A 57,671-nucleotide genomic window follows, 5' to 3' on the forward strand; every position below is an offset into this window, starting at 1 on the left:
GCAGGAATAATGTTGATGGATTGGATGAGTTTTGGGCGAAAGAAGTGACGATTCCGGTCGAGGGCGCGGTGTTGAGCGGAAAGATGACGGATCAGCAGGGACTGTTTAATCTTAATAATCTGGTCACAGATGACGGTAGGCCGAGTGAACCCGACATCAAGCGTTTTGAGCATTTGCTCAATGTGCTGGGGATGGATGGCAAACTGTCGCGGGCGGTGGTGGACTGGATCGACCCCGATATTGAGCCACAATTTTCCGGTGGCGCCGAAGATGATGTATATATGCAACTCAACCCACCCTATCGCGCCGCCAATGGGCGGATGGCCAGCCCCAGTGAGCTGGTGCTGGTGCATGGTTTTAGCTATGCCGATTATCAGAAATTGGCCCCCTTTGTCACTGCCCTGCCCGTCCGTACCAAGCTCAATATCAATACCGCGCCGCCGGAACTGTTGGCGACGGTGGTTGAAGGGCTGACCTTGCAGGATGGTGAGGCGCTGGCCGAGGCGCGCGGCGATAAACATTACGATAAAATCGAAGACTTTATTGGGCAACCCTTATTGCAGAATCGCGGCGTGATTGCCGTTGATCTGACGGTGGGCAGCGATTATTTTCTGCTCCAGTCCAGCGCCGAGTTTGATCGTGGCCACATGCAGCTTTATAGCTTGTTGGTGCGGGACGATAATGCAAAGATAAAGGTCATTATGCGCGGCCAAGGAATCTACTGAAGTGATCAGTCGATTGTATTTGCAAATTGACGAGCGTGCCGAGCGCGCGGCCTGGTATTGCCCGGATGCCGCGCCCGGCGCCGAAAGCGGTAGTGGCAGTCTGGCCGATGCCGTGCTCCATGCCGCTGGGCGGCAGGTCACGGTATTTGTGCCAGCGGCCAGCGTTACGTTATTCCAAACTAAAATGCCCGAAGGATCGAGGCGACAGCAATTGCAGGCACTGCCCTTTCTGATCGAAGAACAATTTGCGGCGGATGTAGAGACCTTGCACTTTGCCTTTGGTGAAGTGCAGCAAGGCATGATCAATGTTGCCGTAGTTGCCAGGGAACAGATTGAGTTTTGGCTTGGACAGCTAAGTGCAGTAGGCATCGAGCCGCAGGCGCTGGTGCCGGAATCGCTCGCCTTGCCTTTGGAAGACGGTGCCTGGTCACTGGCGCGCCTGGGTTCAAGCTTGATTGTGCGCCAAGGTTTGCAGAGTGGCATAGTGCTGGATTGGGATAATGCACAACAGCTATTACCGTTAGCACTGAATGAGGCCGGTGAATCACGTCCGGCACGCCTATGTTTCTATGGGCAGGTGCAGGCCGCGTTCAAATTGCCGGACATCGGTTTGGCCATTGAGTCAAAAACATGGAACTGTGAGATGCAGGAATTGCTGGCGCGAAGCTATGTCGCCGGGCAGGCGATCAACTTGCTGCAAGGCGTCTATAGCCGCAAGGAGCGCTGGCAACAACTGTGGCGGCCATGGAGGGTGGCGCTGATATTGTTAACGGCTTACCTGTTGAGTGTTGGCGTGACGCAGACGGTGGACGCAGTGCGGTTGAGTAGCGAGCGTGATCGCCTTCAAGCCGAGATCGAATCAATTTATCGACAGGCATTTCCGGGCGAGAAAAATGTCCCCAGCCCACGGTTACAGATGGAACGTCATCTCAAGGAATTACACGGCGATGGCAAGACCGGCAGTGGTGATTTTCTGGGGATGCTGGCGACAACCGGCCGGGAACTGAAAGACATCAGCAGCGTGCAGATTCAGCGCATCAATTACAAGGATGGCGCGCTCGAAGTTGCATTTCTGATCGCCGACTTGCAAATGCTGGATCAAGTTAAACAGAAGCTGATGGCGCAAGGGCGGCTTAACGTGGAAATCCAAGGCGCAGCGGCACATGACAATCATGTTGAGGCTCGATTGCGAATTACGGAGCGGGTGTCATGAAGGCATGGTGGCAAGGATTACAGCCGCAAGAACAGCGCACGCTGAGTATCGGTGCCGTAGCGTTGGGGCTGATGGTTTTTTATTTTGGTATCCTGGAACCATTGACGAGTCATTTCTCCAGCCTCGAACAAAGTGTTGCCGAGCAACAAAAGCTACGTGACTGGATGGCCAAATCCGCTGCCGAAGTGCACCGCTTGCAGAGTCAAGGCGGTGGTGTCGCCGTTAACGATGGTCGTTCACTGCTGACCCTGGTCGATCAAACCGCGCGCGCCGAAAACCTTGGCCCTGCCTTGCGCCGCGTCGAGCCCGAGGGCTCCGACAAGGTGGTGCGGGTCTTGCTGGAACAGGCACCGTTCGATGACGTGATACGCTGGCTGCAAACCATCAAGCAGCGGCATGGGGTAAATGTTGTCAGTATCACCTTCGACAAACAGCCCATCAGCGGCATGGTCAATGCCCGCATGACACTGACGGGCGGCGGATGATGAAACGTATCGTCGGCTATACGGCACTGGGCGTGGTCACCTATCTTGGATTTCTCGTCGCCACCTTCCCCGCCGAACGTGCCCTCAACGCAATGCGCAGCCAAATGCAGAACGTTTATTTTCAGGGAGTCTCCGGCAGTGTCTGGCGCGGTCACGCCAACACCCTGCAATTGAGGGATCAATCTTTCGAACAATTTGCCTGGCATCTGCGCCTGTTGCCGCTGTTGATCGGGAGGGTGGATCTTGGATTTGAGTTTGACGGCAACGGCCGCACGGGCGAGGGTGTGGCCGCCTTGAGTGCCAATGGCAGTGTCAGTTTCCACGATGTTGATGTGCGTCTGCCGATGGCCGATGTCGATCAATACCTCGGCCTCGGGCCGTTGGCGTTGAACGGTATGGTGGAGTTGAAATTCGAGTCCGCCAAGTTCGAGCAATCACGGTTGACGGCCGCCACGGGCACCATGCGTTGGCAAAACGCATCCCTGCCCGGATCGCCGCCGCTGGCACTGGGTGGTTTTGAGCTGACGCTCAGTAACGATGAAGGCGCCGTCAAAGGCGTGCTCAAGGATTTGGGTGGGCCGGTGCAGCTGGAAGGTACTGTCCACTTACGGCCAGATGGCACTTACCAGTTCAGAGGAAAAATTTCGACGCGAAGCACGGCTGTTCCCGCCGTCACTCAGGCGCTGGCTCTGCTGGGTAGTCCTGGCTCGGATGGCAAGATACAGCTCCAGTATCAGGGACATTTATAGTTAATAATCAATATATTATAATTAATTATACAGGAAACACTAATTTTTGTGTTTCCTGTAAATACGGTTTTAACGGCTGATATTTATCTTCAAACCCCCAACTTGAAACGGTACAATGCCCCACCTTTTAATAATCCGCCCGCACCAAAAATCTGCTTATTTATGCATCGCCTATTAAATCGCCTCGCGATCTGGATTGAGACGTTGAATGAATGGTTCGGCCGCTGCACTGCCCTGCTGGTACTGCTGCTGGTCGCGCTGGTCTGTTATGACGTGGCGATGCGCTATCTGTTCCAGGCCGGTTCTGTGGCGCTGCAGGAGCTGGAGTGGCACCTCTTTGCGCTGATCTTCCTGCTCGGTGCCGGTTACACCCTGAAATACGATGATCATGTGCGGGTCGATATTTTCTACCAGGCGGCGTGGATGTCGCCGCAACGCAGGGCCTGGGTCAATCTGCTTGGGTGCATCTTCATGCTCTTCCCCTTCTGTATTCTGGTGATGGTCAGCAGCTGGCCGTTTGTTGCCGACGCTTATGCCTGGAATGAGGGTTCGCCCGACCCCGGTGGTTTGCCCTATCGCTGGCTGCTCAAGGCGGCGATCCCGTTGAGTTTTGTGCTGGTGATGTTGCAAGGGCTGGTGTTAGCGCTGCGCAGCGCGCAAACGATTTTCTGTCGCCGCGACCAGGAGGCACGTTAAGTGGCCATCGAAGCCTGGGCGCTGGTGATGTTTGCGGCACTGTTCGTGCTGCTGTTGATTGGTTTTCCCGTCGCCTTCACCCTCGGTGCGGTGGCGCTGTTGTTCGGCGGCATCTTTCTCGATTTCTCCGAGTTTCAATTGCTGCCGATGCGCGTCTGGGGCGTGATGACCAATTTCACCTTGCTCGCAGTACCGCTGTTTGTGTTCATGGGTGTGATGCTGGAAAAATCCGGTCTGGCCGAGGCCTTGCTCGAAACCATGGGCCGTCTTTTCGGTCGGGTGCGTGGCGGCTTGGCGGTTTCGATTGTGGTGGTTGGCGCTTTGCTGGCCGCGACGACCGGCGTGGTGGGCGCCACGGTGGTGACGATGGGGCTGATCGCCCTCCCCGCCATGCTCAAACATCGGTATGACGCGGGGTTGGCGTCGGGCGTGATCGCCGCTTCCGGCACCTTAGGCCAGATTATTCCTCCCAGTGTCATCCTGATCCTGCTCGGCGATATTGTCGGCATCCCGGTCAGCGATTTGTTCGCGGCGGCTGTGATCCCTGGGATGTTGCTGGTGGTGGCGTTTATCGTTTATGTGTTGGTGATTGCCTGGCTGAGGCCGACCGTGGCGCCCGCCATAGAAGTGAGGACGTATGCCAGCGGCAAACTCTTGCATGCCGTGATTAAAAGTTTGTTGCCACCCTTGATCCTGGTGTTGGCCGTGCTGGGTTCAATTTTCTTCGGCATCGCATCACCCACGGAATCCGCCGCGCTCGGTGCATTAGGTGCGATCATATTGGCAGCCACTCACGGTCAGCTGCAATGGAAAAATATGTTCGAGGCCGCAAAACAGACGGCGCGACTCACCAGCATGGTGTTCATTATTTTGATTGGCGCCACAGCATTTGGCCTGGTGTTCCGCAGCATGGGTGGTGATGTGTTGACACAGGACATCATGCTGGCCTTGCCCGGCGAGGAGTATGGCTTTATCGCCGTCAGCATGCTGCTGATTTTTGTGCTGGGATGTTTCCTCGATTTTCTTGAGATCTGTTTTATCGTGGTGCCGATCCTGGTGCCGATCGCGCAACAGCTCAATATCGAATTATTGTGGTTCTCGATCCTGATCGCTATGAATCTCCAAGCGTCGTTTTTGACGCCGCCGTTTGGATTTTCATTGTTTTATCTGAAGGCAGTGGCGCCACCCGAGGTGCGGATTCAGCATATCTATCGCGGCGTGGTGCCGTTTATCATTCTACAAGTGTTGGTGCTGGGCTTGCTGGTAGTGTTTCCGGGCATCGTGTCGTGGCTGCCGGAGCAGTTAAACGCCATCCGTTAACGCCAGCTGCGGTTGATATCCTCTAGATCCGGGCACGGTTTGCCGAATAAATAACCTTGGCCATAATCGACATCGAGCGCCAGGAGGGTTTCGTATTCCTCGGGTGTTTCGATGCCCTCGGCGATAATTTGTGAACCCAGCCCCTTGGCCATATTCACCATCGCCTTGATGATTTGTTGCTTGATGTGGCTCTTGTTAATGCCGCGGACCAGTGAAATATCGAGTTTCATGAAGCCAGGATTGAGTTCCATGATCCGCTCCAGATCGGAATAGGCCGCGCCCACGTCGTCATTGGCATGCACAATGCCGATGTCGGAATAGTCTTTCAATGCAGTGCGAAATAAATCGTAATTGTCGATGGCCATTTTTTCGTTGATCTCGAAAATGACGTTTTCCGGTTTGAGTTTGATGTCCTCCAGCAATTTTTCGAGATAACGGCCGCGGAATTGCGGATCATGGATGGTAATCGCCAGGGTGTTGATGAAGATTTTTTTGTTCGTGCCAAGATTGCGAATATTGCTAATTGCCTTGCGACGGCAGAGAGAATCCAGTTCAAAAGACAAGCCAAATTCGGCAGCGACCAAAAATAATAACATCGGGTTTCTGAATTCACTATCCACCGGGCCACGGGATAACGCCTCATAGCCAAGAATGTCGAGATTTTTCATTTCGACGATCGGTTGATAAACCGTGTGTATGTCTTCCTCGATCACGATCTTTTGCAATTGAAACTTGGCACCTTGTTCCTGCTTCAGTGCCATGAAATGCCCCATTTGCCGGGAGCCAGCCACCAATTGCATGATCAGGCGCATGTGGCTGACCATCGGGTTGTTGATCACCATGCCGTAACCAACGCCCGGCTTGGCGTATTCCTTAATGTGGGGATAGAAGAGATTAAAGATCTCAACCTCAATACATTTGCGGGCGCGTTCGGCCATACCTTCCAGATGTTCCAGCACGCGGGTGTTTTTATCGCGCGGCGGCGAAAGAAAAATAATGAAGGTGTCCTGATCGAAGAGGTCCACGACCAGAATATCTTCCTGGCGGAAGATTTCGTTTTTCATGCGCTTGACCTGATCGGTCACGGCGGCAAGCAGATGGTTATAGACCATGCTGCCGTACAGATATTCGATTTTTTTCAGTTGCTCGATTTGCAGCGTCAGGCAGGCAATATACTGCGCATTGACCAGGATTTGTTCGATCCGGGCGTACTCCTTGATCATGGTCGCAGCGTCGAGGTGATCGTTGAAATAAAAGTTCTTGTGGATCAACGCCGAGAGGTAATTGTCACCTTCTGTTTTCATAACCTGCTGATTTTCCTGGATTGGACGCTAATTATTAGTGTTTCATTAAGTTATTAGATCGGACGTTCGGAGAAAGCCTTTAACGGTGAGGCTGCCCAACAAAGAAAAGGGCTTGGCATCTTCAGATACCAAGCCCCTAAATAGTGATGATTTGTCTTTAGAACGTATTATATTAGTGCTGTGCCTTGCGCTTGAGACGGGTACCCATGCCCAGCAGACCGATGCCCAGCAGGGCCAGGGTTTCTGGTTCAGGGATCGGGTTGCCGCCGCCTGTCGGTGGGGTAGGCGTGCCAGTGTTATTGATCGTCACGTTGTCGGACACCTGACCGAGGAAACTATACTCTTCAGTGTTCGTGCAAGTTCTACTCTGCCCCTGGCCGGTACAGACTTTAACGGTCTTATAGCCGTAATAATCCACTTTCAAGTGCGAACCATTGTCGAGAACGCTTAGCGCCTGATCAATGGTGGTGCCAGAGGCGAAGCTCAACGCGAACAGCCATTCCAGCGACGCGCCGTTATCGCTCATTAACACCCCAGGGGCGGTGATTGGATTGTTGCCAGCAGTAAAGTATGCACAGTCGAAGCCCGAAGCGCCGCCGTTGTTAGTACAGCCCCCTTGATCTTGTCCGCCGATCACGTTTGTCCAGCTTCCTCCCAGACCGCTCACGGCGCCACTGGTGACTTGGGTCTCGGCCTGAACAGTGACAGCATTGATATAGGCATTGGTATTGGTAAAGCTGCTTGTGCTAAAGGCTGTTGTGTCCGCGAGCACGATCACGTTGTAGACTGGCGCCGCGATGTTCCCATAGTTGACGCCATCGCTGGAAAGGGTCCATTTCACACCGTAGCTGTCGGTGTGGGTGATCACAGAGGCGCTTGCTACCCCTGTTAGCCCCGCTAATCCCGCCATCAAAGCAACGGTGTGTATTTTGGTGAATTTCATAAACTTATCTCCTGGGTTAATTTCATCTATTACCCATAACAGATGCAAGGTCTATGCCTGAGGTTCAGGTCTATATAAATCAAGGCGTTATACACATGTAAAACAATGACCATACAAAAGTGTAAAGATTTCCGACACAAAAAGGCCGGGTTAACCCGGCCTTGCGAGGTTTATGGAGTGGTATCCGCTTACTTGGTGACGCTGATGCTGGTGGTCGTGGTATTGCCAGCGGCGTCTTTGGCGGTGGCGGTCAGGAGATGGCTGCCTGCGGCGACCCGGCGGGTGTTCCAGCTGTAGCTCAGGCTGCCGGAGGTGGTGGCGGCCATCGCGTTGCCATCAATGGCCAGGGTGAGCTGGGTGACGCCCAGGTTGTCACTGGCGCCTGCTTTAATCGTGACCGTGCCGCTGACCTTGGCGCCATTGGCGGGCGAGAGGAAGCCGACGGTCGGTGCCAGCGTATCCGGCGCAGCCGCCTGATTGGAGACGGTGATACTGATGCTCTGTGACTGGCCGCGGTTGCCGGCGGCGTCCCAGGCGTAGGCTTGTAGAGTGGTGCTGCCATTGGCCGTCAGGCTGCTGTCCCAGGCGATGTCATAGGGGGCGCTGGCATCGGTGGCCCACAACGAGCCATTGATGAACAAATCGACCTTGCTGACGCCGACGTTGTCACTGGCGCTGATGCTCACCGTAGTGAGTCCGGCCACTGTGCTGCCAGCACCGGGGGTAGTGATGGCTGCAATTGGGGCCTGGCCGTCGGCGGCCGTTGTATTAAGCGCGGTTTGCACGGCCTTGGCGGCGTTGACGCGACCGGCGCCGTAATACATGTCATATCCGACGGCGCCCAGATCGTCAGCGGTGGTGATCAGGATGTTATCAACCTGTGCCGGCGACAAGGCCGGATTGGCGGCCAGCACCAAAGCAGCGACCCCCGCCACGACCGGGCTGGAGAACGACGTGCCGGACCAGTAGCTGTAACTGCCAGCGTTGTTGGTCGAAGGAATGTTGACGCCAGGGGCGGATAAATCGACGAAGCTGCCAGAGGTAGAGAAGCTGGCGATGATATCGTTGCTGTCAGTGGCGCCCACGGACAGGAGGGCGTCACTGGGTGTAGTCGCATCATAAACGCCGCCATTGCCAGCGGAGACGGCAATCACGCCGCCCTTGCCGTGCATGTACTGGCCGGCGCTTTGTACCGTCGCGCTGCCCGAGACACCGTAACTGACATTCGCCACACGGGCGCCGTGGTCGGCAGCCCACACCACGCCGTTGGCGATGTCACTGGTGTAGGCCGAACCATCGGCCAAATTAGACACGCGCACCGGCAGCAGCATCGCGTTCCAGGCGACGGAAGTGACGCCCTTGGCATTGTTGCTGGCAGCCCCCACCGTGCCCGCAACCCCCGTACCATGACCTACGGGATCGGAACTATCGGTGCTGTTACTGACAACGTTCCAGCCGGACAATACCTTGCCCGCCAGATCCGGATGAGCCGCCTGGACGCCGGTATCGACAATGGCGACTGTAACGTTGGCGCCCAGAGAGCTATCCCAGGCCAGTGGCGCTTGAATCTTGGGCAGGTGCCAGGCGATTGAATAATAAGTGTCATTGGCCGTAAGTTGCGGCGGCTGCAAAGCGTCCAGCTCGGCGAATTTAACCTTGGGGTTATGTGCCAGCAGTGCCGCAACGGCACGCTCATCCGCCTGGGCCGGAAGCTCAACGACGTGGACATTGATTTGCGGAATGACCTTGGTCGACTTGGCACCGTGCAGGGTCAATACCTGGCTCAACTGGTTGGCATCGACGCCGGTGGCGGGTTGCACCAGCAGACGGTGGGCGGCGAAGGTTGGAGCGCCAGCGGCGTGTACCAGGGAGGAGGCGCTCAGAAACAGGGCGAATTGAATTCCGGCGGCCAGTCGTGTCATACGCATCGTAAAAATCCTCAAGTTAAGAAAACAACCGCTAAACATATCGGCGTGGTTTGGCCACCCCTGAGCGTAGCCAGTGTCGGGGGTCGCGTTCCGTTCGCGCAGTGAGTCACAAGTCTGGAAATTAACTTTCTGTGCGGGGGATGCTTGCAGATAGCAGGTGGGTGATCAAGCTGAAAAAGGCGACACTTCGGTAGAAGGGCCAAGGGCGAGACGCCGTTGGCCAATAATATTTGACCCCCTAAAAGCGATAGCCCACACTCACGCCGATACTATTACCGTTAGCGGTCTGATTACGCGCTTTATAATCGATCAATGTGACCCGGCCGCCAATCATCAGGCCGGTATCCGTCAGATAATCGATTTCACCGATCACACCCAGCGCATCATCAAAACTCACGGTGCCAAGGCTGGCGGCAACACCATCGCTCGTGAGCTTGGGATTCATGTGATAGGTAAGGCCGCCGCCAAAACGCCAAGTGCCGGTGCGGTAAAATTCAAGCACTTCAAGCGGGTAACGATTCCAATTGATATTGCCGTTCTTGCCACTGATGGTATCGAATTTCCAGCCGATGGCCACTTCGGTTTCCAGTCCTGGTTGTGTAAACGGCGTGGTGCTATAAATTCCGCCAGCAGCAACGCTCAGCATTTCTCCGGCATTAATTTTGTCATCGTTGCCGTTGGTGAAATAGGCGTGGGCCAGCTCGTCCCCGCCAAGATCGATGCCGCCACGAATGAGCCATTTCAAATCGGCATTCGCAGTCTGAATTGAGGTCAAGCAAAAAAGCCCGCTAATGCAGGCGAGTGTGTAGGATGGTTTCATCTTCTTCCCCTCGATTGGATATTTTTTGCCTAATGTTTTTTTAGTGGTACTACAGTTTCAAGGCACGGGTGTAGGCGCCCTCTGAAATATCATTCCAGGCATCATGGCTGGCGCTGAAGGCGCGATAGGCTTGCAGTACCTGTTTGAATGACGGGTCTTTTTTCGCCTCTTCTTCCAGCGTTTCAGCAGTGAGCTGCTTAAGTTTTTTCAAAATATCGGCTGGGAATTCCAGAACTTCGATCTTGTGCTTCTGTTTCAATTCTTGCAGCGCCTGCAAATTTTTGGCTTCAAATTCGGCCAGCATCCAGGTGGTGGCGGCCGCTGCCGCAGTTTCGACCATGATCTGCAATTCTTTTGGCAACTCATTCCAGGCCTTCAAATTACAGATCAACTCCAGCACCGGGCCGGGTTCCTGCCAGCCGGGATAGTAATAATATCTGGCAGCACGATGCAGGCCGAGACGTTCATCATGAAACGGGCCGACCCATTCGGTAGCGTCGATGGTGCCGCGCTCAAGCGCGGTGTAGATTTCGCCGCCCGGCAGCAGCACAGGATTGACGCCCGCTTTGGCCATCACTTTGCCGCCGAGGCCCGGGATGCGCATCTTGAGGCCCTTGAGGTCGGCAACGGAATTGATTTTCTTGCGAAACCACCCGCCCATCTGGACGCCGGTGTTGCCCATGGGGAACGGAATCAGGTTGAAGGGTTTATACAGTTCGCGCCACAAACCGAGTCCGCCGCCATGATACAACCAAGCGTGCATGCCTTGAGCGTTCATACCAAAGGGGACGGCGGTGAATAATTGCGCGGCAGGGATTTTACCCGCCCAGTAATAGGCGGCACCGTGACCCATTTGTACCGTGCCCTGTGAGACGGCATCGAACGTTTGCATCGGGGGTACCAGTTCTCCGCCGGCAAAGACGCTGATCCGGAGCGTGCGACCGCTCATTTGCTCGATATCCTTGGCGAAACGTTCAACGCCTTCCTGAAAGATTGGGAAATTTGGCGGCCAGGTGGTGACCAGTTTCCAGTTGAATTTTTTCCCGGCAGCAATGGCGGGGGCGCTGGCGGCGGTGCCAGCGGCCAACAATCCAGCTCCAGCGGCACTCTTAAGAAAATCGCGGCGTTTCATGGGAAATCCCTCTTGATTGATTGTTTACCACAGAGGCACAGAGTTCACAGAGATGATAGAAAGTGTCCTATGTGGTTTGTTAAGTTATTTCGGTCAACCCCTTGCCACGATAATCTCTGTGCCTCTGTGCCTCTGTGGTGAATGGTTTTTCGTACGTCGATACTAGCCCAGTCGTCCCCGGCTGGCAATTTCAAGGTGTCACAGGAATCTGCGTCTCAGGCGTGGCTTCAGGTGATGCCGGTGCCGGCGCGGTGACCGGCGGTGCGATGGCCTCGGGCGCGGTTATGGGTGCGCTTTTCTGTGGCGCAGGCGTTATTGCCGGCGCGCCGCTGGGTTTGCCCGTATTTAGATGCCCGCTAATGATCGAGCATTTTTTTCTGAAAAATTTGGTGCGGGTCTTGGGATTGTTCTTGACGGGCGACGGCAGCGTGGCCGCAAGTTCTATCGCCTGTTGCTGCGATAATGCACTTGCCGGTATCCCGTAGTAATAGTGGGCGGCGGCTTCAACGCCGTAAATCCCTTGCCCGAATTCGGCGACGTTAAGATAAAGTTCGAGAATCCGCCGCTTGCTCAAGTGTTCTTCCATGGCATAGGTCAGAATCACTTCATTGAGTTTACGCAATGGATTGCGACTGCCGCTCAGGAACATGTTTCTCGCCGTTTGTTGCGACAAGGTGCTGGCGCCAAAGCGCAGTTTCTTGTGTTCCCAGTTGTACTCAATCGCTTCACGTACCGCTTCGGTGTCAATGCCTTCGTGTGTATAAAAGCGCGAATCCTCGGCTACGATCACGGTACGGCGCACGGCTTTGGAGATCTGAGAAATCGGCACCGGTTTCCAGCGCAGTTGTGGCAGCTCGCTATCGTCTGCTTGTCTGGCTTCATAGCGCTCGATAAAGTTCGATTTTGGGATGGCGCCGCCGGCGAATTTGGTCCAGTCAGGCCAGATTACGGCGAGATAAATGGCATCCAGCGCAATGCCGAACACGATGAGTATGATAGTCCAACGCAATAATCGGCCCAGCGGGCCAGATTTTTTTCGTTTACGGGAAAATAGCGACATGCGATGTACCAGCAAAAGGGGGCATAGAATAGCAAAAATCGGGAGCGCGGCCATCTCGGCCACTTTGCGGGTTGGAAGCCCGCGATCCCAGCGTGATTAACATGCCACCAGGTTGGCATAGGCCGCCACCAACCACTTGGTGCCTACGCTATTGAAGTTAACCTGAACCCGGGCGTTGGAACCGCGGCCCTCGCAATCCAGTACCACTCCCTCGCCGAATTTGGAGTGCAATACCCGTTGCCCCAGGCGCAAACCATCGGCGTTCAATTCATCGTCATCGTCGTTCCAGTCGCGCACCGGGCGGGTAATACGCGCTTTGGGTCGGACATCCAGCAATAACGTGGCCGGAATTTCCCGGATAAAACGCGATGGCAGAGAATGATGCTCCTGGCCATGCAGTCGTCGTTGTTCGGCGTGTGTTAAATATAACAGTTGTCGGGCGCGAGTAATGCCGACGTAACACAAGCGTCGCTCTTCTTCGAGGCGGCCCGGTTCATCCATCGACATTTGATGCGGGAACAAGCCCTCTTCCACGCCGCAAATAAATACCAGCGGAAACTCCAGGCCCTTGGCCGAATGCAGGGTCATCAGTTGCACGCAATCTTCCCATGGATCGCCTTGGGTATCGCCCGCTTCCAGCGCGGCATGAGAAAGAAACGCGGACAACGGATCAAGCTCGTTCTCCTCGGCCGCTACGTCATATTCAAACTCACGCGCGGCGTTGATCAATTCTTCCAGATTCTCGATGCGCGCCTGACCCTTTTCGCCTTTTTCCTTGCGATAGTGATCGAGCAGGCCACTACTGGCCGTGACGTGATCGACTTGCTCCGCAAGAGTAAGCCCCAGCGTGTCGAGCGCCATTTTTTCGATCAGTGCGACGAAATTTTGCAACGCGCTGAGTGCGCGCGCAGGCAGGGCATTGTCATTGATAATCGTCAGTAATGCCTGCCACATGCCGATGCCGTGCTGACGCGCGTATTCACGCATCAGGACGACGCTGCGTTCACCGATGCCGCGCGTCGGCGTGTTGATTACGCGCTCGAACGAGGCGTCATCGCTGCGATTGCTGATCAGCCGCAAATACGCTAATGCATCCTTGATTTCCTGACGCTCGAAGAAGCGCTGGCCGCCATAAATGCGATACGGAATCCCGGCACGAATTAGCGCCTCTTCCAAAACGCGCGATTGAGCATTGGAGCGATACAAAATCGCCGCCTCGCGTCGCGCATGACCGTCAGCGACCCACTGCCGGATGCGTTCGGCGACGAAACGCGCCTCATCGAGATCATTAAATGCCGTATAAACATGGAGCGGCTCACCCTCTTCGCCATCTGTCCACAACTCTTTACCGAGACGGTCGCTATTGTTCGCGATGAGCGCATTCGCGGCCTTGAGGATGGTCGCTGTCGAGCGGTAATTCTGCTCCATGCGTATCGTCTGAGTTTTGGGATAATCCTTGCTGAAGCGATGAATGTTTTCGATGCGTGCGCCGCGCCAGCCATAAATCGATTGATCGTCATCGCCGACGGCGAACAGATTGCCGCTATCACCCGCCAACAGCCGCAGCCAGGCATATTGAATGGTGTTGGTGTCCTGAAACTCATCGACCAGCACATAACGCAGCCGCTGCCGGTAGTGATGCAGGATGTCCGGCCGGTCCCGCAGCAACTCATATGCGCGCAGCAGCAGCTCGGCGAAATCGACCAGCCCCGACTGGCGGCAGGCATCCTCATAGGCCTGATACAGGCGGATCATCTGTTTGGTGTAAGGATCGGGCGCGGGCGTGATTTGTGCCGGACGCTGACCATCGTCCTTGCGGCCATTGATGAACCACATCACCTGTTTCGGCGCCCATTTGGACTCGTCGATCTCCAGCTGGCGCATAATGCGTTTGATCAGGCGCAGCTGGTCCTCGGCATCCAGGATCTGGAACTGTTGCGGCAGGCCCGCGTCCTTCCAATGGGCGCGCAACAAGCGATGGGCCAGATTATGGAAAGTGCCGACCCACATGCCTCCGATCGGCGTTCCCAGCAATTGCTCGATCCGCCCCCGCATCTCAGCCGCCGCCTTGTTGGTGAAGGTCACCGCCAGGATGTTGTAGGGCGAGGCATTTTCCACCCTCAACAGCCAGGCGATGCGATGCACCAGCACCCGGGTCTTGCCGCTGCCCGCCCCGGCCAGCACCAATTGCTGCCCCGGCGGCGCCGAGACGGCTTCACGTTGAGCGGGATTCAGGCCGTTAAGTATATGAGAGACATCCATGCGCGAAATTCTAACAGATACACGGATTTGTGCCCGGGTTCGCTGGACAAAAGGACAGTTAAGCGGTAAATAACTGATTATGTTTAAGCAAGTGCCATTATTGAAACAAACCTTACGCAGCGCCCAGCTGTGCCTGCTGGCAGCGGTGGTTGGCTGCGGGCCGGATGGCAATAACGCCAAAGACAATACCCTGAGCGGGCCGGTAAAAGGGGTGATTTCAGAGAGCGGGTCCTTGGTGGCCGCACCGGTCACCTCGATCGGCGCTACTGCCGAATTGGGCGGCAGTAGCGCTGGTGACGTGGGGGCCTATCAGGCGGTGGTGGCAAGCGCGGCAGATGGCCGTGCGGTGACCGTGGTCTGGCTGCAGTCTGATGGTACCCGCAACAATCTCTTCGCCAGGCGTTATAGCAGTGGTGCTTGGGGACCGCTGGAATCGTTGGAATCCGGATCAGGTACTGTAGGTCAGCAGTTCAAGGTTTTGATTGATAGCAACAATGTCGTTACTGTTGTCTGGAGCCAGGCCAGCGCCTCGGGTGGCAGTACCGATGACGTGTTGATGACGCGTTATAACGGAACCCTGTGGTCGGCGCCCGCAGTCATAGACAATGCCGCAGGCCTCATCGGTGCCCTGAATGCCATCGTCGATACCGGAAATAATATTACGGTGACGTGGGGGCAGCAGACCGCGAACTATCATTTATATGGCCGGCGTTGTGATGCCAATGGTAACTGTGGTGCCGTTGGGACAATTGCTCAGCTTGATGATAATACGCAGCATGATGTGGACAGTCCGCAGCTGGCGCTAGACACTACAAATAACGTAGTCACCGTGCTTTGGCGGCAGAAGGACAGTACCGATGCGCGGTTTGATGTTTATGCCAATCGTTATGCGGGTGCTTGGTCTGGCTTCACTAAGTTGAGCAGTGGTGCGGGTGGTGATGCGCAAGGTGAAACCATGGCCGTTGATGGCGCAGGCAACGTAACCGTGGCTTGGCGACAGTATGATGGCGCGGCCTATTTCAACTTGTGGTACGCGCGTTTCACCTTCGGCGGCGCTTGGGCCGCCGCCGCAACGCTTGAAGTCAGCAATGGAGACGTGAGCAACCCTACGATAAAGCTAGGTGCAGCCAACAAAGCCTTTGTCTTCTGGACTCAATATAACGGAACGGCCAATGATCTCTGGGCGCGCGAAGTGGCGCCGGTGTTGCAGGCGGCAGTGGCCTTGGATAGTCAAACGACCAGCGCCGGTCTGGCGGAAGTGGCGGCTGACAGCACGGGTACGCTCACCGCCGTCTGGCCGCAGAGCAGCGGCAGTGGTACCAAGGACGATTTGTGGGTGAGCCGCAAGACCAATGCTGGGAGTTGGGATGTGCCTACGAAATTGAGCCAGAGTTCCCCAGCAGGGGAGGCCACCAATCCTTACGCGCTCGTCGATAGCGCAGGTAATGTTACTGTTTATTGGCTCCAGCAGGTGAATGCCACGGGGCAAATTGATCTGTGGGCCAATCGTTATCTTGTGGCATCCAGCGCTTGGCAGGGCAGAACCGCAGTTGAGGATCTGAGTGATAGCGGCGTCACTTCCCCCATCAGTGTGATGGCCGCGGCAACGCGCAAGATCACGCTACTGTGGCAGCAAAGCGACAGCACAGGCGTGCAACACCTGCTGGTGAATCATCACGATACGTTTAGTTGGCTTGGCGTGAGGCGTGTCGATGGCAGATACAATCGTCCCAATGGTTCAGGCTCAGTCGATCCCAACAGCGGTGGATCGGCGAGTATGGTGATCGATAGCAGTGGCGTGATTACCGTGTTCTGGTTGCAGCAGATCAATGAAACCGATGGCAGTGGTCAGAGCGTGAATATGAAATACCTGTTGGCGAATCGTATCTCGTTTTAATCGATAAAATTTCAGGCATCCCTGCCTGCGTTGCAGCACTTACTTTTTAGCTCGCGTAACGTTGCTGTTCCGGCAGCCAAGCCACATGCGGGTGTAATGCATCCGTCGAAATGACCACGTCCATTGCCAGGCGCCGGGTCAATTCAGCGAAGGAATCGCTGTCGCCGACCTCGTTTTGCCAATGCTGGAAATGTTCGGTGTTGAGATAAAGCCGATTAGGCCAATAGCCGTGGTTGCGCTGGAAGTCGGAGGCAAGGCGGTAGACATAGCTCAGCATGGATGGACTCCTTCGGTTGAGGGGGCGATGACCCCTATATCTAGTGATATTCACAAGAGTTCCACCCAATATATCGGTAGTCTATTGCTCAACTTTAGGCGTGTGGCAACGCGGGCTCAAAAAAACCGCCGGGGTCGATGTCCCGGCGGTGGTTGATTGGGATGACCTGGGATTGCGGGCGTTACAGCCCCGCGTATGATGTAGCGAAATTGGCAATAATAACCGCGACCGTCATGACTACCGGGATTCCCATCAATACCTGGATGGTATCTTTTCGCGGGTACAACTCTTTCTTTTGATGCGGTGGCGTCATGCTATCCCCCTGTATACCAGAGCCGATACAAGTTGAAGAGATCACTGCAGTGATGAATTGCGGCCTGTTCATTCAGGCTGCAACATTATGTATAGACCAGGATGGCGAACATTCAAGAATATTGATAATGAGGATATGAAACACAAACCCCCAATCCAGCGATGCCGGATTGGGGGGTAAGGTCGTGCAGACGCCGGGATTAGCAGCTTTGGCGGATTTGCCAGCCGAAATCCTGGTCTTTGGTGAATGAGAGTTGGTCGAGCGTACCCCACGAGATTTCGATACAATCAATTTCATCGGCATCACTCACGCCGGCTTGCTCGATTCGTTCCCGAATCTCACGCCAAGTCAATTTGGCAGGTTGGTCTTCGATATGGAGCTTTGATACAGCCATGGTTAGGTCCCCCCCGGGATAATTGAACCAGAATCATTATAGCACTACTTTTTGTAGTTGTATTCTTCACTGATTGAGTCGACAATTGTCAACGCTGGGTGTGTGTCCAGGGTGAGACATAGTATGATCATTATCGTTATGCGCCAGATATCCCAGATACTGATGGTTTGCCTTGTTTGCTCCGCGACGACCGTTGTTTCCGCGGAAGAGGCGCGTATTTATCGCTGGGTGGCGGAAGATGGCTCGGTCACCTTTTCCTCGCAACCGCCGCCTGCCGGGATCAAGGGCGAAGCGATGGACGTCCCTACACCACAGCAGGTAATCGTGCAGGATCCGGCCGTGTTGCAGCGGCAACTACAGCGCTCCGAGGCGTTGGGGCAGGCGCTGGACGCTCAACGTCAGCAACGAGAGCAGTCGCAACTGGAGTTGAATGAGGCGGAGGAAGCGCTGCGGGCGGCGGAGCAAGCGTTGGCAGCAGGGCATGAGCCACAGGCGGGTGAGGTACAGCGCATTTCGACGGGCACGCGGTTGTTGCCCAGCTATTTCGAACGCATCAAACAATTGGAGGCGGCGGTGGCGGCGGCCAAGCAGCGGGTTGAGGATTTGAAAAAATAGGGGCGATTCGTGAATCGCCCAAACAATCGCCCCTACCAATTATCATGTTTGGCGATATACTAAATTATCGTTAGCAGATAGTTTTATAAGGGGCCATGAAGCTACAGCAATTACTTTATATCCGCGAGGTTGCGCGGCGGGGAATGAATGTCTCGGCGGCGGCTGAGGCGCTGCATACCGCGCAACCGGGTGTGAGTAGTCAGATCCGGCTGCTGGAAGATGAGCTCAACGTCCAAATTTTCGAGCGCAATGGCAAGCGGCTGGTGGGAGTCACCGAACCCGGCCGGGCGATCCTGGAGATGGCGGAGCAGGTGTTGCGTGAAGTCGAAAACATCAAAAAAATCAGCGGCGAATATTCCAGTCAGAGCAGTGGTCGTTTGTCAGTGGCCACCACCCATACCCAGGCGCGGTATGCGCTGCCGCTGGCGGTGACGGCGTTTAAACAACGTTTTCCCGAAGTGCGACTGGAGTTGCATCAAGGCAGTCCTGGCCATGTGGCTGAACTCGCCGCCAGCGGTGCCGTGGATCTGGCGATCGCGACCGAGGCGCTGGAAGAAGTTTCTCAGCTGGTGACCCTGCCCTGTTATGAATGGAATCGTTGCGTGGTATGTCCGCCTGAACATCCGTTGTTGAGTGTGACGCCGTTGACGCTGGAGGCGATCGCCAAGTATCCGATCGTGACTTACGATCCTACCGTTGCCGGGCGCTCTAAAATCAACCGCGCCTTCGAGCAGGCAGGGTTGCAGCCCAATGTCGTGCTTACCGCTATCGACTCGGATGTCATCAAAACTTACGTTGAACTGGGTTTGGGGATAGGCATTTTAGCGAAGATGGCCTTTGATCCGGCGCGCGATCAAAATTTGCGTGCCATCGATGCCGCGCATTTGTTCGAGCCAAGCACCACCCGGATCGGTATCCGGCGTGGCGCCTATCTGCGCGGCTATTTGTATGACTTCATCGAATTGTTCGCGCCGCACCTCACACGCGCTGTCGTGGAGGCGGCCATGATCAAGCATGCCGTTGAGAATTTAGCCGAAGACGCTGCTGAGTAGCCTCAAGTCTTTTTGGGTTCTGGCGGCTCAATCTCAATGCTATGACCGCATTCCTTCTGCGGGCAGACCTTCTCCGTGCCACGGCGTTTGGTGATTTTGATGGTCATGATCGGCCACTTGCACGACGGGCAAGCTTCATTCACGGGCTCATTCCAGACGGCGTATTTGCAATCCGGATAGCGCGAGCAGGAATAGAAGATTTTGCCATAGCGCGATTTGCGCGACACCATTGACCCCTCTTTGCATTCGGGGCAGATCACGCCGGTGTCTTTGGGTTTTTCCAGTGGTTCAATGTACTTGCAATTCGGATAACCGGAGCAGCCGATGAATTTGCCATAACGGCCGCTGCGGATGATGAGCGGCGCGTCGCATTTCGGGCACGTACGGCCTTCGATGACTTCGATTTGCGGCGTTTCGCCCGGCTGATCGTCCATGCTGCGCGTGTAGTCGCACTCGGGGAAACCGGTGCAACCGACAAAACGGCCGCGACGACCGAGGCGTATCGACAGCGGTTTGCCGCATTTCGGACAGGCCTCATCGAGCGCTTCGTGCGTCACATCCTGGCGACTGACATTGGTTTCGGTGTCATCGACCAGCTTTTTAAAGGGCCCCCAGAACGTGGCCAATAATGGTTTCCACTCGGCTTCGCCGCGCGATACCGCATCCAGCTCATCTTCAAGCCGCGCCGTGAAATCATAATCGACATATTGTGTGAAATAGTCGGTCAGAAATTTATTGACGATGCGGCCAACATCGGTCGGTGTAAAACGCCGCTTGTCGAGATCGACATATTCGCGTTGCTGCAACGTAGAGATGATCGAGGCATAAGTCGAAGGGCGGCCGATGCCGTGTTCTTCCAGCGCCTTGACCAGACTGGCTTCGGTGTAGCGCGGTGGTGGCTCGGTGAAGTGCTGATTGGCAAGCAATTCGACCAATTTAATTTCATCGCCGACTTCCAAGGGTGGCAGAATGCGTTCATCTTCATCGTCGGCGGGTTTGGAGTCGTCGGCGTCTTCCTGGTAAACCGTCATGAAACCGGGTTTGACCACGGTGGAGCCGTTGGCGCGGAATAGATTGTCTTCGCTGCCCGCGGTAAGATCGACCGCTACCGTGTCGAGCGTGGCATGAATCATCTGGCAGGCGACGGTGCGTTTCCAGATCAGCTCATAAAGCTTGAGCTGATCCTTGTTCAAATATGACGCCAGCGAAGCAGGGTCGCGTGTGACTGCCGTCGGCCGAATCGCCTCGTGCGCTTCCTGCGCGTTCTTGGATTTTGTTTTATAAACGTTGGGCTCATCCGGCAGATTTTCCGCGCCATAACGTTCCTTGATGTAATCGCGGATTTCGGCAATGGCTTCCTGCGCCAGATTCACCGAGTCGGTACGCATGTAGCTGATCAAGCCGACGGCGCCGCTGCCGGTGTCGATACCTTCATACAGTTGTTGCGCCAGACGCATGGTACGTTGAGCGGTGTAACCCAGCTTGCGCGAGGCTTCCTGTTGCAGGGTCGAGGTAATAAACGGCGGTGTTGGATTGCGCTTGCGTTGTTTCTTGTCGATCTTGACGACTTTGAGCGTGCCTTTGGAGTCACGTTCGATGATAGTCTTGATCTCAGTGGCGCGGGTCTCGGCTTCAACGCTGAATTGCGTGAGTTTCTCGCCCTGGAACTGAATCAATTTGCCGTTAAACTTTGCCGCACGACCTTTGCGCAGCTCGGCCTCCAGGGTCCAATATTCACGGGCAACAAACTTTTCGATTTCTTCCTCGCGCTCGACGATCATGCGCAGGGCCGGGCTTTGCACGCGGCCGGCGGACAAGCCGCGCCGGATCTTTTTCCAGAGCAGCGGCGAAAGATTGAAGCCAACCAGATAATCCAGTGCCCGGCGCGCCTGTTGCGCATCGACTAAATCTTGCGATATGTCACGTGGATTCTCGATCGCCGCCTGAATCGCGCGTTTGGTGATTTCATGAAACACGACGCGCTTGACGAGTTTGTTTTTCAGCAGCTTTTTTTCGCGCAGATGTTCACAGATATGCCAGGAAATGGCCTCGCCTTCGCGATCAGGGTCAGTTGCGAGAAAGAGCGTGTCAGCGTCCTTGACGGACTCGGCAATGGCGTCGATATGTTTTTTGTTTTTTTCGATCAGCTGATACTTCATGGCGAAGTCGTTGTCAGTGTCGACGGCGCCTTCTTTCGGCTTTAAATCGCGGACATGACCATAAGACGCCATGACGTCAAAGTCCTTGCCGAGATATTTTTTGATGGTCTTAGCCTTGGCAGGCGATTCGACGATGACGAGGTTTTTGCTCATGATTTAATTATCAGATCCGAATTAGGCTGCTTGCGAACAGATAGCGGTCAGAACATCGCAGAGTTTAGACCGCCTGTCCTGTTCGTCCAGTGGTGCCGCTTAATCTATGCAAGGAAAATCAGTGGATTTGACCGGGCGCCTCGTCGAAGACCAGGTCTTCGAGCCAGGCAAAGGCTGATTCCTGACCGGGTTGATTGAGCAATACCATCAGGATAACCCACTTGAGTTGAGTAAGATCGATCTCTGGTGTTTCCAATGCCATGGCGCGATCAATGACCAATTCCCGGCTGATCGGATCCAGCACGCCTGACTGTTCCATAAACATCAGAAAACCACGGCACTCGGCGTCCAGCCGTGCAGTTTCCTGAGTGGAAAAAACACGAAATGGCGGAATGGCGGTAGAGTCGGCGTTAAAAAACGAGTTGTCGCGTGCCGCGGCCAAACCTTCCAGCCAGGCAAAGGCCTTGTCGATGTCACGATGCTGGAAGCCAGCGTCGTCGAGATGATCGCGTAACGCATCTTCGTCCGGCAATATCCCTGTCTCGCTGTCCATGCAGTGTTCGAACATGTACATCAATATATCGAGCACGTTTTCTTTCATTGAATGCCTTATCTATCTACTCGCAAATACATTCCGCCCGGAGCGCTGGTGACCCATCCTTGCAGTTCCATTATTAACAGAATGGAGGAAACCTGTTCTGTCGTCAATTGGCTGCGTGAGACCAGGGTGTCGACCGAGGTCGGAGCGCTGCCGAGATTTGACCACAAAATCAGCGAGTTGTCATCGAGATCGGGGGTGGTTTGGCTATTATCCTGGGTAACGCTGGCTTTTGGCGCATAGGTTACATGGATTTCCTCGAGGATGTCAGCCACGGATTCGACCAGTTTCGCGCCTTGGCGGATCAATTGATGGCAGCCCCGCGCCAGCGGATTGTGGATCGAGCCGGGGATGGCGAAGACCTCGCGCCCTTGTTCGGCGGCGAGGCGGGCAGTGATCAGGGAGCCGCTTTGCGGGGCCGCCTCGACCACCAGGGTGCCCAGGCTCAGGCCGCTGATAATGCGGTTGCGACGCGGAAAATTTTCGGCCAACGCCGGGGTGCCAATCGGGAATTCCGAGACTAGGGCGCCACGGGCAGCAATCTCTTTGGCCAGGGCACGGTGGCGGGCCGGGTAAACCCGGTCCAGTCCGGTGCCGGTGACGGCGATGGTGAGGCCATCCCCGGCCAGCGCCCCCTGATGGGCCGCGGCATCGATGCCCAGGGCCAGGCCACTGGTGATCACCAGCCCTTGATTGACCAGCTCGCGAGCAAAGGCTTGGGCGTTTTCGCGGCCATCGACGCTGGGGTTGCGGCTGCCGACCATGGCCAGCTGCGATTGCTGTAAGAGATCGGGGTTGCCGATCACGAACAACAGCGGCGGCGGGTCGCTGATTTCTAAGCAGTGCCGGGTAGCGTGGATCATGCAGGGTGAGGATGTGGCGTGTCGCATCTTTGCGCAGCCAGGCCAGATCGGTGTCTACCCCCGTCCAGTCCGGGTTGCGCAAGGCGGCGAGGGTATCCTGCGGCAGGCCGAGCGGTGTGCGGCAGGCGACAGCGTCGAACACGGCCAGGGGCTGCTCGAATTGATCGAGCAGATTGAGAAAACGTACCGTGCCAATGCCGGGGGTACGGCGCAGCGTCAGCCAGGCGGCGAGTGCGCGTTCTGATTCGGGGAAGCGGGTGAACATGCGCCAAGGGTAAAGGGAAAACAGCAAATATAAAAGGGCAGACACCCTCGGCGCCTGCCCTGAGGAGAGTTACTTTATTAATTATGGATTGGTCACGCTGTCATTCGCCCGAATATCACGGACGGCATTCATGATCAGGGCGTAACTGACATTGTCAAAACTGCGGTAAACCATCACTAGCCCAGCGCGATTGTCGGGCAGGGTGAGGTCGCTGCTGCCTCGGCGGCTGGCATCTTTGTCACGCACGGTGAGGCCGGATTGATAGACGGCGAGCACATGGCCGGCTTCGAGGCCATCTTTGCTGCCTTTATTGATGACGACCGATTGATATTGTCCGGCGCGCCAGAGGCCGTCGAGAATGGAGACGATTTCCCCTCTAACGGCCTTGCTGATTCTGAGGGTGCTGGGGTCGCCAGGCTCAAGCAGGGTGAGGTCGGCGACATGCAGGGCCTCATAACCGAGGACGCGGCGTTTGTTGTTGGGGTCAAAGTAGGGTTGGCCGATGTGATAGACGGCGAAATTGTTGTTGTCGGTTGCGGCCAGGTTGCGGGCGAAGACTTTGGTGCCGCTGCCGCTGATCAGGCGGCCTTCTTCGGCGGCGGCGAGATAGCCAGCATTATCGATGGCTTCTTTGCTCAGTACGCGGGGTCGGCCGAGAAACTGGCGGATGACATCAGAGGCGACGGTCGGAATGGCCTGGGTCAGTGGTGTGGCGTGGGCCGTGGGTGAGAGTTTGACGGTTTGGGTCGCGCTGGCTGGAGCCGGTTCGGGCGATAGCTTGACGACTTGCTGGCCTCGCTCAATTTCCAGTGTCGGTTTTCCCTCTCTGAATACCAGCGAGATGGCATCGCCAGGGTAAATCAGATGCGGGTTATTGATGGCTGGGTTGAGGTTCCAGAGTTCTGGCCAGCGCCATGGGTCGCGCAGGAACTTGGCGGAGATTTCCCATAAGGTATCCCCTTTGACGACCACGTAGCGGGTTGGGTGGTCGGGGTTGAGTTCAAGTTCTTCGGCCAGTAGCTGTCCGTTCAGGCCCAAGCTGATGATCATTGCCAAGAGGGTGCGTTTGATGCACATGGGCGAATCCTTTTTGCCAGTGGTTGTGCAGGGCGGGTGGCGGGCGGGAACACGTTTCCCGGCGCGGGTGTCACCACTGCAATTCAGCAGTATAATCGGCCGTTGGGCCAAATAGTTAATGGGATGCTATGGCAATTCTTCCAATTCTCCATTTTCCAGATCCACGGTTGCGAACCCGGTCACAGCCAGTGGCTACGGTGGATACTGAAATCCACGTCCTCATTAAGGATATGTTTGAGACCATGTATCAGGCGCCGGGCATCGGCCTGGCGGCGCCCCAGGTCAATGTTTTTAAGCGGGTAATCGTGGTCGATATCTCGGAGGAGGCGAACGCACCGCTGGCGCTGATCAATCCCGAGATCATCCAGAGCAGTGGCACAGAAGAGATGGACGAAGGTTGTCTGTCGGTGCCGGGCATCTATGAAGCCGTTCAACGTGCGCAGTGGATCAAGGTCAAGGCGCTGGACCGCGAAGGGAATCCATTTGAGATGGAGGCCAACGGGCTGGAGGCGGTGTGCATTCAGCATGAAATCGATCATCTCGATGGCAAGTTATTCGTCGATTATCTCTCCGAAATCAAGCGGCAACGCATTCGCAAAAAGCTGGAAAAGCAGCGTCGTCACAATCTGTAACGCACAGGCAAAGGAATCATGGCTGATAACCCATTGAAGGTGGTGTTCGCAGGAACACCTGAATTTGCCGCCGAGGCGTTGCGCGCCTTAATCGCTACCCCACATTTCATTCTTGCCGTTTATACGCAACCCGATCGTCCTGCAGGGCGTGGCCGCAAATTGACGCCAAGTCCGGTGAAGGAACTGGCGTTAGCACGTCACCTGGAAGTACGGCAACCGTTGACACTTAAAGATGCGGGCGAGCAGGCGGCGTTACGGGCATTGCAGCCCGATTTAATGATTGTGGTGGCCTACGGTTTGTTGTTGCCGAAGGCGGTGCTCGAGATTCCGCGTTTGGGATGTATCAATATCCATGCCTCGCTGCTGCCGCGTTGGCGTGGTGCGGCACCGATCCAGCGCGCAATCCTGGCGGGTGATCAGGAAACTGGCGTTACGATTATGCAAATGGATGTCGGTCTGGATACCGGGGCGATGTTGTTGAAACAGCAGTGCGCGATTGAAGCGAATGATACTGCGCAGACGTTGCATGATCGTCTGGCGAAAATTGGCGCTGCGGCGATGACAGAAGCGCTAGTGCAATTGCAGTGTGGCACATTGCAGCCCGAGGTCCAGGATGACGGTCTTGCCTGTTACGCCCACAAGTTGAGCAAAGAGGAAGCGGCGCTGGATTGGTCGCAGGCGGCTTTGTCGTTGGAGCGTCAGGTGCGGGCATTTAATCCCTGGCCGGTGGCGCAAAGTGTGTTTGGCGGAGAAACAGTGCGCGTGTGGCAAGCGCAGGCATTGCCGGAACGTACACAGGCTGAGCCAGGTTCTATCGTTGCAGCCAGCAAACAAGGTATCGATGTTGCCACTGGTGATGGTGTGTTACGGCTGCTGAGTTTGCAGTTTCCGGGCGCTAAGCCGTTGGCGGTGGGCGATCTGATCAATGCACGTCCCGAGTTGCGCAGTATTGGTCAGCGGTTTGAGTCTTTGAGGCCAGACGCTTGAGCGCAGTTATGGATGTGCGTGTTGCTGCTGCGCGCGCAATCGTTGAGGTGATCGTCGAAGGGCAGTCATTGAGCATGGTCATGCCGCGTTGGCAGGCACGGGTTGAGGCTAAAGATGCGGCCTTGTTGCAGGAAATGGTGTATGGGGTATTGCGTTGGCGCTGGCGGCTTGAATTTTTTGTTAAACAATTGCTGCAGAATCCATTAAAGGAGCGGGATGCCGATGTGCAGGCCTTGCTGTTGCTCGGTGTTTATCAGTTGGAGTATATGCGTGTGCCCGCGCATGCCTCAGTGTCGGCAACGGTATCGGCGACCGCTTTGCTGAAAAAAGAGTGGGCGCGTGGTTTGATGAACGCCGTGTTGCGCAATTATCAGCGGCAACGCGAGGCATTACAGGCGAAGGTTGAAGGCAATTCTGGCGCCCGGTATGCGCATCCCGCCTGGCTGCTGAAGATGTTGCAGACAGCGTATCCAGAGCATTGGCAAGCTATCGCAGACGCGAACAATCAACGGCCGCCGATGGTTTTGCGCGTGAATCGGCGTAAAAATTCGCGCGCGGAATACCTGGCGAGTCTGCAACAGGCGGGAGTCGACGCTACCCCGTGTGTTCACAGTGAAGATGGTGTTGTGCTGGCGAAGCCCGTCGATGTGCAGCGATTGCCCGGATTTAATGAGGGTGGTGTTTCGGTGCAAGACGAGGCGGCGCAATTGGCGGCGCTATTGCTGAATGCGCAACCGGGTGAGCGGATATTGGATGCGTGCGCAGCGCCAGGTGGCAAGACGGCGCATATTCTGGAGTGTCAGCCGGCGGTGGGTGAAGTGGTTGCACTGGATAATGATGGCGGACGTTTGCAACGTGTCGGTCAGAGCTTGGAACGGTTGGGTTTGGCGGCAACTCTGGTGACGGGAGACACAGCAGCGCCAGACACATGGTGGGACGGACTAAGATTTGATCGCATTCTGATCGATGCGCCGTGTTCGGCAACGGGGGTGATCCGCCGTCATCCTGATATCAAATCGCTACGCAAGGCGGATGATATTGCGGCCTTGGCACAAATTCAGTCACGCATCCTTGATGCCTTGTGGCCCTTGCTCAAATCAGGGGGTATGCTGTTGTACGCGACCTGTTCGGTTGCGCCGGCGGAAGGTTGGCAACAGGTGCAAGACTTTCTGGCGCGGCATGATGATGCCTCCGAGCAGTTGCTGGATGTGACTTGGGGCGCCCGCGTGGCGGTGGGGCGTCAAATTCTGCCAGGGGAGGGTGGAATGGATGGGTTCTACTATGCCTGTTTACGGAAGCGTTAGCGCGTGAACACTAGAGCCGAAATTCATTGGCTGGTTTCTTGTTGCCGGGTATTGGCGTGTTGTTGTGTCTTGCTGGCTTCTCAAGCATCGGCGTCCGCCGAAGGGGAAAGTGGCATCCCATCTTTTGAAGTGCTGTATGCCAAAACCAAAGTCGTCAATCAAGTGTTACGTCTGGATGCCGGGTTTAATCTGCGGCTCAGCGGCAAATTAAAAGAAGCGTTGCACAAGGGTGTGCCGCTGATTTTTGAAATCGAGGTTGAGGCCTTCCAGAAACGCAGTTACATCTGGGATGAAGATGTGGCGCATGTTTCACAGCTCTACAGGCTTGAGTATAACGAGCTAACGCAACGCTATGTCGTGCGCAATCTCAATGCGGGCACCGAATACAGCCTTCCCAATCTCAATAGTGCATTGGCGGTGATTTCGACCCTGGATGATTTTCCATTTCTGAGTAACGAACGGCTGGCCGAGGAATCTGCCTATAGCGGGCGCATCCGCGTCAAAATCAATATTGACGAGTTCCCGGTGCCATTGCGTTTGTGGGCCTATGTTTCCGGTGATTTAAGTTTGAGCAGTGAGTGGTTCGAATGGCCTTTGCCGTGATTAAGCGCATAATTAACGGACCGGCGGCGGTGGTTCTGCTGTTTGGGTTGCTGTTGGGGTCGCTTTATCTGATGAGCAGCGCCACCCAAAACTCGGAACAGTTCGGAAAGTCGTATATTGCATTGCTGTTGATCAACGTGCTGGAGCTGGTGATTCTGGCGGGCTTGATCGGCGTTAATCTCGGGCGTTTGGTGCGGCAGTATCGCAATCACGCCACTGGTTCCAGGCTTGCCACGCGGTTGGTGATCATCTTTGTGGTGCTGGCGGTCGTACCGGCATCGATTTTGTATTACTTCTCGATGAATTTCATTCATCGCGGCATTGATAGCTGGTTTGATGTCAAGATCGAGAAGGCGCTGGATGACGCGCTTAATTTGAGCCGCGCGGCGTTGGATTGGCGGATGCGAGACATGTTGCGGCAGACCGAGGTCATTGCCGATGCGGTAAGCGAGATGCCGCAGGCGTTATTGCCCGTCAGGTTGGAAGAGTTGCGGCAGCATAGTGGAGCGACCGAGGTATCGGTCATGACCGAATATGGTCGGGTGTTGGCATATGACAACCAGGATACAACTATTCTGGTGCCGACGGAACTCAATGCGGTGATTTTGTCGCAGTTGCGGCAAGGCGTGACATACGTGGCGTTAGACCCCGATATCAATCCCCAGCGGGGATTGTTTACACGGGTGGCTGTTAATGTGCCTCAGCGCTCGGGCAAGTCGGCATCACGCATTGTGCACGCGCTCTTCATGGTGCCGGATCGTGTCGACGTATTGGCCAATTCGGTGAAGCAAGCCTATTCGCAATATGAGCGATTGATCTACTTGCGCGGCCCGCTCAAATTCAGTTTTATGCTGACGCTGTCATTGATCTTGATATTGTCATTGTTTACTGCGATATGGGCCGCATTTTACGCCGCCAGGCGATTGGTGGCGCCGATCAGGATTCTGGCGATCGGCACGCGGGCAGTAACCTCCGGCGATTACAATCGCCGCTTACCGATCAAGTCATTGGCCAATGATGAGCTTGGTTTTTTGGTGAAATCCTTTAATACCATGATGGCGAAGATTGCAAGTGCTCAAGAACAGGCGCAACGCAGTCAGCGTGATGTCGAGAGTCAGCGCGCATATCTGGAAACCGTACTCAAACACTTATCGTCCGGAGTTTTAACGTTTGGCAGTGATGGGGTCTTGCGCACCGCAAATTCGGCGGCTGAGCATATCCTGGGTGTTAAGTTTGATGAGCAACTGGGTTGCGAGTTCGAAGAAATTGGGCGCGCGCATGAGCATTTGCAGAAACTCGTCGAGTTACTGAAAGATCGTAATGGAAAGAATAACGAAGTATGGCAAGAGCAAGTGGTGTTGTTTGGACTGGAAGGGCGTCAGGTATTGATGTGCCGGGGTGTAGTGTTGCCAGAGGCGACGCAAGAAGGGGGTGGCGTGGTGGTTGTGTTTGATGACATCACTAATCTGATTCAGGCGCAACGTGATGCGGCATGGGGTGAAGTGGCGCGGCGCTTGGCGCATGAAATCAAGAATCCATTGACGCCCATCCAATTGTCTGCGGAACGGCTGCGCCATAAATATTTGCCAATGATGAGCGGCGATGACGCCGAAGTCTTGAATCGAGCCACTAACACCATTGTGCAGCAAGTTGAGTCAATGAAGATGATGGTGAAAGAGTTTTCCGAGTATGCGCGTACTCCCAAACTGGTGTTGGTGCCGGTTGCGATTAATGATTTGGTGAACGATGTGCTCGAACTTTATCGCGTCGAAGGCGCCAAATTGCAGATAAGGACTTTGATGGATCCCGCGTTAACGACGATAGAGGCGGATGCCGGCCGCTTGCGTCAGCTGTTGCATAATCTGATCAAGAATGCGATTGAGTCCATGTCACAGCAATCTGAGCAACAGCTTGAGGTGCGCACTCTTTTACAGCGCACGCTCGAGTTGCAGGCAGCGGAATTGATCATCGAGGATGATGGCCCTGGCGTACCGCCGGAAATGATTGACAAGCTATTTGAGCCTTATGTCAGCACCAAGCCCAAAGGCAGTGGTCTGGGGTTGGCAATCGTCAAGAAAATTGTTGAAGAACATAATGGAGTGATCTGGGTGGAGCCGGGTGCTAATGGTGGCGCGCGATTTATTATCCGTTTGCCATTACAGCAGGTGTCGCGCATGGATGATTGCGATGCAAAACAGAGGGTGGTTTGATGACGGCGCCGCATATTCTTGTTGTCGATGATGAGCCGGATATTCGCGATCTGGTGCGCGAAATTCTGCAGGATGAAGGATTTTCGGTCAGCATCGCGGCCAATGGCAATAGCGCACGCCAGGCGCGTCGCGAACGTCGCCCCGATCTTGTGTTGCTTGATATCTGGATGCCGGATATCGATGGCATTACTTTGCTGAAAGAGTGGAGTGTGGAAACCGATCAGTCGCAGATCCCTGTGATTATGATGTCGGGGCATGCAACGGTTGAAACGGCGGTCGAGGCAACACGGCTCGGCGCCTATGATTTTCTGGAGAAACCGCTGTCGTTGGCGAAGTTGTTGCTTACCGTGCGGCATGCGCTGGATCAGTATTTGTTGCGGCGTGAAAATATCGGCTTACGGCGACATCTGCGTTCGCTGGAGCGCCCCCTGGGTCGTAGCGCGGTTATGGAGGAAGTGCGGGCCAAGGTTGAGCGAGTGGCGGCGGCAGAGGCTTGGGTGTTGCTCAATGGTGAAGCGGGAACCGGGCGCCGGTTGTTGGCACGCTATCTTCATGAAAGCAGTCCGCGTCGTGAGGCACCTTATCTGGAAGTAGGTGTGGCGACATTAACGCCCGAGCATGCGGCGCGTGAATTGTTTGGTGAAGAGAGTGAAGGCAAGATTCATTATGGTTGTCTTGAACAGGCAGACAAAGGCACCTTGTTTCTGAATGAAGTATCGGAGATGGATCTTGAGACGCAGGCGAGATTGGTGAGTGCTTTGCAAAGCCAAATGATCGTGCGTTGTGGCGGTACGACGGCGGTTAATATTAATGTCCGGATTGTTGCCTCCACTCAGAAAAATATTTTGAGCCTGGTGCGCGCCGGGCGCTTCAGGGAAGATCTTTATTACCAGTTAAACGTGGTGCCGATTGCGGTGCCACCGTTGCGCGATCGGCCGGACGATATTCCGGAATTGATTGCCTATTACACCGATTTTTTTGTTGAGCGCGAAGGGTTGCCTTATCGCAATTTTAGCGTCGCCGCACAGAATCGTTTGCGGCATCATGAGTGGCCGGGTAATGTGCGGGAGCTGAAGAATCTGGTGCAACGACTGCTAATTTTAGGGCAAGGTGAGGAAATCGATGCCGAAGAAGTGGCTTCCGCCCTGGGTGCTCAGCCAGTGACGGTGGCGGTTGTGCCAGGCTTGGCGCTGGATTTGAACCAGCCTTTGCGCGAGGCGCGCGATATGTTCGAGCGTTTTTATTTTGAACATCATTTAAAACTTGCCGAAGGAAATATCAGTCAGGTTGCCAAGACGGCAGGTATTGAGCGGACACATATCTATCGCAAGTTGCGGGCGCTGGAGATCAATTCCAAAGATGAAGGGTGATGGTATGAACGAATCAGACGCAGCGCGGCAGAAGTGGGATGGCCATTATCGTGATGCGGCGGATGTGCCGGCGATGCGAGTGGTGGCGGAAAATTTACATCTTGCACCTACGCAGGGACGAGGCCTGGAGTTGGCCTGTGGTCTGGCGGGTAACGCCTTTTTGTTGGCTGAACATGGATTGCAGATGGACGCCTGGGATATTTCACCGGTGGCAATCGAGCGCGTCAATCGCGAAGCGCAGCGTCGAGGTCTGGTCGTCCATGGCGCGGCGCGTGATGTGATGCAGCAGCCATTAGTACCGCAGAGTTATGATGTCATCGTGGCGACGCATTTTCTGGAAAGAGTACTGGCGCCGCAAATCTGCGCCGCGTTGCGTCCGGGTGGTTTGTTGTTTTATCAAACCTTCACCCGAACCCGTATTTCAGAAGGTGGGCCGAAAAAGGATGAATGGCGTCTGGCCGACGGCGAGTTGCTGCAACTATTTTCCGAGTTACGGGTGTTGGTGTATCGCGAGGAAGGTCTGGTGGGGAATGTACAGCGTGGCTTGCGTAATGAGGCGTTGCTTGTGGCGCAGAAGCTATAGCCTGCTACACACTCAGAGGTTCCTTAATAAATTTCTTTTTCCCCCTCAGGCCTGCTCCGAAAACGCTGATAACCCCATTGGTATTGTTTAGGGATATGGCGCACGGCAGCCTCCATGGCTTGGTTAACCGCGCTGACCGAAATCGTTAAATCTTTTGCGTGTACGGATTCATCCACCGCACGGACATGAATTCGAAAGCCGCGCCCCCATGACAAGCGTTCGGCATAGGTGCAAATGACCACCGCGCCGGATTTTTGCGCCAGTCGCGAAACCAGGGTCATGGTGTTGGCCTGGATGCCGAAAAATGGCGCGAAGACGCCACCGCTTTCACGCGGATCTTGATCGGGAAGGATGCCTACCAAATGATTTTGCGCCATCGCTTGATATAGCGCGCGTACCCCTTGGGCATTGGTCGGGACGAGGTGCGCGCCAAAGCGCTGCCGTGAGCTGCGAATGATTTCATCGATCGCCGCTTGGCGTGGCGGCCGATAGAGGCTGGTCATCGGATAGCGGCCGGAGAAATACAGGCCGGTCATTTCCCAGTTGCCAAGGTGTGGTGAGATCAGCAGTACGCCTTTGCCCTGACGCAGGCCATCCGTAATCAACGCTTCACCCACCGTTTCGCGCACCAGACGTTGCAGGCGCTGCTGACCACAGAACCAGACGATGCCACTTTCCATGAAGGTTTTGCTGATTTCGATCAACACCCGCCGCAATTGGTGACGTTGTGTTGCGGCATCCCATTCCGGGAAACACAGCTCGAGGTTAATTTTTGCCGTACGGCGCTGGCTATTGTCGACGAGAAAGAGCGCCCATCCCAGCGCCACACCCATGGCATGGGCCAGCGGCAGCGGTAGCCAGGACATGATACGCAATAGCATGCGGATGAGGACGATTCGCATCAGGTTACGCTTGGGTTTATTGAGCAGCGGAAATTCATAGGGTGCTGTGCCTGGCAGGTCCCGGTATAATTCAGTCTGGCGGCTATTTTATCAGGGCTGCGCCCCTTTGTTTGGAATCATCGAATGGATCTGTTAACTCAATTGGAAACACACTGGTACTGGTTTGGCCTGTCGTTTGTGTTGCTGGCGTTAGAGGCCATATTTGGCAGCTTTCGTTACCTGGCCGTCAGTGTTGCGGCCAGCGCCATGGGTGGGTTGACCTATCTCTATACCCACGTCGGGCTACCGGCGCAGCTGTTGTTTTTTGCTTTGGGCTCCGGTGTGTTTATCTGGATCGCCCGTTCCATTGTCAACGAGCGGACGACCAAGATTGCGCGGTTGCAACAAATCTATGCCAGCAAGGCCTATGTTGGCCGCGAATTTACCCTGACTTCACCCATCATTGAGCAGCGCGGTAGTCTCGACATCGATGATTATTGCTGGCGGTTAACGGGTGATGATAGCCCAGAAGGCGCCAAGGTCAGGGTGGTGGAAATGGGAGAAGGCTGGTTGAAAGTGGAACCGGTCGCGTAGGGGCGATTCACGCATCGCCCGCCCCTATTTGATCTTGCCTTCACTGCCTTCCAGCAGTCGCTTGATATTGCCGCGATGACGCCAGATCAACAGTGTTGAAAGCACCAGCGCCAGGGTCATAAACACCGCCGAATCTTCCAGGCGCCACATGAATACCGGGGCCATGACGGCAGCGGTAATCGCCGACAGCGATGAAATTTTGAACAGCTTGGCCATCAACAGCCAGGTACCGATGACCGCCAGCGCCACCGGCCAGGAGATGCCGAGCAGGACGCCGAGCGCGGTCGCCACACCCTTGCCGCCGTGAAAGCCAAAAAACACCGGGTAGAGGTGACCGAGAAACGCGGCCAGACCGATGGCCGCCAGGATGTGATCCTCGGCGCCAAGGGCGCGCGCGATCAGTACCGGAATCAGCCCCTTGAGCATGTCGCCCGCCAGTGTAATCGCCGCTGCCTTCTTGCCGCCCAGACGCAGCACATTGGTGGCGCCGGGATTGCCGGAACCCTCGTGGCGTGGATCGGGCAGGTTCATCAGCTTCGAGACGATGACGCCGGTGGAGATCGAACCCAGTAGATAAGCGAATACAGTCAGGCCAATATCAAGCATAATAAACCGTAAAGACAACAGAGACTGGGGCGTAATGATAAGGCAAAATTGCCGTTTATGCGCGCCCTTTAATGCAGGATCCTTGGTAACGACATGGACATTATCTATTTAAGCGGGCTAAAGATTGAAACCGTGATCGGGGTCTACGACTGGGAGCGGCGCGTCAAACAACGGGTGATCATCGATCTGGAAATGGCGACGGATATTCGCAAGGCGGCGGCCACGGATGCGCTCGACGATACCCTCAATTACAAGGCCGTTGCCAAACGGCTGATTGAATTTGTCGGCGGCAGTCAGTTTCAGCTGGTCGAAACACTGGCCGAACGTATTGCCGATTTGGTGCTGCAAGAATTTAATGTGCCATGGTTGCGCCTGCGGCTGAACAAACAGGGTGCGGTGCGCGGCGCCACTGACGTGGGTGTGATCATCGAGCGCGGCACGAAACCTTAATATGGCACATATTTACATCAGCATCGGTAGCAATATCGATCCGGCGCGGCATGTGCGCGCGGCAGTGGCGGCATTACGCGAGCAATTTACTGATGTCACGCTGTCATCGGTCTATGAAAGCAAGGCCGTGGGATTCGATGGCGATAATTTCTATAATCTAGTGACCGCTGCCAAGACAGGGCAGGCGGTGCATGAGGTTGCCCGCATCCTGCGCCAGATAGAAGACCGTTTTGGCCACGACCGCCGTGGTCCCCGCTTCAGTTCGCGTACTGTTGATCTTGATTTGTTGTTGTACGACGATCGGGTGTTGAATGAAGTCGGCCTGGTATTGCCGCGCGAAGAGATTGTCAAAAATGCCTTTGTCTTGCAGCCATTGGCCGAGATTGCGCCACAAGTGGTACATCCATTGTTGAAGAAGAATTACGCCGAGTTGTGGTGCGAATTCGACAAGTCGAAACAGAGTTTGTGGCCGGTTGAGCTTGAATTCTCGTGAGGATGTTATTGCGCAAGTCAATTGTAGGGGCGATTCATGAATCGCCCCTACATTGTAGATTCTTCTTCCATGTGTGTTGCGGGTGTTTGTTGCGACAACATGGCAGCCAGCGCTAATACGATGATCAATAACACGGCCTCAAATCGTAAAGTCTGCTGAAACGCCTGCGGCGTTGCCTCGTGCGGGTTGGTGGTAAAAAAGCGATCAAATGGTACCAGGTAATGCGGTGGCTCCAGTTTGGCCCAGCGTAGCAGAGTCGGTACGGCGGCGTAACGGTGATGAGCACCTAGGGCCATCATCAATAACACAAATCCAACCTTGATCAGCAGTATCCGGCCATAAGTGGTTGCCCACAACGCATCCCAGCTACCGACTTGTAGCCAGGCGTTGTAAATGCCGGAAAAAATGACCATCGCCAATGCAATCGCCGATAAACGGGATAGCGCTAAAATAGCGTTAGCAATGGTGGCTGGTGCGGGAGGAGCGCTGCTGCGCAGTGCCGGCAGCACAATCAGCGATATTGTGATAATGCCACCGCCCCATAACAAACCGCCGCTGATATGGACAATATTGGCGAAGTTAGAGAGTGTGAAAACGCCGTCATCACCGGAGTGGCTAGCGGTGCTTAAGGTGCCAATGATGACTAGCAAGGTGCTAAAGCTGAGGTAAGGAATTAGTTGGCCATTAGTAATCCGCCGCCAATGCCAGGCCCAGAATATTCCTGTTACGATCGCGGCACAGATGCGTATCAGCCACAGTTGCCCATAATGCGTTTCAAACAATACGGTGCTCACCATCGGCAGGGCATCAATGACCGAGCGTTCACTGATGCTCGCCGTCTGGAGTAATAATCCCGCTGTACTACTGACGGTAAAACCCAGCAGACATGTACCCAGCAGTTTCCACAAACGGCGGTGCAGCTGCGGGGTTGCTTGGTAGGCGGGTAACATCCATAAACTGCAAGTGACGGCGCCAACGGCGGTGGTCAACATCAGCAAATCGCCGGCAATGGCGATCGCGATGGGGATGTTGTCCAGCATCGGCTGACGTTACTTGATGGTGAAGGTGTAGTCACCTTTCATCTTGTGGCCGTCCAGCGACACGATATTCCACATCACTTTGTAAACGCCGGCAGGCAACGCGGGGAGTTCGACCGACATTTCATTGTGGCCATCGCCCTTGATCGTGGTGTTTGCGGTATCGATCTGTTTGCCGCTGGCATCGAGGACGTGGATAGCGCTGAATTTAGGTTCCAGCGCCTTGGCGAACATCAGGTTAACCGCCTTGGGCGGCGTAGTCAGTACCGCATCTTTGGCTGGATCGGTGCCAAGAATTTTGGCGTGGGCAGAGGCAAAGTTGGGAAATGCAATAAAACCGGCGATCACTAACATTAAGGCAAACAGCTGGCGCGACATGGGTTAGGCTCCTCTAAGATTCGGTGTTACTAATATATAATATCGTGTTACCGATGGTGTGTCGATCCCGGGCCGTTTTTAATAGCCCAATGACCGACCACCATCCACATTCAAAATCTGGCCGCTAACATAATCGGCATCGCGGACTAAATATCGTACTGCGCGAGCAATATCAGCCGGTACACCCTGGCGTTTGAGGGCGGTGCGGTCGATGATTTCGGCCTTGTTCTCCTCGGCCAGTTCATGTTCCGGCCACAAAATCGCGCCCGGTGCTACGCCATTCACTCGGACATTCGGCCCCAGTTCACGCGCCAGGCTCATGGTCAGCATCGCCAAGCCAGCCTTAGCGATGCTATACACGGGAAAGCCTTTCATCGGCCGCTGGGCGTGAATGTCAATAATGTTCACGATGCAGCCGTGCTGTCTGGCCAGGGCAGCCGCGGCAGCCTGCGATAGAAACAATGGTGCTTTAAGATTGCTGCCGACCAGATCATCCCAATGGCGCTCGGTAATGCTGCCGATAGCGGTGGGATAAAAGGTGGAGGCATTATTTACCAGCACATCGAGCCGTCCCCATGCCGACTCGGCAGCGTGTACAAGGCCTGGCAAGGCGCTAACGTCGAGCAAATCGGCCTGGATCAAGATCACCGAGTTGGGGCGCAGCCGGTTTAGCTCGACATGCAGCACTTCGGCCGCAGAGCGAGAACTGCGATAATGTAGCGCGATGTTCATGCCCTCGGCATGCAGGGTGCGGGCAATGGTGGCGCCAATGCGATGCGCCGCACCGGTAATCAGGGCCACCTTGTCAGTCAACTCAGTATTCATGCCCGAGACTCCTATGTAATTTGATAAACTCTAGCGCATTACATTATCGCTGCAAACGCCACTTTTTCTCAGGTACCGATTTTGGCTATCGATTTTCCCCAACCTTCTGCTGAAGCCAGTGCTCATAGCCAGCGCCTGGTCGACACAATTCGATCCGAGATTATAGCCGCAGGTGGCCGCATCAGTTTTGCCCGATTCATGGAACTGGCCTTGTATGCGCCGGGATTAGGCTACTACGTCGCCGGTGCCCGCAAATTTGGCGAAGCCGGAGATTATGTCACGGCACCGGAAATTTCACCGTTGTTCGCCCGTTGTCTGGCGCGGCAATGCCGACAGGTGTTGGATCAAATTGAAGGCGGCGACATTCTCGAATTCGGCGCCGGTTCCGGTGCCATGGCAACCGATATGCTGCTTGAACTCGAAACACTTAATTGTCTGCCGCAGCATTATTACATCATTGAAGTCAGTCCCGATCTGCAACAGCGACAACGTGAGACTTTGCTGAACCGTGCTCCGCATTTGCAAGCGTTCGTCAGCTGGCTGGATAAACTACCGCAGAGTTTTCATGGTGTGGTGCTGGCTAATGAAGTCATTGATGCGATGCCGGTGCATCTGCTGCAGTTTGATGGCGCCGAGTTTGGTGAGCGTTATGTTGCGTGGGAGGCGGAGACGTTTGTCTGGGTGGATGGCCCGCTAAGTACAGTGGAGTTGCAACAAGCGATTGTCCATTTAAAAAATGAAATAGCCGATGAATTAGATTTTGGCTACATTACTGAAATCAATCTTGCGCTGAATGGCTGGATCGCCGCGCTAGGCAATATGCTGACGGCAGGCGCTGTGCTGCTGATCGATTACGGCTTTCCGCGTCACGAGTATTATCATCCCGATCGCAACACCGGCACGCTGATGTGCCACTATCGGCATCGTTCGCATCCCGATCCTTTCGTCTGGCCGGGATTGCAGGATATCACCGCCCATGTTGATTTTACGGCGGTGGCTGAGGCAGCGGATGCCGCCAGTTTGGATGTCGCGGGTTATACCAGCCAGGCGCAATTCCTGCTTGGCTGCGGATTGGGTGAAATATTGCAGCAAGCCGCAACGGATGATGTGCGCACGCATTTGACTATGACCCAGGCGGTAAAAAAACTCACGCTGCCGAGCGAGATGGGCGAGTTGTTCAAGGTGATGGCATTGACGCGTAGCGTTGACTTGATGTTGCAGGGGTTTTCAGTGCAGGACCGGCGGCACAGACTTTAAAGTCGTCCGCGGGGTGTTATTTGGCATGTGTGGCTGTGACAAATTATTTTGACTGAGATGGTGCAGGAGACTGGCATCACAGTTTGTTTTATATTACTCGTGCCCGGTCTTCTGATCTTTTGATGACTCGGGTAGTATTCGTTTCCAGTGCTTGTCGTCTCTGAAAACCTCATGTTTTGCCCATGATGCAAACTCCGCGCGTGTAATACAGCCCGTGGATCTTTTGCCGGAACCAGCGACGGTCTTGTAAATTACCTTGCGTGCTGCAGGATCGGGTTCGCTGGATTCGTCGACAATCTGGCGCACGGACCAATCGTCGCCATAACAACCGTTGCTGTAATAGCCACCTAAGTGAAGTTGTGTCGCCTGCATATGTCCTTGGGCGCGTGCCTTGGTGACCAGCTCATAGATCAGGAGTAAATCGTCCTCTGTAACATCAACAAAGGAGTTGATTTCTTTCAACGCGTTCAAAAAATCCTCGTGTGAGATGGATTCCTGTGTCGCCGCTGACGCTGTATGTTTTTTCTCCCTTCCCCAGAATGCTGGATAGCGACGCCAGGGAAAAAAAGCATTGAAGACGATAGCGCAGACGAGAATGGCGACCACATTTAACATGACTGGGGAGAGAACGAATTGATAGCCTAAGTCATGCAGTGCAGGGCCGCCGATCACCGCCGTGAGCGCGGTAGCACCGCCGGGTGGATGAATGCAGCGGAGGTAATGCATCAACAATATCGCCAACGCTACTGCCGTGGCGCCGGCCAAAAAAGTATTGGGAATGGTCTGTGCACAGACAACGCCGACCAATGCGGATATGAAGTGGCTCGCGACCAGGGGCCAGGGTTGCGACAAGACCCCATGAGGAACAGCAAACAGGAGTACCGCTGAGGCACCCATGGAAGCAGTGATGAAAAGCGCATCAGTGCCGTTGAGGGAATGCCGGCTGATGACAGCAACGACGAAGATTCCTAGGAATCCGCCGAGGGCGGAAACAAATTTTTCCTTGTGGCTAAGCGTGCCTCCTTGTACCCCCAGGAGATGCAACCAATGACGCAGGTGTTTTGTTGGTGACATCTTTTGTCCTGGATGAATCAAGCAAGCAGTTGCGGTGCCTGGATAGATAAAATGTATAATAAATATTACTTTATATGGTCTACAAGAACAAGCGCGAAGGGTTGTCACCGTGTTTCATAAACCTTTTGTAAATAAAGGCGATGCTTTATGTTCAGTTTTTGGTTGTCTGGCAGAGGGTGTTTCTGAAGCTGAAAACAATGATCGGTGGCATCTTCTGTGATTGAGGGTATCCTGATCTTATTTCCTCCTGCTGTTTGTGGGAGGGCCAGGGCAAGAGTGAAATACACATCACCAAGTTTGAATTCGGATCATCATGTCATCCCAGCATCACGTACCAACAGTTGCCATTATCGGCGGCGGCCCCGCGGGGCTGATGGCCGCAGAAGTATTGATCAACGCAGGTCTGTGCGTGGATCTTTACGATGCCATGCCCTCGCTCGGCCGCAAATTTCTGATGGCAGGTAAGGGTGGCATGAACATCACTCACTCCGAGCCCTACGATGTATTCATCACGCGTTACGGTGCGCGTCAAGCCATACTCAAACCAATATTGGATCGCTTCCCGCCGGATGATCTGCGTGCCTGGGCGCAAGGACTGGGCGTTGAAACTTTTGTCGGCAGTTCGCGGCGCGTGTTTCCAAAAGATTTCAAGGCCGCGCCGCTGTTGCGCGCCTGGTTGCATCGGCTGCGTGAGGCGGGTGTCAGGTTTCATGTGCGTCATCGCTGGTGTGGCTGGAATGCTAACGGTGAGCTGCGCTTTCAAACGCCTGCGGGTGAAAGCTGTGTGCAGGCCGACGCCGTCATTCTGGCCTTAGGCGGTGGCAGTTGGGCCAAGCTAGGATCAGATGGTAGTTGGGTGTCTTTGTTGCAGGCTAATGGCGTTGAAGTGGCACCGCTGCGCCCGGCGAATTGCGGTTTTGATATCGGCTGGAGCGAACACTTCCGCGAACGGTTTGCCGGTGAGGCAATCAAATCGGTTGTCGCCACGTTTACCGATGCCGATGGCGATTGCCGTCAGCAAGGTGAGTTGATGGTCACTGCCACCGGTCTTGAAGGCGGATTGATTTATGCACTATCAGCCAGGTTGCGTGATGCCATTGACAATCAAGGCGCAGCGACGTTGCTGCTCGATCTGGCGCCAGATCAAGAGTTATCGCAATTGACGCAACAACTGGCCAAGCCGCGCGGCAGTCATTCACTGGCGAAGCATTTACGCAGCCGCGCCGGGATTGAAGGCGTCAAGGCGGGATTACTGCGTGAAGTACTTACTCCGGAACAATTAAACAATCCCGTTGTCCTATCGGCAGCGATCAAGGCGCTGCCACTGCAATTGAAGTCTGCACGCCCGCTCGACGAAGCCATCAGCAGCGCGGGCGGCGTACGCTTCGAAGCGTTGGATGAGCGATTAATGATCCGCGCCCACCCGGGCGTATTTTGTGCCGGTGAAATGCTTGATTGGGAAGCGCCTACGGGGGGCTATCTGTTTACCGCCAGCTTTGCCACTGGTCGCGCCGCCGGGCAAGGGGTGCTGGCATGGTTGGCAGATTTTTAGCGCTGTAAGCAAAGTGAAATGAGTTGGGTGCTATAATGCGCTCGCAATGAGAATTGCCTGGCATCCAGCAGGATGTTCGGGGTAGGGGAGTGACAAGGTTAGGGTATGGGTAGTATGAATATTAAAGCATTATTCGGTTTTATCTTCTTAGTAACAATTTCTGCAACAGCCACGGCATCAGTCGTCACCGATCTGGAAACAGGACTTCAGGCTTATCATGAAGGCGATTGCCGGACGGCCCTGAATCTGTGGACGCCTCTGGCAAAAAACGGTATTCCCGAGGCCGAGAATGATCTTGGACTACTCTACCTCAATGGTTGTGGCGTGCCGCGCGATTATCCTACCGCCGCGCAGTGGTTCCGTGAGGCTGCACTACAGGGGTTACCGCAGGCGGCGACTACGCTGGGCGCGATGTATGCCGAGGGGCGAGGCATTGTCAAAGACTATAACCGCGCCTTTGAGTGGTTCTCTTATGCCGCAGATCAGGGTTACCCTGAGGCGCAATACGATATCGGCATGATGTACGTCGAGGGGGTTGGTGTTTCCCAAAATTATGAACGCGCCCTGAAGTGGTTTCACAAGGCGTCCGTGCAAGGATATGTCGAAGCCCAGCACATGGAGCAGCAGTTGATTCATGATGGTTTAGGATTGGAGCATATTCCTTTTCCCAGAACCTACGTATGGTCGCAGCTGGGATAACTGCATCAACGTTAAAATTTTTCTGGCGATTTGACGTAATCTTAATAGAGAAATGCAATATTACGTTGGAAAGTTGTTATGAGTACACCTCGTTTTCTGCCCATATTTTTGTGCACGATTTTCTCTTTCGGTAATGCGCTTGCCGAAGATGCGGCTGCGTTCGTTGGAGCGGTGCATCCGCCTCTGGTGGCAGGATGCAAAGAGCAAATCTCGCGCACGATTTATACCGATCAAAAAGGCACGGTGCTCAGTTTCAGCTATGTCGAGTGCACTGCCGGTAATTCGCTGTGGTTTAACAAATTCGATGGCCGGAAAAACGGAGTTGCCACCTGGAAAGTGCAGGACGCAGAAACCGTAACGCTATTGCCGCATCAGACATTTCTGGATATCGGTTGCCACGGCAAGACGCGGCCCGATGATTATGTCGTGGCCGTGGGCACCTGGGTGAAGCGCGGCGCAGGTGGTTATCTCACCGAGATTACAGCAGCCTGGGCATTGGACACCGAAAAACTCAAGCTGGTTGAGTTGACGCCGGGCACGGTTAGTTGTGTGGTTGAGCAGTATTAGAGTTGGTGAAATCTATTTTAGTCTATGTGTACGACTCTTCTACCTGTCTTAATTGATCAAGCCAGGTCCACAATTTTGGAAATGAATATTCTCTCGGGATTGGATTATTGCAGATAAACTGTGCGTTCAAATATTGATTTATGTATGCTTCACCGGTTCTTCTGGGGTGATTGGCTATCCAAGAGTCATAAAAAGATGGATGTGTTTCGTAGTGGTGGGTATGAATAAAAGGCTCCCATGTGTTGCACAAATCATCTTCACTTCTAATATCGATAATTTCCGTTTGCTCCATTTCTCTATGATTTACATCACCCCAAGCAGATTTCATTAAATCAATTGCACTAACATCTGACTGTGGTGCACCGTAGCCAAAGATAGTAATCATAAAAGCACTTTGTAAATGATGATTAAGCTTTTTCCACTGCAAAGAAATGAAACCATTCAAGTGATAATTCTTCTCTGCAATGGGGTATAGAAGTTTTGTCGGTGCAAGAACACAGCCGCACTTGCTACACCTACTTCCATTTATTCCTGCGACCTTGTCTTTTTCGCAATATCCAACCCCGGCATTGCCATGAAGAAATAGTAGACGTGGTAACTTAAATTTTTGTGTGTTCCTGTGGTGCGCCAGCGACAAAAGCGGATCCCAGTTAAAAGTTGCAACAACGTCCTTTTCTCGGAGAGATAGTAGTAAGTGGTCATAAATGGTCGGTTCATCAATAATCTCTAAGCGAGAAAAGTAGTCATAAATTATCTTTTCTAATTTTTCTCTGGCCTCTTTGTGGGCTTTATTCCGATAAAGTTGGTCGTACATCTTCTCGAAGTTGTTAGCTTCAAAATTGACGCCTGTCTGGCACAGTAAGTCATTAAGGCCAAGAATATCCACGAAGTTATTCATGAGCGGAAGCTTTACGCCATTCTTATCCCCATTTGGGAAAGCGGCGTAACTAGCTCCGGAACCCAGGATTACAACATGGGGCTTACCCATCTGTATTTGTTTAATCTCTTGTTCTGCCGAAACTTTCATAGGCTTCCTTTTGACGTATAACGCTACGTTTGAGGGGGGATGGTATCTGAGGATGCTGTAAATAATTATGTGCTGAACAAGGGTGTTCCACAATTAGTACCAGCTAATGCGCCTATGAGGGTCTGCACTCGCCGAGCCAGCGCCACTGTGACAATATGCCGCATCCCGCCTAACAAGATCGGCCGTTAAAATCCCTTGAACATGCATTCAATCTATCGGTTTTGCCTCTGTGGAGAAACTATTAGAACCTGATCGTTTCATAACCTGGAATCAGCCGTCCCGCCAAAAGTGGCCGGTGGCTGGGCTGGTGGTGGCTGCGCATTTGCTCGTGGTTTATGGGTTGTGGCAGGCGCAGAAAGGCGAGGTTTTTCAGGAAGAGGAGCCGATGTTTGTGTCGCTGATTGAGTCCGCGATTCAACAAGAGGAGGCTCGGCCGGTGCTGCCGCAAGTTGTGCCCAGGCCAGCGGTTGCGGTGCCAACGCCGGATTTGCCGAAGCCGATCGTGACCGAGGCGCCGGCGGCTGCGGCTGAAGTTGTGGTGCCCACATCACCAATGCCGGTTGCCGAGCCGGTGCTGGCTGCGCCGGAGCCAATGCCTATTCCAGTGCCGATGCCCATGTCGAGCCAAGCGCAGGCGCCTGTTTCGCAGACGGTAAGTTTGCCCGAGCTAGCAGCAGTGTGTTCGGAGCGTGTGCCGCCGGTTTATCCGTGGCGGGCGAAGAAAATGGGTTTGCAGGGCCGGGTGGTGTTGCAAGTCGGTCTTGATGATGTCGGTCGCATTACACAGGCGGCGGTGCATCAATCGTCAGGTGTGACACTGCTGGATGAGGCGGCATTGGCGGCGGTGCAGCAATGGCGTTGCCAGCCTGCGATGAGTAACGGTCGTGCGGTGCCTGCCGTGGCGCTGCAACCTTTTAATTTCACGCTGAAGAGGGGTTAGTCATGGAACAATCGCTTGGTGTTGCGCACTTCATCGCTCAGACCGATACGGTGGGTGTGATTGTCTTGACCTTGCTGATGTTGCTGTCGCTGGCGAGCTGGTATCTGATCATCACAAAACAGTTACAGAATCTGCAATCACAGCGCCAGAGTCGCGCCTTCCTCGCTGGCTTTTGGCGCGCTGAATCGTTTGATCAAGCCGAGTTGCCGGCGGAAGGTAGCGCCGCCGACAATGCCTTCGCCCGGCTGGTGCGTGTAGCGGCTAAGGCTGCGCATAAGGATCGTCAGGGCAAACAGACACTGGCGGCTGCGGGCGGGCTTAACGAATATCTCACGCGGGTGTTGCGCAACGGCATCGAACAGGAAACGGCGCGTGCCGAACACGGTTTGACGCTATTGGCTTCGGCGGGTTCTTCGGCGCCATACATCGGTCTGTTCGGCACGGTGTGGGGCATTTATCACGCGCTGGTGGCGATCGGGCTGGCCGGTCAAGGCACGCTCGACAAAGTGGCGGGGCCGGTGGGTGAGGCGTTGATCATGACTGCGCTCGGCTTGGCGGTCGCGATTCCAGCGCTGCTGGCGTACAACTATTTCCATCGCCGCAATCGCATTCTGCTCGCCAGTCTGGAAGCCTTTGCTCACGATCTGATCACGCTGATGACGGTGGAGGCCAATGAGCCAATGCACACACAAAAAAAGGCGCCTGAGTCTGTGATCACCAGCGTGCGCACTGCGCGCGCGGCTGTGGTGTTGAGTTGAGGGTGTCATCATGGCCTTGGGAAGTTTGAGTGATAAATCCAACTCGGCGCCGTTCGCCGAGATCAATATGGTGCCGTTGGTGGACGTGATGTTGGTGTTGCTGGTGATCTTTATTATCACCGCGCCGCTGCTTACCAACGCGGTAAAGATCGATTTGCCCAAGGTGACTTCGGCGCCCAATCTGGCGACACCGGGGCATGTCGAGTTCGCCATTCGTCAGGATGGCAGCCTCTTCTGGAACGGCGAGGCGGTGGACATCGGTACACTGCCACAGCGCTTTGCCGCGGCCGCCGCAATGCAACCGCAGCCGGAGCTGCACATCCACACCGATCGGTTGGCTTATTACGAGCATGTCGCCAAGGTGATGTCGCTGGCGGGCAAGGCGGGGCTGACGCGGATCGGATTTGTCACGGATCCGGCAGCGAATTAGCTGTTTCGTTATACTGTAGGCTGATTAAAACCTAACGCGGAGACGCAAAGACGCGGAGAAGACCTTGTTAACCACAAAGGACGCAAAGGAACACGAAGGAAATCATGTGAAATTGTCCTTCCCTTCTGCCTATGATTCGTGGCATGGCTCTTGTTCGCGGTTGTCTTTGCGCACCTTTGCGTCCTTCGCGGTTAATTTTTCTAAATTTCTCTGCGCCTTTGCGTCTCCGCGTTAGGTTTTAAAACTGGATAGCTAGCAGATGAATGAAACTCAGCGCAGTTCCGGCACCGTCAATCTCGGCCGTCTGGTGGTTTATCGCCATTTGGCGCTGGTGGCGCAGGGCATTGCGGTACCGTCGGCGATTTATGGCCTGGGATTGCAGCTCGATGCTTTTCCGCTGCTGGCGATTATTACCGTCTACGGCATCTATAATGGCATTACCTGGTGGCGCCTGCGGCATGGCGCGGTGATCACGGAGCCGCAGCTGTTTGCACAATTGCTGGTGGATGTCGCTGAAATGGTTGCGCTGTTGTATCTCACCGGCGGTGCGTCCAATCCTTTTGTCTGGTTCTTTCTGGTGCCGTTGACATTGACGGCGGCATCGCTGCCAGCAGTGTATAGCTGGGCGATGGCGGCCATCACCTCGGCGTCTTATTCACTGCTGTTGTTTTATAACGTACCATTGCCGCATCAGCATGGTGGCGGTGATTTTAATCTGCATGTGATTGGCATGTGGACAGGTTACCTGTTGAGCGCGGCGTTGATCGCGTATTTTGCAGTACATATGAACAACACCTTGCGGCAACGTGATCTTGCTCTTGCCCGTGCCCGCGAGCAAACGTTGCGCGATGAGCGATTGGTGGCGCTGGGCACGTTGGCGGCTGGCGCGGCACATGAAATGGGTACGCCGCTGGCAACAATGGCGGTGGTGACCAGGGAGTTGAAACGCGACTATGCACATCTGCCGGAATTGACTGAGCAGCTCGATGTGGTGCGGAGTCAGATCGATCGCTGCAAAGGGATTTTGAGTTCGATGGCCGCCGCCGCCGGACAGAATCGGGCGGATGCCGGTTATCAGATGAGTCTGGATCGTTATCTCGCTGACTTGATTGAGCGTTGGCGGCAGACGCGACCAAAAGTCGAGGTGCGTTATATTGCTTGTGATGTGCTGGCGCCGACGATCATTGCCGAACAGACCTTGAGTCAATCGATTATCAATGTCCTCAATAATGCGGCGGATGCCTCGGAGCATGATGTCGAAGTGACGGCGCAGTGGGATGCGCAAACGCTGACGTTGGAGATTTGTGATCGTGGCCCTGGGCTGGATTCAGAGGCCGAAGCCCGCGCCGGTGAATTGTTGTTTACCACCAAAGCGCCGGGTGAAGGGCATGGTATCGGCTTATTCCTGGCGCAGTCTACTATCAGCCGCCTCGGCGGCAGCATGCGGCTTTGCAATCGCGAGGGCGGTGGTGCCTGTACACGCATCGAATTGCCGTTGACTCAATTGTTGGTGCAGGCGTGAACAATAATGGACAAGCGCCCAGCCTGTTGCTGGTGGATGATGATGAAACATTGCGTGATGTGTTGGCGCGTGCCTTGACCAAACGCGGCTTTGCGGTACAGACAGCGCAGGATGTCGCCAATGCAATGCAACTGGCGGAGCAGGAAGCCCCTGAATATGCGGTCGTCGATCTCAATATGCCGGGGCATTCGGGATTGGTGTTGGTGGAACAGTTAAAGCAGCTTGATCCGCACACCCGCATTGTGGTGTTGACGGGTTACGCCAGTATCGCCACCGCAGTGGAGGCGATCAAACTTGGCGCGACGCATTATTTGACTAAGCCCGCCGATGCCGATGAGATTGTCGAGGCGCTGCATCGTGACAGCGGTGATGCGAGCTTGCCGGTGGGTGAGCAGCGCTTGTCGGTGGATCGATTGGAATGGGAATATATCCAGAAGACACTCAACGAGCACAACGGTAATATCTCCGCCACCGCCCGCGCTTTAGGTATGCATCGCCGGACCTTGCAGCGTAAGTTGTTCAAGCGGCCGGCCGCGCGTTAATGGTTGATTGAAAAATGTTCTGTTGTTCCTGTTTGCTCCGGGTGCAGGAACCTACACAATCCCCTCTCCCAGAGGCAGAAGGAATGCCTTGTTTAACAGCATGGCAAGATGTGTAGATACCGCTGTCTTTCGGGAGACGGTTGCGAGTTCATGCAAGTCCGCGACAATATGTCACATTCCTGAGTAATTCCGACCTTCTTATAATCACAGCTAAATCCTAATAATTCGAGGAAGAACGCTGTGAAGTCGAAGTCTAATAATCATCATGGCCGTGTTGTTCTTGGGCTGTTAGCGGCAGCCATGAACCAGCAATCTCCGGCATGGGAACAGATGCAAGACATGCAGGTGCTGGATGAAGTCGTGGTCAGCGGATCGCGTACCGAAGGGAAGTTGTCGGAGACGCCGATGACGATAGGCGTAGTCGATAACGCAACAATCAAGCGCGATAAACCGAAAACGATGGGCGAGGTGATCAATCGTATCGGTGGTGTGAGTTGGAACGATCTTGGCAACGAGCAGCACAGCATGGGCATTCGCCAGCCCAACAGCACCAATGCCGTGTACCAGTATCTGGAAGACGGCATCCCCATTCGTCCCCTCGGTGTGTTTAATCACAATTCATTGAATGAACTGAATCTATCAGGCGCGGATCGTGTTGAAGTGGTTAAAGGCGCGGCGTCATCGCTTTACGGGAGCAATGCCGTGGGCGGCGCGGTGAATTTTATTACCGCCCCTTCATCACTCACTCCTTATGCCAGCGTAGGGTATCGCGACGAAAATGTTTCCGGTTACCGGCGCCTGGATACCGAGGCCAGCAATACCTGGGGCAATTTTGGTCTGCGCTTTTCGCATTACAGTTCGCGCCGCTCTGCCTATAACTGGCAAGACTATAGTAATGGTGATAAAGACTCGGTCACGCTACGTAGCGACTACGCGTTAAGCGATGCCTCGTTGTTGCATGTGATATTGACGCACAGCGATCTGGATACGGCAACGCCGGGCAGTCTCGGATTAACCGATTACACCACACGTCCAGGATTTAGCTATAACACCTTCACTTGGCGGCGCGACAAAACCACGCGTTTTTCAGTGGGCTGGGAAGGAGAAACCGTGCCGAATGGACAGACCAGCGTCACGCTCTTTAGCCGCAATAACGATCACGGCCAGCTGCCGAATTATACGATTACCGCCTGTACCGTCGGCGCAACCTGTCCGAGCGGTTACAAGGGCACACTCAATAACAACCACGTCAGTTCGTTGGGGATCGATGTGAAGCAGCAACAGGATTTCAACTGGTTATCTTCACGGCTGATTGCTGGCTTGTATTTTGATCGCAGCCCAAACAGTTACCGCAGCGATAGCCTGGATGTAACGCGAGATGCAGTAACCAGGAAATATACCAGCTATGTAATGAGCACCGTTAATCTTTCAGGTGTGCGCGATTATGAAACTGACATCGCGAATACATCGCTGTTTATCCAGTGGGAGTCATCGCCGATTGAAAGTATGCGGCTGGTGATCGGTGGGCGTAATGACAATATTCAATATGATTTCACCAATCATCTGACGCCGGGCGCTAATTACGGTGCGGCATCGGAGTCTCGCAGCTTTTCTCACTTCAGCCCCAAGATCGGTGCTACTTATGCGTTGAGCCAACGGACGAGTATTTATGCCAATGTCAGCCAAGGTTTTACGCCGCCGGAAGTGAGTCAGTTGTACAGCAAGTCGGCGGTGCCTAATCTGGTGCCGGCAACCTATCATAACTATGAAGTGGGCGTGCGTTCGGCCTTTCTCGATGGTGCCCTGAAGCTTGATGCGGCGTTGTTCCGGCTGGACGGCAAGGACACGATTGTGAGTTATAACATCGCGCCCGGTAATTCCGAGAATCGCAACGCCGGACGTACCCGGAGCGCCGGTGTCGAAATGAATTTGAGCTGGAATGCAGATGAGTTTGACGCGCGCCTCGGTGCAAGCATCGTCAATCATCGTTATGTGGAGTACAAAGTCTCCGCCACAGAAGACTATAGTGGCAAAGAAATACCGGCAGCGCCTGACACCTTTTCTGCGGAAATCGGTTACAAGCCGATCAACGATGCGCGCATCGCGCTGGAAATGGTGCGCCAAGGGCCGTATTGGATGAATAACGCCAATACCGTGCAGTACGCTGGACACACGTTGCTCAATCTGCGCGCCAATTATCAGTTTGCTGAAGGCTGGGAGGTTTGGGTACAAGGCCGCAACCTGACCGACAAGTTGTATGCCGACTCAGCCAGTAGTTCGTTCAAAGCGGGGCAGACCTATAACGCGGATACCATGGATCAGTATTCGGTCGGCGCGCCGCGTAGCGTGATGCTGGGTCTGAGCTATACCTTCGACGCCCAGAAGCCACAGGCATTATGATGATGCGCTGTTTGTGTCGGCTCGCCGGAGGGTTGATCATGTTGTGCGCGGCGCCCGTTTTCGCCGCGCACGATCATGATCAGCTTGCGATCTCCGTCGCCTTTGATGAGCAAGGGTGGTTATGGCGAGCGCAGGCGGGTGATCAGCAGGTGCTCGTCAGCCATTCCTATGATCTGGGCCATACGTTTTCCGCGCCGGTCAGTGTCAACACCGTTGCGGAACCCGTCAGCGCTGGCGGCGAGAGTCGGCCCAAGATTGTGGCAGCGGGTGGACGTGTTTACGTTTCCTGGTCACAGTCGTTACCGCAACGTTTTGCTGGGCACATTCGCTTCGCAGTATCAGTCGATGATGGCAAATCGTTCTCTGCACCACGGACCATCAATTCCGATCTTAATCCGATCACGCATCGTTTTGATGCGCTGACCGCAACTGCTGATGGCCATGTGGCGTTGGCCTGGATCGACAAGCGTGATGGTGAGGCGGCCAAACAGGCGGCTGGTCAATACGCCGGTGCCGCGATTTATGTCGCCGAATCGCGCGATGGTGGCGTCAGCTTCGAGGCTAATAGAAAATTGGCAGATCATTCTTGTGAATGTTGCCGCATCGCCATCGCCCGTGATGCTGACAGTATGCCGGTCATCATGTGGCGGCAGGTGTTCGGCAAAAATACTCGCGACTTTGCACTCGCCCGTTTCGGTGAACCGCTGCAACGCGTGAGCGAAGACGGGTGGAATATCGATGCCTGTCCCCATCACGGTGGCGCATTGGCAGTAGACAATAAAGGCAGTCGCCATCTTGCCTGGTTTACCGGCGCCGATGCGGCGCCCGGCTTGTTCTACCGGCGCATGGATGGTCAGGCTCTGACAGCACCGCTGGCGTTTGGTAATTCAGAGTTGCAAACCGGCCACCCCGCCGTGCTGGCCGGGGAGCAGCGCGTGTTCCTGGTCTGGCAGGAATATGACGGCAAGACGACATCGATCCGGGTCATAGTGTCGCAAGATCGTGGCAACACCTGGGATAGTCTAATGACACAAGCTTCAACCACGGGCGCTGCCGACTATCCGCAACTGGTCGCTGGTCGTGGCCACGCCTGGCTGGTCTGGAACAGCGCCGACCAGGGTTTGCAGGTGATCGATCTGGGGCCGTTGTGACGAAGCTATTATTGAGTGGCATGAAGATGTTTAAATTTGCGTTCTTCTCTCGCGAATGGATCCGGGAGCGACAAGCAGCAGATTGGGGATTCACAGTAGGGACGATTCATGAATCGCCCCTGCATCATCTGGCCGGATCAATAAAAACGATCTTTAACCGCGAAGGTGGCAAAGGAAAATCAAAGCCCCCTCTTCCGCTTGGCGGGAAGGTTGCGAGCGCATGGATGCGCGCGGTAGGGCAACGCAGGAGCGGTTGCCGAGGGAGAGGGCTGCTGCTGTGGTGTTGTCTGATGGCGCTCCCGGGTGTGGCGAATGCCGAAATCCACGCCTTCAAATCTGGCGGCCTGCAACAGATTCTGGTGGCCCGCGCGGGCAAGCCATTCATCCTCGGCTATTGGTCGCTGACCTGTGTCTATTGCGCCCAGGAAATGAAGACCCTGGCCGCGCTGCAAAAACGTTATCCCAAGCTGGAGGTGGTGCTGGTCTACACCGATACCCCCGAAGAAAAGACTGAACTGGAGAAATTCGTCGCTAAACAGGGCTTGGCCAAGGTCGATCAATGGGTCTTTGCCGAGTCACCGCCGGAGAAGTTGCGTTATGAAATCGACTGCCGCTGGTGGGGTGAGCTGCCGCGTACTTATTTTTACGATGCCGGACATCGACCTGAAGCGGTGTCAGGGCTTATTCCCTCTGCGCGATTGGAGAGTTGGATCAGGGCGCAAGTGCCTTAGTCTGAATTTCTTTGCGCCTCCGCGTCTTTGCGTTGGATTTTTGGGTTTTGTTTCGGACGATCGCCACGAGCGGCGGAGGAGGGGCCCCACGTCAGTGGGGATCCGACCCGCGGTGTGGCGAAGCCGTCCATGTAATTGCGCTTGGCCGTCCACCGGCGGTCGCATCCCCGATTTCATCGGGGCCCCTGCTCTGCGCCTCGGACGCCCCCCTTTACATTTTCCCCATTCACCCCTATAAATCCGTTTTGAATCGTTTTCTAAACTGCGGCGTATCTGACAAGGGAGTGCGCATGATCATCGTTCCAACGTATCTCGAACAAAGCGGCATCCATGGCTTGGGCATTTTTGCCAAGGATTTCATCCCCAAGGGATCCAAGGTGTGGGAGTTTCACCCCAAGTTTGACATCAAATTCACCCAGGAGGAATTCGACAAGCTGCCGCCCGCCGTGCAGCAGGAAGTTGAGATTCATCTCTATCAGCCGGAGCCGGACGGTGAGCTGTATTATGAATCAACCATGGGTAAATACATGAACCACTCGCGGGAACCGAATGTCGACTTCACCGAAGTCGGCGTGGGTTGGGCGACGCGGGACATCAAGCCCGGTGATGAGTTGACCTGTGACTACCGCCACTTTATGGCGGATGTGTCGCACATCAGCTATTTGTAAGGATTAAAAAAATACTTACCACAGAGACACAGAGCGCACAGAGATTTTCGCTATCAACGCCTCTGTGTTCTCCGTGCCTCTGTGGTGAATGAAATAATTTAAGCAGGACGCGCCACTGGCATGGCAGCGGCTTGTTCAATCCCCTGGCTGCGCAGGTAATCGTCATAACTGCCGCTGAAGTTCACCACGCCGTTCGGAGTCAACTCGATGATGCGTGTTGCCAACGATGAGACAAACTCACGGTCGTGGCTGACAAAAATCAGCGTACCGGGATAATTTTCCAGCGCCAGATTCAGTGCTTCGATCGACTCCATATCCAAGTGATTGGTCGGTTCGTCCAGCACCATGATGTTGGCGCGTTGCAAGATCAGTTTGCCGAACAACATGCGGCCTTGTTCGCCACCGGAAAGCACCTTCACTGATTTATCGTTATCATCGCGCGAGAACAGTAGTCGACCCAATACGCCACGAATCGTTTGATCGTCGGTGCCTGGTTTTGACCACTGCTTCATCCAGTCGAACAAGCTGATATCGGTAGCGAAATCAGTCGCGTGATCCTGCGCGAAATAACCGATGATGGCGTTTTCCGACATCCGCAAACGACCGCTGTCCGAAGCCAGATCGCCAACCAGAATTTTTAGCAAAGTGGATTTACCAATACCATTGGGGCCGATGACCGCCACGCGTTCGCCGACTTCAATCATCAGATCAAGCTTGCTGAACAGTGGCTTGTCGCTGTAGGCCTTGCTTAAGTTTTCAGCTTCCATTGCCTGGCGATACAGTTTCTTTTCCTGATCGAAACGAATGAATGGACTCACTCGGCTCGAAGGTTTCACTTCATCCAGCTGAATTTTTTCGATTTGACGCGCACGCGATGTGGCCTGGCGCGCCTTGGACGCATTGGCCGAGAAGCGGCTGACGAACGCCTGCAAATCCGCAATCTGCGTCTTCTTCTTGGCATTGTCCGCCAGCAGGCGTTCACGTACCTGTGTCGATGCCGTCATGTAATCGTCGTAGTTGCCGGGATAAACGCGCAGCTCGCCGAAATCCAGATCCGCCATATGCGTGCAAACGCTATTCAAAAAGTGACGGTCATGCGAGATGATGACCATGGTGCTGTTGCGTGCGTTGAGCACATCTTCCAGCCAGCGGATAGAGTTAATATCCAAGTTATTGGTTGGCTCGTCGAGCAGCATAATGTCTGGGTCGGCAAACAATGCCTGCGCCAATAACACACGCAATTTCCAGCCCGGCGCCACGGCGCTCATCGGGCCGTTATGTTGCTCCAGTGGAATGCCGGCACCGGCCAGTAATTCACTGGCACGGGATTCGGCGGTATAGCCGTCGAGTTCGGCAAACTCGACTTCCAGTTCAGCGACCTTCATGCCTTCTTCTTCGCTCATCTCGGGTAACGAGTAGATGCGGTCGCGTTCCGATTTCACGCGCCACAATTGTTCGTGGCCCATGATCACAGTATCCAGTACTGTGTAATTCTCAAAGGCGAATTGATCCTGGCGTAGTTTACCCAGGCGTTCGCCAGTATCGATCGAGACATTGCCTGACGTCGGCGTCAGATCGCCGCCCAAAATTTTCATCAGCGTCGATTTGCCGCAGCCGTTGGCGCCGATCAAACCATAACGGTTGCCGTTACCGAACTTGACTGAGATGTTTTCGAACAACGGTTTGGGTCCGAATTGCATGGTGATGTTAGCAGTCGTAATCACGATTCAATTTCCGAAATAGTAGTTAATAAAAAGTTTGTTACCCCAGGTTCCCTCTCCCTTGCAGGGAGAGGGTTGGGTAGAATGTAGAATGACAATTAACCGCGACGGCCACCGCCGTTGCTGGTGCGCGCACTCTGTCCGGTGCGTGCGCCACCATTATTGCTGCCGCGTGAACGATTGCCGCTATTGTTAGCATTACCACTGTTGCGGCGCTGACCCTGGCTGACATCACTGCGTGGACGTTGACCACGGCCTGGCATGATAGGCTCTGGTTTGCGAGACCGGTCTGGTTCATAACCCGGAATCACAACCTTTGGCAGATCGCGCTTGAGCATACGTTCGATATTGCGCAGCATGGCGTTTTCATCGACGCAGACCAGCGAAATCGCCTCACCTTCGTTACCGGCGCGGCCAGTACGGCCGATGCGATGCACATAATCTTCCGGCACATTTGGCAATTCAAAGTTCACCACATGCGGTAATTGATCGATGTCGAGACCACGGGCGGCGATATCGGTCGCTACCAGTACCCGAACTTCGCCGCGTTTGAACTCGGCCAATGCCCGGGTGCGCGCACCCTGGCTCTTGTCGCCATGAATGGCGGCGGAGCTGATGCCGTCACTAGCGAGTTGTTCCGCCAGCCGGTTGGCACCGTGCTTGGTGCGGGCAAATACCAGAACCTGGCGCCAGTTGCGGGAACCGATCAGGAACGACAGCAGCTCGCGTTTGCGCTCGCGATCCACGGGATGGATTACCTGCGTCACAAGCTCAGCAGCCGTGTTGTGGCGCACCACTTCGACCAGTGCCGGCTTGTTCAGCAGGCCATCGGCCAGTTGTTTGATTTCAGCGGAGAAGGTGGCAGAGAACAACAGATTCTGCCGGCCCTTGGGCAGCAGTGCCAGAATCTTTTGAATATCGCGAATGAAGCCCATGTCCAACATGCGATCGGCTTCGTCCAGCACCAGCATTTCAACTTTTGATAGATCAACCGTGCGCTGTGAAACGTGATCCAGCAGGCGGCCGGGGGTGGCGACCAGGATGTCAACGCCACGGCGCAGGGTCTGGATCTGCGGACTGATGTTCACGCCACCAAAAATCGCCAGCGATTTGAGGGAGGTATGTTTGCCATAGTCGCGCACGCTCTCCAACACCTGGGCCGCCAGTTCGCGGGTCGGGGTCAGGATCAGTGCACGGACGGGGCGTTTGCCATCGGCCGGGGTTTGCGTGCTGAGGCGCTGCAAAATGGGCAGCGTGAAACCAGCGGTTTTGCCAGTACCCGTCTGGGCGCCCGCAAGAATGTCGCGGCCCTCCAGAATGACTGGAATGGCCTGGCGTTGAATAGGGGTAGGCTCGCTATAGCCTTTTTCGGATACAGCACGAACTAATTCGGCCGAAAGGCCGAGGGAATTAAATGACATAAGAATTTTGCTCCTGAAGCAACCTACCCGAAACACAGGGTGTTTGGGCCGGTCTAGGCGACATCTATTAAGTAAAGGGATTTTGTTCGAGGTGAACCGATAGGAATACCGCGAAAGACTCAAACGCAGACCGAGTGCGTCGAGGCCAAGGATTATAACAGGAATTAAGGCATTGATAAACCTGGGTGCTTTTTTGGTGGTAAATTGACCCCGGAAAAACGTAAAACATGTTCAACGATGTCCCTGCTGGAGTGTCGGAAATCTTTACACTTTTGGGCTGGCGGAGGGTCGCTATACTTGACCTTGATCATTAATTATTTGATTTATAGTGGTATAAAAATTATGGCATGAAAAGTGCAAGTAAAATGGGGTAGAGAGTAGATCGGTACCAACATAATTAATATGAAAACAGGAAGCAAATGGTTATGAAAAGATTAATTGCATGCACTTTAGCGGCGCTGGCCCTGATGGCAAGTGTTTCTGCGCAAGCGGCTCTGATCGGCGATTTTGCCTCTGGCGACTGGACCGCGTATTTGAGTGGCGGTTCGGTGGACGTTAATGCCCCTGACTCGATTACGTTGCAGGATCCGGCTGAGTATGTAGCAACTGCCACAGAACAGCAGAATTTGGAGTTTGATTATGAGGCAGATCTCGATCTGGGTGTCTGTGTGAACAATTCTTGTAACACATATTCCGAGACGGGCAGCAAATCGTTGCTGCTGAATCCTGGGGATGTAATCAAGCTTGTTAGTGATTGGGATGATTATACGACCATTAGCAATTTGCGGACTAGCGGGGTTCGGTCTAACCTTAATGCGGTTCCAGAACCTGCCACCCCAGCCCTGCTTGGCGCAGGTTTACTGTTGGGTCTGGCCCTGTTTGGTCGCCGCAAGGCAGAGTAATTTAACGCCCTGGTTTGGCTTCGTGCCAAGGCCGGTAAAAAGAGGGGAATAGGTGCCGCACCTATTCCCCTTTTCTTTTGTCTGGCGGCAGTTAGGCGCTGATATTCACTCCATTTAAATGTCACCCGTGGTGCCGATAACTCTATGTATAGGCAGGGCGTTCCATGTCCGCCGAAAATGGATATCCATCCTTAACGCCGAGCGAGGTGTCATCATGACCAAGATCGACAATCCCATGGGGACCGACGGTTTTGAGTTTGTCGAGTACACCGCCCCCGATACGCGTGCTCTGGAGCGGCTATTCCAGCAAATGGGCTTTACCGCCGTTGCCCGTCACCGGTCAAAAGATGTGCTGCTCTACCGGCAAGGCAATATCAATTTCATCATCAATCACGAACCGGGCAGTTTTGCGCAAAGTTTTGCCGTAGTGCATGGGCCTTCTTGTTGCGCCTTTGCCATCCGCGTGAAGGATGCTGCTTATGCATACAATCGTGCGCTGGAGCTGGGCGCGGAACCGTTTGCGGGCAAGATCGGGCCGATGGAACTGAATATTCCCGCGATACGCGGCATTGGCCGCAGCGCGCTGTATCTGGTGGATCGCTATCAAAATGGATCAATCTATGATGTCGATTTCGTGCCCTTGGCCGGTGCCGAGCAACAGCCCAAGGGCGCAGGACTGATCGATATCGATCATCTCACCCATAACGTTCACTCAGGCCGCATGAATGAGTGGGCGCAATTTTATGAGCGGTTGTTTAATTTTCAGGAAATTCGTTATTTTGATATCAAAGGCAAGGCGACAGGGCTGAAATCGCGGGCGATGACCAGTCCGTGCGGCAAAATCAAAATCCCGATCAACGAGCCTTCTGACCAAAAATCACAGATTCAGGAATATCTCGATGCCTATCATGGCGAAGGGATACAGCATATTGCGCTAACCAGCAGCGATATCTATAAGAGTATTGAGGTGCTCCGTGCGAATGGCATTGACTTGATGGATGTGCCGGATACGTATTATGAAAAAGTTGATGAACGTCTGCCGGGTCATGGTGAGGA

At 54.6% G+C, this 57,671-nt stretch carries 55 protein-coding genes and 1 pseudogene (2 of these 56 cut by a window edge); 34 read left to right on the plus strand and 22 right to left on the minus strand.

Annotated features, from left to right (window positions below; all coding sequences use genetic code 11):
• The 6 genes from gspK to HY272_04055 all read left to right on the plus strand — a co-directional run.
• Window positions 1–725, plus strand: the 3' portion of a protein-coding gene (gspK, locus tag HY272_04030; GenBank protein MBI3771852.1) for a type II secretion system minor pseudopilin GspK. 202 nt of this gene lie to the left of the window's left edge; the window shows 725 of its 927 coding nt (coding positions 203–927); its start codon lies beyond the left edge, outside the window; the stop codon is at window positions 723–725.
• A gap of 1 nt (window position 726) precedes the next feature.
• Window positions 727–1,938, plus strand: coding sequence for a type II secretion system protein GspL (gene gspL, locus HY272_04035; GenBank protein MBI3771853.1), 1,212 nt, complete (start codon window positions 727–729; stop codon window positions 1,936–1,938).
• The gene (locus HY272_04040; protein MBI3771854.1) at window positions 1,935–2,423 is read left to right on the plus strand and encodes a type II secretion system protein M; all 489 of its coding nucleotides are present in this window, start codon (window positions 1,935–1,937) and stop codon (window positions 2,421–2,423) included. Before gspL ends, HY272_04040 begins: the two co-directional genes overlap by 4 nt.
• Complete coding sequence (locus HY272_04045; GenBank protein ID MBI3771855.1) at window positions 2,423–3,172, plus strand: type II secretion system protein N; 750 nt, start codon at window positions 2,423–2,425, stop codon at window positions 3,170–3,172. The genes HY272_04040 and HY272_04045 overlap by 1 nt, the downstream gene beginning before the upstream one ends.
• A gap of 162 nt (window positions 3,173–3,334) precedes the next feature.
• The gene (locus HY272_04050) at window positions 3,335–3,868 is read left to right on the plus strand and encodes a TRAP transporter small permease subunit (protein ID MBI3771856.1); all 534 of its coding nucleotides are present in this window, start codon (window positions 3,335–3,337) and stop codon (window positions 3,866–3,868) included.
• 6 nt (window positions 3,869–3,874) lie between these two features.
• Window positions 3,875–5,188, plus strand: coding sequence for a TRAP transporter large permease subunit (locus HY272_04055; protein MBI3771857.1), 1,314 nt, complete (start codon window positions 3,875–3,877; stop codon window positions 5,186–5,188).
• Here HY272_04055 and HY272_04060 read toward each other — a convergent pair.
• The 7 genes from HY272_04060 to uvrD all read right to left on the minus strand — a co-directional run bounded on the left by HY272_04060 (window position 5,185) and on the right by uvrD (window position 14,637).
• On the minus strand, window positions 5,185–6,492 hold the full coding sequence (locus tag HY272_04060; GenBank protein ID MBI3771858.1) for an EAL domain-containing protein: 1,308 nt from the start codon (window positions 6,490–6,492) through the stop codon (window positions 5,185–5,187). The two genes, HY272_04055 and HY272_04060, sit on opposite strands and share 4 nt — an antisense overlap.
• Before the next feature lie 172 nt (window positions 6,493–6,664).
• A complete protein-coding gene (locus tag HY272_04065) occupies window positions 6,665–7,435 on the minus strand; it encodes a PEP-CTERM sorting domain-containing protein (protein ID MBI3771859.1) in 771 nt (256 codons plus the stop codon).
• A 188-nt stretch (window positions 7,436–7,623) separates the two neighbouring features.
• Window positions 7,624–9,363 carry a S8 family serine peptidase gene (locus HY272_04070; GenBank protein ID MBI3771860.1) on the minus strand — a complete coding sequence of 580 codons (1,740 nt, stop codon included), beginning with the start codon at window positions 9,361–9,363 and terminating at the stop codon, window positions 7,624–7,626.
• A gap of 238 nt (window positions 9,364–9,601) precedes the next feature.
• On the minus strand, window positions 9,602–10,183 hold the full coding sequence (locus tag HY272_04075) for a hypothetical protein (GenBank protein ID MBI3771861.1): 582 nt from the start codon (window positions 10,181–10,183) through the stop codon (window positions 9,602–9,604).
• Window positions 10,184–10,232: 49 nt separating this feature from the next.
• Entirely contained in the window at window positions 10,233–11,315 is a 1,083-nt protein-coding gene (gene dctP, locus HY272_04080; GenBank protein MBI3771862.1) for a TRAP transporter substrate-binding protein DctP, read from the minus strand.
• A gap of 190 nt (window positions 11,316–11,505) precedes the next feature.
• Entirely contained in the window at window positions 11,506–12,375 is an 870-nt protein-coding gene (mtgA, locus tag HY272_04085; protein MBI3771863.1) for a monofunctional biosynthetic peptidoglycan transglycosylase, read from the minus strand.
• 96 nt (window positions 12,376–12,471) lie between these two features.
• On the minus strand, window positions 12,472–14,637 hold the full coding sequence (uvrD, locus tag HY272_04090; protein MBI3771864.1) for a DNA helicase II: 2,166 nt from the start codon (window positions 14,635–14,637) through the stop codon (window positions 12,472–12,474).
• A gap of 79 nt (window positions 14,638–14,716) precedes the next feature.
• Here uvrD and HY272_04095 point away from each other — a divergent pair, with 79 nt between their 5' ends.
• Window positions 14,717–16,534, plus strand: a complete 1,818-nt coding sequence (locus HY272_04095; protein MBI3771865.1) for a hypothetical protein — start codon at window positions 14,717–14,719, stop codon at window positions 16,532–16,534.
• A 46-nt stretch (window positions 16,535–16,580) separates the two neighbouring features.
• Here HY272_04095 and HY272_04100 read toward each other — a convergent pair whose 3' ends face one another.
• Both HY272_04100 and HY272_04105 read right to left on the minus strand, forming a co-directional pair.
• Entirely contained in the window at window positions 16,581–16,811 is a 231-nt protein-coding gene (locus tag HY272_04100) for a hypothetical protein (protein ID MBI3771866.1), read from the minus strand.
• Between the two features lie 512 nt (window positions 16,812–17,323).
• Window positions 17,324–17,518, minus strand: a complete 195-nt coding sequence (locus tag HY272_04105; GenBank protein MBI3771867.1) for a hypothetical protein — start codon at window positions 17,516–17,518, stop codon at window positions 17,324–17,326.
• 123 nt (window positions 17,519–17,641) lie between these two features.
• On the opposite strand from HY272_04105, the gene HY272_04110 reads away from it, so the two are divergent.
• Window positions 17,642–18,133 (plus strand): DUF4124 domain-containing protein, encoded by a 492-nt coding sequence (locus HY272_04110; GenBank protein MBI3771868.1) that lies wholly within the window; start codon window positions 17,642–17,644, stop codon window positions 18,131–18,133.
• A 95-nt stretch (window positions 18,134–18,228) separates the two neighbouring features.
• Window positions 18,229–19,185, plus strand: a complete 957-nt coding sequence (gene cysB, locus HY272_04115) for an HTH-type transcriptional regulator CysB (protein MBI3771869.1) — start codon at window positions 18,229–18,231, stop codon at window positions 19,183–19,185.
• Between the two features lie 2 nt (window positions 19,186–19,187).
• On the opposite strand, the gene topA is transcribed toward cysB, so the two are convergent.
• The 4 genes and pseudogenes from topA to HY272_04135 form a co-directional block, all read right to left on the minus strand.
• Entirely contained in the window at window positions 19,188–21,497 is a 2,310-nt protein-coding gene (topA, locus tag HY272_04120) for a type I DNA topoisomerase (protein MBI3771870.1), read from the minus strand.
• A 118-nt stretch (window positions 21,498–21,615) separates the two neighbouring features.
• The gene (locus HY272_04125; protein ID MBI3771871.1) at window positions 21,616–22,098 is read right to left on the minus strand and encodes a DUF494 domain-containing protein; all 483 of its coding nucleotides are present in this window, start codon (window positions 22,096–22,098) and stop codon (window positions 21,616–21,618) included.
• Window positions 22,099–22,106: 8 nt separating this feature from the next.
• Window positions 22,107–23,223, minus strand: a pseudogene (gene dprA / locus HY272_04130) (DNA-protecting protein DprA).
• A gap of 81 nt (window positions 23,224–23,304) precedes the next feature.
• Window positions 23,305–24,300: a LysM peptidoglycan-binding domain-containing protein gene (locus HY272_04135; GenBank protein MBI3771872.1), complete on the minus strand. Its 996-nt coding sequence runs from the start codon at window positions 24,298–24,300 to the stop codon at window positions 23,305–23,307.
• A gap of 128 nt (window positions 24,301–24,428) precedes the next feature.
• On the opposite strand from HY272_04135, the gene HY272_04140 reads away from it, so the two are divergent.
• The 7 genes from HY272_04140 to HY272_04170 are packed head-to-tail and all read left to right on the plus strand — an operon-like array spanning window position 24,429 to window position 31,989.
• The gene (locus tag HY272_04140; GenBank protein MBI3771873.1) at window positions 24,429–24,932 is read left to right on the plus strand and encodes a peptide deformylase; all 504 of its coding nucleotides are present in this window, start codon (window positions 24,429–24,431) and stop codon (window positions 24,930–24,932) included.
• An 18-nt stretch (window positions 24,933–24,950) separates the two neighbouring features.
• Window positions 24,951–25,919, plus strand: coding sequence for a methionyl-tRNA formyltransferase (gene fmt, locus HY272_04145; protein MBI3771874.1), 969 nt, complete (start codon window positions 24,951–24,953; stop codon window positions 25,917–25,919).
• A gap of 8 nt (window positions 25,920–25,927) precedes the next feature.
• Entirely contained in the window at window positions 25,928–27,223 is a 1,296-nt protein-coding gene (gene rsmB / locus HY272_04150; GenBank protein ID MBI3771875.1) for a 16S rRNA (cytosine(967)-C(5))-methyltransferase RsmB, read from the plus strand.
• 3 nt (window positions 27,224–27,226) lie between these two features.
• Window positions 27,227–27,826 (plus strand): DUF4390 domain-containing protein, encoded by a 600-nt coding sequence (locus HY272_04155; GenBank protein ID MBI3771876.1) that lies wholly within the window; start codon window positions 27,227–27,229, stop codon window positions 27,824–27,826.
• Window positions 27,811–30,036 carry a HAMP domain-containing protein gene (locus HY272_04160; protein ID MBI3771877.1) on the plus strand — a complete coding sequence of 742 codons (2,226 nt, stop codon included), beginning with the start codon at window positions 27,811–27,813 and terminating at the stop codon, window positions 30,034–30,036. Before HY272_04155 ends, HY272_04160 begins: the two co-directional genes overlap by 16 nt.
• Window positions 30,036–31,406, plus strand: a complete 1,371-nt coding sequence (locus tag HY272_04165; protein MBI3771878.1) for a sigma-54-dependent Fis family transcriptional regulator — start codon at window positions 30,036–30,038, stop codon at window positions 31,404–31,406. Before HY272_04160 ends, HY272_04165 begins: the two co-directional genes overlap by 1 nt.
• A 4-nt stretch (window positions 31,407–31,410) precedes the next feature.
• Window positions 31,411–31,989, plus strand: a complete 579-nt coding sequence (locus HY272_04170) for a class I SAM-dependent methyltransferase (protein ID MBI3771879.1) — start codon at window positions 31,411–31,413, stop codon at window positions 31,987–31,989.
• A gap of 23 nt (window positions 31,990–32,012) precedes the next feature.
• Here the strand turns inward: HY272_04170 and HY272_04175 are convergent, their stop codons facing one another.
• A complete protein-coding gene (locus HY272_04175) occupies window positions 32,013–32,891 on the minus strand; it encodes a lysophospholipid acyltransferase family protein (protein ID MBI3771880.1) in 879 nt (292 codons plus the stop codon).
• A 123-nt stretch (window positions 32,892–33,014) separates the two neighbouring features.
• On the opposite strand from HY272_04175, the gene HY272_04180 reads away from it, so the two are divergent.
• Window positions 33,015–33,464 (plus strand): NfeD family protein, encoded by a 450-nt coding sequence (locus HY272_04180; protein MBI3771881.1) that lies wholly within the window; start codon window positions 33,015–33,017, stop codon window positions 33,462–33,464.
• 24 nt (window positions 33,465–33,488) lie between these two features.
• Here the strand turns inward: HY272_04180 and plsY are convergent, their stop codons facing one another.
• Window positions 33,489–34,070 carry a glycerol-3-phosphate 1-O-acyltransferase PlsY gene (gene plsY / locus HY272_04185; GenBank protein ID MBI3771882.1) on the minus strand — a complete coding sequence of 194 codons (582 nt, stop codon included), beginning with the start codon at window positions 34,068–34,070 and terminating at the stop codon, window positions 33,489–33,491.
• A 93-nt stretch (window positions 34,071–34,163) separates the two neighbouring features.
• Between plsY and folB the strand changes: the two genes are divergently transcribed.
• Entirely contained in the window at window positions 34,164–34,520 is a 357-nt protein-coding gene (folB, locus tag HY272_04190) for a dihydroneopterin aldolase (protein MBI3771883.1), read from the plus strand.
• A 1-nt stretch (window position 34,521) separates the two neighbouring features.
• Complete coding sequence (folK, locus tag HY272_04195; protein ID MBI3771884.1) at window positions 34,522–35,013, plus strand: 2-amino-4-hydroxy-6-hydroxymethyldihydropteridine diphosphokinase; 492 nt, start codon at window positions 34,522–34,524, stop codon at window positions 35,011–35,013.
• Window positions 35,014–35,060: 47 nt separating this feature from the next.
• Here the strand turns inward: folK and HY272_04200 are convergent, their stop codons facing one another.
• From HY272_04200 to HY272_04210, 3 genes are all read right to left on the minus strand, one after another.
• Window positions 35,061–36,053, minus strand: a complete 993-nt coding sequence (locus tag HY272_04200) for a CopD family protein (protein MBI3771885.1) — start codon at window positions 36,051–36,053, stop codon at window positions 35,061–35,063.
• Window positions 36,054–36,062: 9 nt separating this feature from the next.
• Window positions 36,063–36,428 (minus strand): copper resistance protein CopC, encoded by a 366-nt coding sequence (locus HY272_04205; protein ID MBI3771886.1) that lies wholly within the window; start codon window positions 36,426–36,428, stop codon window positions 36,063–36,065.
• A gap of 78 nt (window positions 36,429–36,506) precedes the next feature.
• Window positions 36,507–37,229, minus strand: a complete 723-nt coding sequence (locus tag HY272_04210) for a pteridine reductase (protein ID MBI3771887.1) — start codon at window positions 37,227–37,229, stop codon at window positions 36,507–36,509.
• 222 nt (window positions 37,230–37,451) lie between these two features.
• On the opposite strand from HY272_04210, the gene HY272_04215 reads away from it, so the two are divergent.
• Window positions 37,452–38,510: an SAM-dependent methyltransferase gene (locus HY272_04215; protein MBI3771888.1), complete on the plus strand. Its 1,059-nt coding sequence runs from the start codon at window positions 37,452–37,454 to the stop codon at window positions 38,508–38,510.
• A 93-nt stretch (window positions 38,511–38,603) separates the two neighbouring features.
• On the opposite strand, the gene HY272_04220 is transcribed toward HY272_04215, so the two are convergent.
• Window positions 38,604–39,584 carry an HPP family protein gene (locus tag HY272_04220; GenBank protein MBI3771889.1) on the minus strand — a complete coding sequence of 327 codons (981 nt, stop codon included), beginning with the start codon at window positions 39,582–39,584 and terminating at the stop codon, window positions 38,604–38,606.
• 313 nt (window positions 39,585–39,897) lie between these two features.
• On the opposite strand from HY272_04220, the gene HY272_04225 reads away from it, so the two are divergent.
• The 3 genes from HY272_04225 to HY272_04235 all read left to right on the plus strand — a co-directional run bounded on the left by HY272_04225 (window position 39,898) and on the right by HY272_04235 (window position 42,402).
• Window positions 39,898–41,136, plus strand: a complete 1,239-nt coding sequence (locus HY272_04225; protein MBI3771890.1) for a TIGR03862 family flavoprotein — start codon at window positions 39,898–39,900, stop codon at window positions 41,134–41,136.
• A 114-nt stretch (window positions 41,137–41,250) separates the two neighbouring features.
• Window positions 41,251–41,835, plus strand: coding sequence for a sel1 repeat family protein (locus tag HY272_04230; protein ID MBI3771891.1), 585 nt, complete (start codon window positions 41,251–41,253; stop codon window positions 41,833–41,835).
• 78 nt (window positions 41,836–41,913) lie between these two features.
• Complete coding sequence (locus tag HY272_04235) at window positions 41,914–42,402, plus strand: hypothetical protein (protein ID MBI3771892.1); 489 nt, start codon at window positions 41,914–41,916, stop codon at window positions 42,400–42,402.
• A gap of 22 nt (window positions 42,403–42,424) precedes the next feature.
• Here the strand turns inward: HY272_04235 and HY272_04240 are convergent, their stop codons facing one another.
• Window positions 42,425–43,429, minus strand: coding sequence for a hypothetical protein (locus HY272_04240; GenBank protein ID MBI3771893.1), 1,005 nt, complete (start codon window positions 43,427–43,429; stop codon window positions 42,425–42,427).
• A gap of 229 nt (window positions 43,430–43,658) precedes the next feature.
• On the opposite strand from HY272_04240, the gene HY272_04245 reads away from it, so the two are divergent.
• From HY272_04245 to HY272_04285, 9 genes are all read left to right on the plus strand, one after another.
• Entirely contained in the window at window positions 43,659–44,369 is a 711-nt protein-coding gene (locus HY272_04245; GenBank protein ID MBI3771894.1) for an energy transducer TonB, read from the plus strand.
• A 2-nt stretch (window positions 44,370–44,371) separates the two neighbouring features.
• A complete protein-coding gene (locus HY272_04250; GenBank protein MBI3771895.1) occupies window positions 44,372–45,127 on the plus strand; it encodes a MotA/TolQ/ExbB proton channel family protein in 756 nt (251 codons plus the stop codon).
• 10 nt (window positions 45,128–45,137) lie between these two features.
• Window positions 45,138–45,557 (plus strand): biopolymer transporter ExbD, encoded by a 420-nt coding sequence (locus HY272_04255; protein ID MBI3771896.1) that lies wholly within the window; start codon window positions 45,138–45,140, stop codon window positions 45,555–45,557.
• A 259-nt stretch (window positions 45,558–45,816) separates the two neighbouring features.
• Complete coding sequence (locus HY272_04260) at window positions 45,817–47,079, plus strand: HAMP domain-containing histidine kinase (GenBank protein MBI3771897.1); 1,263 nt, start codon at window positions 45,817–45,819, stop codon at window positions 47,077–47,079.
• On the plus strand, window positions 47,076–47,621 hold the full coding sequence (locus tag HY272_04265) for a response regulator transcription factor (GenBank protein MBI3771898.1): 546 nt from the start codon (window positions 47,076–47,078) through the stop codon (window positions 47,619–47,621). Before HY272_04260 ends, HY272_04265 begins: the two co-directional genes overlap by 4 nt.
• 300 nt (window positions 47,622–47,921) lie before the next feature.
• Window positions 47,922–50,021, plus strand: a complete 2,100-nt coding sequence (locus HY272_04270) for a TonB-dependent receptor (protein MBI3771899.1) — start codon at window positions 47,922–47,924, stop codon at window positions 50,019–50,021.
• A 38-nt stretch (window positions 50,022–50,059) separates the two neighbouring features.
• Complete coding sequence (locus HY272_04275) at window positions 50,060–51,172, plus strand: exo-alpha-sialidase (protein MBI3771900.1); 1,113 nt, start codon at window positions 50,060–50,062, stop codon at window positions 51,170–51,172.
• A gap of 290 nt (window positions 51,173–51,462) precedes the next feature.
• Entirely contained in the window at window positions 51,463–51,903 is a 441-nt protein-coding gene (locus HY272_04280; protein MBI3771901.1) for a redoxin domain-containing protein, read from the plus strand.
• 290 nt (window positions 51,904–52,193) lie between these two features.
• Window positions 52,194–52,571 (plus strand): SET domain-containing protein, encoded by a 378-nt coding sequence (locus tag HY272_04285; protein ID MBI3771902.1) that lies wholly within the window; start codon window positions 52,194–52,196, stop codon window positions 52,569–52,571.
• Between the two features lie 98 nt (window positions 52,572–52,669).
• On the opposite strand, the gene HY272_04290 is transcribed toward HY272_04285, so the two are convergent.
• A complete protein-coding gene (locus tag HY272_04290; protein ID MBI3771903.1) occupies window positions 52,670–54,295 on the minus strand; it encodes an ABC-F family ATPase in 1,626 nt (541 codons plus the stop codon).
• A 95-nt stretch (window positions 54,296–54,390) separates the two neighbouring features.
• Complete coding sequence (locus HY272_04295) at window positions 54,391–55,713, minus strand: DEAD/DEAH box helicase (GenBank protein MBI3771904.1); 1,323 nt, start codon at window positions 55,711–55,713, stop codon at window positions 54,391–54,393.
• A 425-nt stretch (window positions 55,714–56,138) separates the two neighbouring features.
• Here HY272_04295 and HY272_04300 point away from each other — a divergent pair, with 425 nt between their 5' ends.
• Both HY272_04300 and hppD read left to right on the plus strand, forming a co-directional pair.
• A complete protein-coding gene (locus tag HY272_04300; GenBank protein ID MBI3771905.1) occupies window positions 56,139–56,615 on the plus strand; it encodes a PEP-CTERM sorting domain-containing protein in 477 nt (158 codons plus the stop codon).
• A gap of 214 nt (window positions 56,616–56,829) precedes the next feature.
• Window positions 56,830–57,671: the 5' portion of a 4-hydroxyphenylpyruvate dioxygenase gene (gene hppD / locus HY272_04305; GenBank protein MBI3771906.1), read on the plus strand. Its footprint extends 211 nt past the window's final position; the window shows 842 of its 1,053 coding nt (coding positions 1–842); it begins with the start codon at window positions 56,830–56,832; its stop codon lies off the right edge, out of view.

The organism is Gammaproteobacteria bacterium (genome assembly GCA_016200485.1).
Classification (GTDB): domain Bacteria; phylum Pseudomonadota; class Gammaproteobacteria; order Tenderiales; family Tenderiaceae; genus JACQEP01.

What these genes read in the sequence shown, in the direction of transcription:
- HY272_04040 (MBI3771854.1), top strand. Translation starts at nt 1,935, where the DNA reads ATGAAGGCATGGTGGCAAGGATTACAGCCGCAAGAACAGCGCACGCTG.
- HY272_04045 (MBI3771855.1), top strand. Translation starts at nt 2,423, where the DNA reads ATGAAACGTATCGTCGGCTATACGGCACTGGGCGTGGTCACCTATCTT.
- HY272_04050 (MBI3771856.1), top strand. Translation starts at nt 3,335, where the DNA reads ATGCATCGCCTATTAAATCGCCTCGCGATCTGGATTGAGACGTTGAAT.
- HY272_04060 (MBI3771858.1), bottom strand. Translation starts at nt 6,492, where the DNA reads ATGAAAACAGAAGGTGACAATTACCTCTCGGCGTTGATCCACAAGAAC.
- HY272_04065 (MBI3771859.1), bottom strand. Translation starts at nt 7,435, where the DNA reads ATGAAATTCACCAAAATACACACCGTTGCTTTGATGGCGGGATTAGCG.
- HY272_04070 (MBI3771860.1), bottom strand. Translation starts at nt 9,363, where the DNA reads ATGCGTATGACACGACTGGCCGCCGGAATTCAATTCGCCCTGTTTCTG.
- HY272_04075 (MBI3771861.1), bottom strand. Translation starts at nt 10,183, where the DNA reads ATGAAACCATCCTACACACTCGCCTGCATTAGCGGGCTTTTTTGCTTG.
- dctP (MBI3771862.1), bottom strand. Translation starts at nt 11,315, where the DNA reads ATGAAACGCCGCGATTTTCTTAAGAGTGCCGCTGGAGCTGGATTGTTG.
- mtgA (MBI3771863.1), bottom strand. Translation starts at nt 12,375, where the DNA reads ATGTCGCTATTTTCCCGTAAACGAAAAAAATCTGGCCCGCTGGGCCGA.
- uvrD (MBI3771864.1), bottom strand. Translation starts at nt 14,637, where the DNA reads ATGGATGTCTCTCATATACTTAACGGCCTGAATCCCGCTCAACGTGAA.
- HY272_04095 (MBI3771865.1), top strand. Translation starts at nt 14,717, where the DNA reads ATGTTTAAGCAAGTGCCATTATTGAAACAAACCTTACGCAGCGCCCAG.
- HY272_04100 (MBI3771866.1), bottom strand. Translation starts at nt 16,811, where the DNA reads ATGCTGAGCTATGTCTACCGCCTTGCCTCCGACTTCCAGCGCAACCAC.
- HY272_04105 (MBI3771867.1), bottom strand. Translation starts at nt 17,518, where the DNA reads ATGGCTGTATCAAAGCTCCATATCGAAGACCAACCTGCCAAATTGACT.
- HY272_04110 (MBI3771868.1), top strand. Translation starts at nt 17,642, where the DNA reads ATGATCATTATCGTTATGCGCCAGATATCCCAGATACTGATGGTTTGC.
- cysB (MBI3771869.1), top strand. Translation starts at nt 18,229, where the DNA reads ATGAAGCTACAGCAATTACTTTATATCCGCGAGGTTGCGCGGCGGGGA.
- topA (MBI3771870.1), bottom strand. Translation starts at nt 21,497, where the DNA reads ATGAGCAAAAACCTCGTCATCGTCGAATCGCCTGCCAAGGCTAAGACC.
- HY272_04125 (MBI3771871.1), bottom strand. Translation starts at nt 22,098, where the DNA reads ATGAAAGAAAACGTGCTCGATATATTGATGTACATGTTCGAACACTGC.
- HY272_04135 (MBI3771872.1), bottom strand. Translation starts at nt 24,300, where the DNA reads ATGTGCATCAAACGCACCCTCTTGGCAATGATCATCAGCTTGGGCCTG.
- HY272_04140 (MBI3771873.1), top strand. Translation starts at nt 24,429, where the DNA reads ATGGCAATTCTTCCAATTCTCCATTTTCCAGATCCACGGTTGCGAACC.
- fmt (MBI3771874.1), top strand. Translation starts at nt 24,951, where the DNA reads ATGGCTGATAACCCATTGAAGGTGGTGTTCGCAGGAACACCTGAATTT.
- rsmB (MBI3771875.1), top strand. Translation starts at nt 25,928, where the DNA reads ATGGATGTGCGTGTTGCTGCTGCGCGCGCAATCGTTGAGGTGATCGTC.
- HY272_04160 (MBI3771877.1), top strand. Translation starts at nt 27,811, where the DNA reads ATGGCCTTTGCCGTGATTAAGCGCATAATTAACGGACCGGCGGCGGTG.
- HY272_04165 (MBI3771878.1), top strand. Translation starts at nt 30,036, where the DNA reads ATGACGGCGCCGCATATTCTTGTTGTCGATGATGAGCCGGATATTCGC.
- HY272_04170 (MBI3771879.1), top strand. Translation starts at nt 31,411, where the DNA reads ATGAACGAATCAGACGCAGCGCGGCAGAAGTGGGATGGCCATTATCGT.
- HY272_04175 (MBI3771880.1), bottom strand. Translation starts at nt 32,891, where the DNA reads ATGCGAATCGTCCTCATCCGCATGCTATTGCGTATCATGTCCTGGCTA.
- HY272_04180 (MBI3771881.1), top strand. Translation starts at nt 33,015, where the DNA reads ATGGATCTGTTAACTCAATTGGAAACACACTGGTACTGGTTTGGCCTG.
- plsY (MBI3771882.1), bottom strand. Translation starts at nt 34,070, where the DNA reads ATGCTTGATATTGGCCTGACTGTATTCGCTTATCTACTGGGTTCGATC.
- folB (MBI3771883.1), top strand. Translation starts at nt 34,164, where the DNA reads ATGGACATTATCTATTTAAGCGGGCTAAAGATTGAAACCGTGATCGGG.
- folK (MBI3771884.1), top strand. Translation starts at nt 34,522, where the DNA reads ATGGCACATATTTACATCAGCATCGGTAGCAATATCGATCCGGCGCGG.
- HY272_04200 (MBI3771885.1), bottom strand. Translation starts at nt 36,053, where the DNA reads ATGCTGGACAACATCCCCATCGCGATCGCCATTGCCGGCGATTTGCTG.
- HY272_04205 (MBI3771886.1), bottom strand. Translation starts at nt 36,428, where the DNA reads ATGTCGCGCCAGCTGTTTGCCTTAATGTTAGTGATCGCCGGTTTTATT.
- HY272_04215 (MBI3771888.1), top strand. Translation starts at nt 37,452, where the DNA reads ATGGAACTGGCCTTGTATGCGCCGGGATTAGGCTACTACGTCGCCGGT.
- HY272_04220 (MBI3771889.1), bottom strand. Translation starts at nt 39,584, where the DNA reads ATGTCACCAACAAAACACCTGCGTCATTGGTTGCATCTCCTGGGGGTA.
- HY272_04225 (MBI3771890.1), top strand. Translation starts at nt 39,898, where the DNA reads ATGTCATCCCAGCATCACGTACCAACAGTTGCCATTATCGGCGGCGGC.
- HY272_04230 (MBI3771891.1), top strand. Translation starts at nt 41,251, where the DNA reads ATGAATATTAAAGCATTATTCGGTTTTATCTTCTTAGTAACAATTTCT.
- HY272_04235 (MBI3771892.1), top strand. Translation starts at nt 41,914, where the DNA reads ATGAGTACACCTCGTTTTCTGCCCATATTTTTGTGCACGATTTTCTCT.
- HY272_04240 (MBI3771893.1), bottom strand. Translation starts at nt 43,429, where the DNA reads ATGAAAGTTTCGGCAGAACAAGAGATTAAACAAATACAGATGGGTAAG.
- HY272_04250 (MBI3771895.1), top strand. Translation starts at nt 44,372, where the DNA reads ATGGAACAATCGCTTGGTGTTGCGCACTTCATCGCTCAGACCGATACG.
- HY272_04255 (MBI3771896.1), top strand. Translation starts at nt 45,138, where the DNA reads ATGGCCTTGGGAAGTTTGAGTGATAAATCCAACTCGGCGCCGTTCGCC.
- HY272_04260 (MBI3771897.1), top strand. Translation starts at nt 45,817, where the DNA reads ATGAATGAAACTCAGCGCAGTTCCGGCACCGTCAATCTCGGCCGTCTG.
- HY272_04270 (MBI3771899.1), top strand. Translation starts at nt 47,922, where the DNA reads ATGAACCAGCAATCTCCGGCATGGGAACAGATGCAAGACATGCAGGTG.
- HY272_04275 (MBI3771900.1), top strand. Translation starts at nt 50,060, where the DNA reads ATGTTGTGCGCGGCGCCCGTTTTCGCCGCGCACGATCATGATCAGCTT.
- HY272_04280 (MBI3771901.1), top strand. Translation starts at nt 51,463, where the DNA reads ATGGCGCTCCCGGGTGTGGCGAATGCCGAAATCCACGCCTTCAAATCT.
- HY272_04285 (MBI3771902.1), top strand. Translation starts at nt 52,194, where the DNA reads ATGATCATCGTTCCAACGTATCTCGAACAAAGCGGCATCCATGGCTTG.
- HY272_04295 (MBI3771904.1), bottom strand. Translation starts at nt 55,713, where the DNA reads ATGTCATTTAATTCCCTCGGCCTTTCGGCCGAATTAGTTCGTGCTGTA.
- HY272_04300 (MBI3771905.1), top strand. Translation starts at nt 56,139, where the DNA reads ATGAAAAGATTAATTGCATGCACTTTAGCGGCGCTGGCCCTGATGGCA.